Below are 55,430 nucleotides of genomic sequence, written 5' to 3'. Positions count from 1 at the left end.
TGGACCGGATTCGTATTGTCGGCGGCCACCCCCTGCGTGGCACCATTGCCATCGGCGGGGCCAAGAACGCCGCGCTGCCGCTGATGACCGCCGCCCTGCTGACCGAAGAGACCCTGCGGCTGACCAATCTGCCGCATCTGGCCGATATCGTCACCATGGCCAACCTGCTGGCCCAGCATGGCGTTGAACTGCATCTGAACGGCGAGGCCACCGCCGCCACCGGCCGGGTGCTGGACCTGAACGCCGCCAACATCACCAATCTGACCGCCCCCTATGACCTAGTGCGCAAGATGCGGGCCAGCGTGCTGGTGCTGGGGCCGCTGCTGGCGCGCTACGGCTCCTGCCGGGTGTCGCTGCCGGGTGGCTGCGCCATCGGCACCCGCCCGGTGGACCTGCACCTGAAGGCGATGGAAGCGCTGGGGGCGGAAATCACCCTCGACGAGGGCTACATCAATGCCAAAATCAAGGACAGCCTGAACGGCCGCCTGAAGGGCGGCACCATCATTTTCCCGATGGTGACGGTCGGCGGCACGGAAAATGCCCTGATGGCGGCAGCGCTGGCCGATGGGGTCACCACCATCGTCAATGCGGCGCAGGAGCCGGAAATCACCGATCTGGCCCAGTGCCTGATCGCCATGGGGGCGCAGATCACCGGCATCGGCACCAACTGCCTGAAGGTGACCGGGGTGGAACGGCTGCACGGGGCGGACTACGCCGTGGTGCCGGACCGCATTGAAACCGGCACCTATGCCATTGCCGCTGCCATCACCCGGGGTGATGTGGAACTGACCGGCGTGCGGCCGGACACCATGACCGCCGTGCTGAAGACCCTGACCGAAACCGGGGTTGAGGTGATCGAGGGCGAAACCACCATCCGCATTAAGGCGGACGGGGCGGAGATCCGGGGCATTGACGTGATGACGGAGCCGCATCCGGGCTTCCCCACCGACATGCAGGCGCAGTTTATGGCGCTGATGGCCACCGCCAACGGTGCGTCGATGATCACCGAGACGATTTTCGAGAACCGCTTCATGCACGTGCCGGAGCTGACCCGCATGGGGGCGCGGATCAACGTCCACGGCTCTTCGGCGATTGTGCGCGGCATGCCGCGCCTGTCCGGTGCGCCGGTGATGGCGACCGACCTGCGGGCCTCGGTGTCGCTGGTGCTGGCCGGTCTGGCGGCGCATGGGGAAACCATCGTCAACCGCATCTATCACCTTGACCGGGGGTATGAGCGGCTGGAAGACAAGCTGGCGGCCTGCGGCGCGCATATCGAACGTCTGCGTGACTGATCCAGACCGTCGTCTGATGACAGAAAAAGCCGGGCTCCGTCAGGGGGCCCGGCTTTTTTGATCGGGGTGGATCTTTACTGCGGCCTCCCGGAAGATCCGGCAGGGCCTCCCGGGAAGGGCGAGGCCTCAGGCCGGGCGGCCGAGGTGGCGCAGGATCAGGCTGCGCACTTCGCCGATGCGGCCGAAGATATCATCGCCGCGCCGCCGCAGGTCAACCAGGGCGGCGGGAACGATCGGGCCATAGGATTCAGGTTCCGAGCCATCGCGGACCGCTTCGCTGTACAGGTCTTCCAGCTGGACGGCCGGGTCCTTGATCTCATCGGCCTGCCCGCTGTGCAGGGCTTTGTACATCAGCAGCACCGACATGGCGGCGGTGCCCTGACTGGTCAGCTTGGACAGATCGCGGGCGGCAACCATCCGCGCTTCGGCGGGCAGGTCGGCGGTGATGGCGTGCATCTTGCCGGATCCGATCAGCGTCCGGGCGTCTTCCAGCAGCGTCAGCAGCGTAGTGAACAGCGAGTCGACGAAGGCGGTTTCGGTGGCTGACGCGGACATGGCAGGCTTCCTGAGCAGGGGGGGTGCACTGACTGGCGGTCCCGACAGTGTGCGGTGCATTATACCGGGCCACCCGGCAGGGGGAAAGCGCGAACTCCCGGCAGGCCGGATAACGGTGGGGTGTGGCGGACCGGTGACGGAGACATCATAAAGTGATAGTCAGAATTAATTTCAGAAATCAGGAGACGCCTGTGAGCGACCGTTTTCCGCCTGTTCCGTCCCGCTGTCTGCCCGCCGCCGGTTCCGGGGCGGCGGTGCTGGGGCCCAGCCGCCGTGCCATGCTCCGGCGTGGGGCAGAAGTGCTGTTGGCTCTGGGGGTTACGCCGTTGTTGACGGCCTGCGCCGGAGGCGGGGGCGGGGCGGATGTTCCTGCCCTGCCGGAGCGGTCTGCGCCGCTGCGCCGCGACCATCCGCTGGCCGGGCGGCTGTGGCTGACGGCGGACCGGCGGGAGATTTCAGCGGCGGATCTTGCCCGGCGTCTGTTCGCGGCGCGGTGGTGCCTTTTGGGTGAAACCCATGATAATCCAGACCATCATCGTTTGCAGGCATGGTGTCTGTCGATGCTTGCCGATGCTGCCCGCCGGGCCGGGCGGCCTGCGCCGGGGGTGGTGTGGGAAATGATTGACGAAACACAGGCCCCGGCCCTGACAGCGGCGCTGACCGCCGTGGCGGCCGGGCAGCTGGATGCCGCAGGGTTCGGGGCAGCGCTGGGCTGGGATCAGACCGGCTGGCCCGACTGGGCGATCTATCAACCGGTGGCGGCGGTGGCTTTACCGGCCGGTCTGCCGATGCGGGCCGGGGGCCTGTCGAAGGGCACCACCCGGCGTATCGCCCGCGAGGGGCTGGCGGCGGTGTGGACCCCGGCGGAGCTGGAGGCGCTGGCCTTGACTTCCCCGCTGCCTGAGGCGGCAACCGAGGGGCAGACTGCGGAATTGAAAACCGGCCATTGCGGGCTGATGCCGGAGGCGATGCTGGCCCCGATGCTGGCGATCCAGACCGCCAAGGATGCGGTGATGGCGCAGGCGCTGCGGCAGGGGGCGGCACAGGCAGGCGGCCAGGGGGTGTTGATCGCCGGATCCGGCCACGCCCGGCGGGATCTGGGGGTGCCGCTGCATCTGCTGCGGCAGGGGGACACCGGGGCCTGTCTGGTGGTGACGGGGATTGAGGTGCAGGAAGGCGGCACCGACCCGACCGCCTACGAACTGGCGGACCCGTCCCGGGCCGATGTGGTCTGGTTCACCGGTGCGGCGGAGCGGGACGACCCCTGCGAAGGGCTGAAGGCCCGCACCGGCGGCAAAGGCTGATCCCTGTCCGTGTGCCGGAGGCCATAAAAAACAGACGCCCATAAGAAAAAACAGACGCCCGCAGGGGGCGTCTGTTTTTATCTCTCTCTCACCCGGCGGGCGGCTTACTTCAGCGAGTGCAGGTAAGCAATCACGTCCAGACGCTGCTGCTTGTCCTTGATCCCGGCGAAGGCCATCTTGGTCCCCGGAATGAATTCCTTCGGGTTGGCCAGCCAGTGATCGAGGTTTTCGTCGGTCCACTCGCCACCGTGGGCGGCGACGGTGTCGGAGTACTTGAAGCCCTGAACGTGGGCGATCTTGGCACCGGCGGCCCCAAACAGGTTCGGGCCGACCTTGTTGGCACCGCCCTGTTCGAAGGTATGGCAGGACGCACAGGCCTTGGCCGCCTTCTTGCCCAGCTCCACGTCGCCCGGGCGCAGCTCGGCAGTGGCCTGCGCCGCAGCGGCCTTCGGCGCGGCAACCATCTTCGGACGGGCGTCCGGCGAAACATCAGCCGGGGCCGCAGCCTTGTACACGGCGGCGCCATACACGTTGACCACCACCACCAGAACGGCGGCCACGATCACCGCCGCGGCCAGCTTGAAGAGCGTCTGCATCCCAACCTCTCTCGACTCATCCCGTGCCCGGTGGCACACCGGCTCTGTGGTGGGTGCCATCAGGGACACTGGAATTACACAGAAACGACCGTGTCGCGCTAGGGTCATTCTGCGCGGAAGCCACATTTTTTCTCCGAATATGCGGTACCCGAACGCTGCGGTCGTAAAAAATTCCTTTACCTCGCCGCAGGATACCCCGACAACCGTAGGCGCACCGCGCTTTTGCCGCAGGGTAAACCGGGGTGCGGAAGCCCACCGCTGAACGGATGGAAGTGCCCGCATGAAACGTCATGGCGCCCGTACCCACACCCGGGGAGTTCCGGGGGGAATGGCCGACTCGATCCTCTCCGGGGATCTCCGCGATCCCTTCTCCGTGCTGGGGCCGCATTTTGACCGCGACGCGCAGGAAACGGTGATCCGGGTGTTCCGGCCCGGGGCCGACGCGGTGGCGGTGATCGACCGCCGCAGCGGGGCCCTGATCGGGGCGCTGGACCGCAGCCATGGTGACGGCCTGTTCAGTGGCCGCTTTCCGCGCCTGACGCCCCCTTATGATTACCGTCTCCGTGTGCTCTACGGCGAAACGGCGGTGGAGGCGGAGGACCCCTACCGCTTTGCGGCGTGGCTGGGGGAACTGGACTGCCACCTGCTGGCGGAGGGCACCCATCTGACTCCGTGGACCCGGCTCGGGGCGCATCCGGTGACGATGGACGGCGTGGACGGAACGGTGTTTTCCGTCTGGGCCCCCAATGCCCGGCGGGTGTCGGTGGTCGGCGATTTCAACGGCTGGGATGGCCGGATCCACCCGATGCGGCTGCACCCCGGCTGCGGGGTGTGGGAGATTTTTGTGCCCGGCGTCGGCCCCGGGGCGCTGTATAAGTATGAGCTGAAGGCCCGTGACGGCCATCTGTTGCCGCTGAAAAGCGACCCCTACGCCTTTTATGCCGAAAAGCGCCCGGCGACGGCCTCCATCGTGCACGGTCTTCAGCCCTATGACTGGCAGGACGGGGCGTGGATGGACACCCGCCGCCGCGACGGGCACCGCCTTGACGGGCCGGTCAGTATCTACGAACTGCATGCCGGATCGTGGAAACGGGTGCCGGAGGACGGCAACCGCTTCCTGACCTGGGCGGAACTGGCGGACCAGCTTGTGCCCTATGTGCGGGATCTGGGGTTCACCCATATCGAGCTGCTGCCGGTGCACGAGCACCCCTTTGACGGATCATGGGGCTATCAGCCGGGCAGCCTGTTTGCCCCGACCAGCCGTTATGGTTCGCCGGAGGACTTCAAGGCCTTCATTGATGCCTGCCACCGCGCCGGGCTGGGGGTGATCATCGACTGGGTGCCGGGGCATTTCCCCACCGATGCCCACGCGCTGGGCTGGTTCGACGGCACCCACCTGTATGAACATTCTGATCCGCGTCAGGGCCGCCATATGGACTGGGGCACCCTGATCTACAATTTCGGCCGCACCGAGGTGCAGCATTACCTGATCGCCAATGCCCTGTACTGGTGCCGGGAATTCCATATCGACGGGCTGCGCGTCGATGCGGTGGCGTCGATGCTGTACCTCGACTATTCGCGCAAGGCCGGGGAATGGGTGCCCAACCGCCACGGCGGCAATGAAAACCTTGAGGCGATTGCCTTCCTCCGCCGCCTGAACGAGGTGGTGTTCGCCCATGGCGACGGGGCCACCACCATGGCCGAGGAATCGACGGCGTGGCCGATGGTCAGCCGCCCGACCAGTGTCGGCGGGCTGGGTTTTGGCTATAAATGGAACATGGGGTGGATGCACGACACCCTCGATTACTTCAAGAAGGATCCGGTGCACCGCCGCTGGCATCACAATCAGCTGACCTTCGGGCTGATGTATGCCTTCTCGGAAAATTTCGTGCTGCCGTTCAGCCATGATGAAGTGGTGCATGGCAAGAGCAGCCTGTTCGGACGGATGAACGGCGACCGTTGGCAGAAATTTGCCAATCTGCGGGCGATGTACGCGATGATGTGGGCGCACCCCGGCAAGAAGCTGCTGTTCATGGGCGGCGAATTCGCGCAGGTGCGGGAATGGAACCATGACGCCAGCCTCGACTGGCATCTGCTGGACGATCCGCTGCACCGGGGGGTGCAGGGCTGCCTGAAGGCGCTGAACGCCGTCTACCGCAGTCATCCGGCCCTGCATCAGCAGGACTTCGGCCCGCAGGGGTTTGACTGGGTGGACTGTCAGGACGCCGATAATTCGGTGCTGAGCTGGCTGCGCTGGTCCGCCGAAGGGACGCCGCTGCTGGCGGTGTGTAACCTGACCCCGGTGGTGCGGCGGGGCTACCGGATCGGGGTGCCATCCGGCGGACGTTGGGCGGAGGTGCTGAACACCGATTCCCATTGGTTCGGTGGCAGCGGACAGGGCAATGACGGCGGGATCACCGCTGATGCGGTGTCCTGCCATGGCCGCCCGGCCAGTCTGGCCCTGACCCTGCCGCCGCTGTCGGTCTTGTACCTGACCCCGGAGGGGTGAGGGGTGGTTTTGCTGCGTTTTGGAGGAAAACTCCCGGAGGCCCGGCTTCAGCCGGGCCGACTGGCGCGTTGAGCGCCCGCGCGACCGTTCGCGCGTAAGCCAAGCGGGCGGATGCGCCCGCCCGCCGTCTGAGGGGCTGTTCAAAAGCTAATCGGGCGTGAAACGACCGACTGGCGCGTTGAGCGCCCGCGCGACCATTCGCGCGTAAGGCAAGGGCGCGGATGCGCCCGCCCGCCGTCTGAGGGGGCCCCAAAGAAATAAGGCCCGGCTTTAGCCGGGCCTATTCTCTACCTTACGCACTGCGGATCTGGTGGAAGAAGCTGTTGACCTGCTCCCGCATCTGTTCCGACTGGCGGGACAGTTCGGCGGCGGCGGCCAGAACCTGACTGGCGTTGTCGCCGGTTTCCCGCGCGCCGTCGGTGACACTGATGACGCTCTGGGCGACATCCTGCGTGCCTTTGGCGGCTTCGGCGACGTTGCGGGCGATCTCGCGGGTGGAGTTGCCCTGTTCCTCGACGGCGCTGGAAATGTCTCCGGCCAGCGTGTTGACGTCGGTGATGACCTCGGCGATATCGCGGATCGCCCCGGCCACTTCGTCCGACACCTGCTGGATGGCGGTGATCTGGTTGCTGATTTCTTCGGTCGCCTTGCTGGTCTGGTTGGCCAGAGATTTCACTTCGTTGGCAACGACGGCAAAGCCTTTTCCGGCTTCCCCGGCCCGGGCCGCCTCGATGGTGGCGTTCAGGGCCAGCAGGTTGGTCTGATTGGCAATATCGTTGATAAGGTTGACGATCTGGCTGATACGGTCGGTGCTTTCCACCAGCGACTGCACGGTGACATCGGTCTTGCGGGCGGCTTCCATCGCCTGTTCCGCCACGTCCCGCGACTGTCCGGCACTGCGGGAAATGTTGTCAATCGAGGCAGCCAGAAGGTCGGTGGACTGGGCGACGCTCTGCACGTTTACCGAGGCCTGTTCCGTCGCCGCCGCAGCGGTGGTGGCATCCCCGGCGGAGCGGTCGGCGGTGGTGGTCAGGGCCTGAGCGGTGGCCTCCAGTTCGGTGGCGGCGGAGGTGACGAGGGTCAGGACATCGACCATATCGCGGTCGAATGTGGCGATCATGTCTTCAATCCGCTTGCCGCGTTCCTCGCGGGCGGCGGCTTCGGCCTGCTGTTCGGCCTCCAGCCGGGTGCGTTCGACGGCATTGACGCGGAAGACCTCAACCGCCCCGGCCATGGCCCCGATTTCATCGGTGCGCCCGGCCCCGGGGATGGTGACCGACAGGTTGCCGCCGGCCAGATCTTCCATGGTGGCGGTCATCGCCCGCACCGGGCGGGCAACCAGCCGGGTCAGGGCCTGATGGGTGATCAGCAGCAGGGCGGCCAGACCGCCAAGGGCGACCAGCAGGGCGATGGTGCGGAATTCCTGAAGCGGCTGGAAGGCGAGATCCTGATCAACCACCGTCACCAGCTGCCAGGTCCGGCCGGGGATCTGGAGCGGCGTGAAGCGGACCAGCCAGTCATTGCCGCCGCTGCGGGCCTGCACCATGGTGGTGCCGACCGCCGGGGTTCCTTCCGGGAATTCGTCAGCAAGGGTCTTGGTGACCATTTCCGCCTTCGGGTGGATCTGGATCACGCCCTTGTCGTCGATGAGGAAGGCGTAGCCCAGACCATCCAGCGTGATGGCGCTGATGGTGGCGGACAGGGTCTTCATGTTGAAAGTGCCGCCGACCACGCCAAGGATCTGGCCGTCGCGGAGGATCGGGGCTCCGAAGGTCATCCCCAGCGCCTTGGTGGCCTGCCGCATGAACGGTGGGGTCAGGATGGTGCCTTTGGTTTCGGTCGCCATCTTGTACCACGGCCGGGTGCGCGGATCGAACCCGGCGGGGAAGGTGTCTTCCGGCCAGAAGATGAAACCGCCGTCCGGCATCCCGACGTAGGAAATATCGAAGGTGTCGGTCAGGGCCTTGGACTTCAGGATATCGCGGTAGGTGGAGGAGTCCGGTTCCCGGGCCAGAGCCTGGGCGGTCATCTCGGCCAGGCGCTCCCGGCCTTCCAGCCAGTTCTGTAAGCCGGAGACGGTGCTGCTGCCAATCCCGTCCATGTAGCTGTCAACGCTGCGGGTGATGTCGGCCCGCTGGTGCTGATCAACATAAGCCGCGAGCCCGCCGATGATCCCCAGAACGGAGATGGACATCACCGCCAGAATCCGGGTCATCAGGGTGGTGCGCCGGGCCTGCCCGGCCGGAACGGGATGGGTCATGGGATTCTCCTCGACTGCCTGCCCCTTCGGGGGGCCTTGTCTCACTTCTGGCCGCGTGGCTGACGCTGCGGTAACGCCACAGCAGCTCAAACTGCTTTGGTGGAACCATTGTATCAGAGGAGGAGAATGCTCTGATATGCGTCCTATGGACTATCTTCTTGCTGCATAATGAGAATTTGAGAAATGATCGCATTTTCGCAGGGTCGGCGTGCCGTCTTTCCACCATAAAATCAGATATCTGCTGTTGCATTCAGGCCCGTGCAGACATAATTTAAGGGTGTGGTTTTTCTGTTCCGGACCCTGCAATGCGCCTCCTCCGGTTCCCGTTCACCGCGATTGTGCGGCTTGCGACGCAGCCTGCAATGGTGCGTCGCCTGCTGATGGTGCTTGCCGTGACCGGGCTGCTGTTCAACAGCGGGATGATGGGGGCGGCGGCGATGGCTGTCCCGGCGCTGTCGTCGCAACCGGATCCGGCTGTCGAAACAATGGCCTGCTGTGACCACTCTGATCAGGGTCAAGGTCAAGGTCAGGGTCAGGGGACCGCCGCCGGAGTCCTGAAGGCCGGACTGATGAGCTGCCCGGTGGCCTGTGGCGGTCTGCCGGTGCAGGCGCTGGCCCTGCCGGGGCCGGTGGCACCGGTCCAGCGGCTGGTCCTGCCAGCACAGACCCGTCCTGACGGTCTGGCCATCCAGCCGGCATACCGGCCCCCGATCCTCTCTGTCTGACGGTTTTTTCCGCCTGCGCGGCTGCCTGTGTTCCTGTGGGACCGCAGGGCTGCGCCTATGGATTTCCTCAGACATACAGGTCAAATCATGACGATTTCCCGCCGCCGGATTGTTCTGGCCGGTGCCGGGGTGGCTGCCGTTGCCGCTGCCCCCGCCCCTTTCCTGTCTGCCCTGCTGCCGTCTTCGGCGGCCCGGGCTGCCTTGCCCCGCACCCTGACGGTCACCCGCCGCACTCTGGAGGTGAAGGGGCGGGCCGCTTCGGTCTTCGGCATTGTCGATGCGGCCGGAGTCTCCGGCCTGACCTTTGGCCCGGAGGACCGCTTTGCCGTCACCCTCACCAACCGGGCCGGGGAGGCTGCCAGCCTGCACTGGCACGGGCAGATCCCGCCGCCGTCACAGGATGGGGTTCCCGGCCTGAACGGGGTTACGCCGCTGCCGGAGGGGGTCAGCGCCGTTTATGACTACGGCCTGCAACCCGGCACCCACTGGATGCATTCTCATTTTGGCTTGCAGGAGCAGCAGCTGATGGCGGCGCCGCTGGTGGTCCGCACGGCGGCTGATCTGCGGGCCGATGTGCAGGAGGTGACGGTACTGCTGCACGACTTCACCTTCCGGGATCCGCAGGAGATTCTCTCCGGATTGATGAAGGGGATGGCCCATGGCGGGATGGACCATGGCAGTCCGGCTGGGGCAGGGATGGCCGGGATGGCTGGAATGGACCATGCCGCCATGGGGCATGGCGGTGCGTCCGGCCAGTCCATGCCGGGCCAGTCTATGCCGGGCCAGTCCATGCCGGGGATGTCGCACGGGACTATGCCGGGGATGGATCTCAACGATGTGGAGTATGATGCCTATCTGGCCAACGACCGCACGCTGGACGATCCGCAGGTGGTGACGGTGGAGCGGGGCCAGCGGGTCCGGCTGCGGCTGATCAACGGCGCGACCTCCACCGCATTCTGGATTGAGACCGGACCGGTGTCCGCCGAGGTGGTGGCGGTGGATGGTACCCCGGTGCAGCCGCTGCCGGGGACCCGGTTTCCGCTGGCCGGGGGGCAGCGCCTTGACCTGATGCTGACGGTGCCGAAGGCCGGGTCCGGGGTGGTGCCGGTACTGGCCCGGCGCGAAGGCAGCACCCACCGCACCGGGATCCTGCTGGCCCCGAAGGGGGCCAAAATCGCCCGGCTGGCCGGGCAGGACGGTCCGGCGGCCCCGCCGCTGGATCTGACGCTGGAAAGCCGCCTGCGGGCGCTGGCCCCGTTGGTCGCCGCAAGCCCGGAGACGGCGCTGACCCTGCGCCTGACCGGATCGATGATGCCCTATGCGTGGTCGCTGGAGGGTCGGGTCTGGGGGCAGCATGCACCGCTGGCCCTGACCGCCGGGCAGCGGGTGGCGCTGACCTTTGACAATGTCAGTGGCATGGCGCATCCGATGCATCTGCATGGTCATCATTTTCAGGTGACGGCGATTGACGGCAAGGCCCTGTCCGGGGCGGTGCGCGATACGGTGCTGGTGCCGCCGGGCCGCCGCGTCACCGTGGCCTTCACCGCCGGACAGGCCGGGGACTGGCCGCTGCACTGTCACAACCTGCTGCACATGGCGGCGGGGATGATGACGGCGGTGACGGTCAGGGCCTGACGCCGGAGGAGTGGTCCCGGATCCAGTCCGGGACCTGCGGGAAGGGCAGGGGGCGGCACAGACCGAACCCCTGCCCCCCGGTGCAGCCGAGATCGAGCAGGATCCGGCGGCAGTCCTCGGTCTCCACGCCCTCGGCCAGCAGGGCAATGTCGAGCGAGTCGCAGAACACCACCAGACTGCGGACCAGAGACCGGTCAAACCGGCTGTCGCCAAGGGTCAGGATATAGCTTTTGTCGATCTTGATTTCCTGCACCCGGAACTCCCGCAGGGTGCTGAAGGAGGTAAACCCGGCCCCGAAATCATCCACCGCCAGCGCCAGCCCGGCCATATGCAGCTGATCCACCACCCGCGCCGCCTGCACCGGATTGCCCAGCAGGGCAGTTTCCGTCAGCTCCAGCATGATGGTGCGCGGGGCGATGCCGTGGCGGCGGACGGCGGACAGCAGATCTTCGACAAAGGTCGGATGCCCCAGCATGCGGGCGGAAATGTTGATGGAGACGGTGGCGTCACCGATCAGGCCCGCCACTGTGGCAATCTGGGCCAGCACCGTATCAATGCTGACGGCGGTGAAGCGCGGCAGCAGCGGCGACTGTTCCAGCGCCCCGATAAAGCGGTCCGGCGGCACCATGCCATGCACCGGATGCGGCCAGCGGGCCAGGGCCTCAAACCCCAGCAGGGCCCTATCGCGCAGCCGGACCTTCGGCTGCCAGAACCAGGTGAACTGGCGCTCTTCCAGCGCCTGCTCGATTTCTCCCAGCAGCAGGATGCTGTCAGGGCGGTTGTCATTCCCGGCATCCTGATGATCGTGCAGCAGCACCTTCTCAATGCCGCGTTTGGCCCGGTACATGGCATTGTCGGCCCGCCGCAGCAGCAGCGACGGATCATTGCCATGCAGCGGGCACAGCGCCACCCCGACCGAGGCCCCGATCCGCATCACCCCCTGATCCCCGGCATAGGGCCGTTCCAGCAGGCTGACCAGCTTGCGGCCCAGTGTCAGCGCGGTTTCGGCGGTGTGGATATCCTCCAGCAGGATGGCGAACTCATCGCCGCCCAGCCGGGCGACGGTATCGACCTCCCGCACATTGCCGCGCAGCCGCCCGGCGACGTCGATCAGAACCCGGTCCCCGGCGGCGTGGCCGAACTGGTCGTTGACCTCCTTGAAGCGGTCGAGGTCGATCATCAGCACCGCGAACGGCTGACTGTCGCGGCGGAACTGCATGCAGGTGTGATTCAGCCGGTCGAGGAAGACATGGCGGTTGTGCAGGTCGGTCAGCGGATCATGCAGGCTGCGGTGGCGCAGCTGGTCCTCGGTGCGGCGGATGTCCTCGCGCATCTGCCGCCATTTTAACCCCTCCTCGATGGTCTGGGCGACGCGGTCACTGGTCAGGTCCAGTTTTGACAGATAGTCGTGGATGCCGAGCTTGATGGCTTCGGCGGCCCCGGTGTCGCTGCCGTTGCCGGTCACTGCCACCACCACGCAGTCCGGGCCGATGTTTTCCCAGATATCGGGCAGCAGGTCGCGGCCGTCGCCGTCCGCCAGCTGAAAATCAAGGAAGACGAAGGAAAACAGCACCTTCTTGCCGTGCAGTTCGCTCAGGGCGTCCGATTTCGACGGAGCTTCCTGCACCCGGATCGGCTGGGCACAGCGCCGCAGCATGCGGACCAGCCGTTCGCGGTCAACATCGTCATCCTCGATCAGCAGGGCGTGAATTTCCTGTTGTCGCGGCTGGGCTGTTTCCACGGGGTATCCTCCCGGTGTCCGGTGATCAGGGCAGGGTGACGGATCGGGTGTACTTGTGCAGAAATTCCGCCAGCAGCGAGAACTGCGGACCGACGGCGGACTTGATCATGTATCCGGCGATATGGCCGTTGTAGGCGCGGGTGCGGTCGGCTTCCCGCCCGGAGGTGGTCAGCACGAACACCACCGTGCGCTTCAGGGCCGGGTCAGCCCGCAGGGCATCCAGAAATTCGAAGCCGTCCATGCGGGGCATGTTCAGGTCCAGCAGTACCACCAGCGGCTCGGCGATGGTTTTGGCCGGATGCTGGCGGCGCAGGATCTCCAGCGCCTCCACGCCATCGACCGCCACCACGGTGGGGCAGGTGATGCCATGGGTGCGGAAGCTGCGCATCACCCCTTCAACGGCGACATCATCATCATCGACCAGCAGGACGGAACAGGGATTGGCGGCGGCGGCGGTCATGGCAGATCCCCTTCCGGTGCAGGGCGCAGCGAGAACCGGGGCCAGTGGACGGTGAAACACGCCCCGCCCAGTGCCCCGTGTCCGGTGACGGAGATCATGCCGTCATGGGCATTGATCAGCCGCCGGGTCACCGCCAGCCCGACGCCGTGGCCGGGCACGGTGGCGGTGGCACGGTGGAACAGCCGGAAGATCCGTTCCCGCGCCGTCTCGGGGATGCCGGGGCCGTCGTCATCAACGCTGAACACCACATAGCGGCCTTCGTCGCGGGCGCTGATGCGGATATGGCCGTGATCCGGCTTTCCGTGTTTGACGGCATTGGTGATCAGATTGCGCAGGCTGGCGGCCAGTGGGGTCCGCCAGGTGGTCAGGGGGGTGGCGGTGATGTCCAGCTCCACCCGGACGGTGTCGGGCACGGCGGCCAGCGCCAGAACGTCGTCGATCAGGGTGGCGGGGTCCACCTCCTCCTGCCGCAGGGTGCGCTGCCCGGCACGGGCATACTCCAGCAGGTCGTCGATCATCCGTTCCGCCCGCTCCACCCGCAGGGCGATGCGGTCAAAGTTGACCGTCACCGGCTCCGGCAGTGTCAGATCACCGAGATCCTCGCGGATCCAGCCGAGCAGGTCGGCGATGCCGCGCAGGGGCGACCGCAGATCGTGGGAGGCGACATAGGTGAATTCCTCCAGCTGGGCATTGGTCTGGCGCAGGGCGGACTCGGCACGTTTGCGGGCGGAGATGTCGTTGATGATCGCCAGCAGCCGCATCCCGGCCGGGGTGTCGAGGCGGCTGAGGGCGATTTCCACCGGAAATTCCTCGCCGGAGCGGTGCAGGCCGGTCAGGTCGCGGCCCTGTCCCATCATCCGGGGAGTGGCATCGGCGGCGTAGGCTGCCATCAGGCCACGGTGGGCACCGCGGTAACAGGCGGGGATCAGGATCTCCAGCGGCTGACCGATCAGGGCACCGCTGTCATAGCCGAACAGCTGTTCGGCCACCGGGTTGCTCAGGCGGATGATGCCGCCGTCATCGACCAGCAACACCCCCTGCGGCATGGCCGCCACCACCTGCCCGAACTGCATCTGGGCCAGCCGGATTCCCGAAACATCGGAGACATAGGCCATGGCGGCGCTCTGACCGTCGAAATCGACCGGGCAGAGGGCGATTTCCACCGTCACCGGGTGGCCGTCGGCATGGCGGGCATACAGGGGTTTGCCGGTGCCCATCTGCCGCTGGCGCGGGGCATCGAGAAAAGACTCCACCAGTCCGCCATGCTCTGCCCCCAGCCCCTGCGGCAGCAGGGCTGCCAGCGGGGTGCCGGTCAGGCTGCCGGGCGGATGCCCCAGCATGCGGTGCAGGCTGTGATTGGCATAGAGGATCGTCGACGCCCGGTCCGCGATCAGCACGCCGACCGGGGCATGGTCCAGAACCGCCTGTACCTGCGGCGGCGTCACGGGGTGAACGGGCAGTTGCTGAACGGGCATTTCCGGCATCGGGCCCTCCCACTGGCGGCTATCCGCCGGTGTCCCTGCGGGGGTCGCAGGGCTGCGCATATGCGTTGTCTTTCCTGTAAGGGAAGCGCGGATTAAGACAATGGTCAAGTGCGGGAGTGGGTTTTACCCGTAAAGCTGACCGGCTGGTCACATCTTCGCGGAAATCGTCAGTGGCGCGGGGTGCGGTCGCGGTATTCGCGGGGGCTCATTCCCACTTTCTTGCGGAATAGCCGGGAAAAATACTGTGGATAATCAAAGCCGAGTCGGTAGGACACGTCCGCCACCGACAGGTCAGGGCGCAGCAGCAGGTTGCGGGCCTCCTCCAGCAGGAACTGGTGGATATGGTCGGTGGCGCTGCGCCCGGTTTCCGCCCGCAGGGCATCGCTGAGGTAGCGGCCGGAGACACCAAGGGTGGCCGCCAGCGTGTCGATCCGGGGGGCACCGTCCGACTCCAGCCGACCGGCGGCAAAATATTCCTGCAAGGCGGTGGTGAAGCGGGTCAGCAGGCTGCCCGGCGCAATGGAGCGGTTGAGGAACTGCCGTTTGTAAAAGCGGTCGGCATATTTCAGCAGGGTGCTGATCTGGCTGAGCAGCAGGTCACGGGTGAATTCATCGGGATTGGTGCTGTATTCGCCATGGATGGAGGCCATCAGGCCGCGCACCGTCTCCTCCTCCTTCGGCGACAGGTGCAGGGCCTCGTTGACGGCGTAGGAGAAGAAACCGTAGCGGCGCACGGTGTCGCGCAGGTCGCTGCCCAGCAGAAAGTCCTCGTGGATGTGGATCATGATGGCGTCGGCGGACATCACCACATCGGTGCAGGTGATTTCCTGCCGGGGGCCGGTGAACATCATCGACCCGTTGGTGAAGTCGTAGCGGGTGCGGCCATAGTGCATCTCGCCGGAGACGATCCGCTTGATGGCGATGGAATAGAAATCGTTGGAAAAGGTCACCCCCTGCTCGGCGCAGGCGCGGTAGCGGGGGTTGTCGGTGGTGGGGCCATCCAGCCGCACCACCGCCACCATCGGGTGTTCCGGGGGCGGAAAGCCCATGGTTTCCGCCATTTCGGCCAGCGAGCTGAAATGCACTTTGCGGGTGGCCATGGGCTGTCCTCCTGAACGGGTATTACACAAACCGGAATCCGGCGGTGCTGAACGGCAGCGTCGTCACCCGTTTCCCGGTGGCGGCGAACAGGGCGTTGGCCAGCGCCGGGGCCACCGGCGGCACCCCGGGTTCGCCGATACCGGACGGGGCTTCTGCCGACCGCACGATCTCGACCGACACCTTCGGCATCTCCGTCAGGCGCAGCGGTTCGTAATCCGGGAAATTGGACTGCGCAACCTGCCCCTTGTCCAGCGTGATTTCACCGCGCAGGGCGGCGGACAGGGCGAAGCCGACCCCGCCTTCAATCTGGGCGCGGATCACGTCGGGGTTGACGGCGACGCCACAGTCGACGGCGGCGTGGACGTGATCGACATGCACCGTGGTGCCGTCGATGCTGATATCGACCACCATCGCCACGTAGGTGTTGAACGACAGGTGGCTGGCAAAGCCCCGGGCCTTGCCGGGGACCACCGGTTGCCCCCAGCCCGCCAGAGTGCGGGCGGTGCGGATCACCCCGGCCATCCGTGCCTGCTGCGGCGTCGGGGCCGCCGGGTTCAGCAGCGACAGCCGGGTTTCCAGCGGATCTTTCCCGGTTTCGGCGGCGATCATGTCGATCAGGCTTTCCATCACGAACCCGGTGTGGGTATGCCCGACCGAGCGCCACCACAGCACCGGCACCGGGGTGACAAAATCGGTCAGGCTGATCGCCATCTCCGGCAGGGTGTACAGGCTGCCCTTCACCCCTTCCACCGAGGTTTCGTCGATGCCGTCATGGACCATCACCGCCTCAAACGGGCTGCCCTTCAGGATCGACTTGGTGGCAATCCGGTGATCCCATCCGGCAATGCCGCCGTCAGCGGTCAGGCCGATGCGGGCACTGTGCAGGGCGGCGGAGCGGTAGTAGCCGCCCTTGATGTCATCCTCGCGGCTCCACACCAGTTTCACCGGGGTTTTGCCGCCCAGCAGGGCAAAGGCCATCGCCGCCTCGGCGTGGTAATCGGAGGTCGGGGTGGCCCGCCGCCCGAACGACCCACCGGCGTAGAGGGTGGTGATCTCCACCTGTTCCGGCTTCAGGCCGAGGATGGCGGCCACCGTCGGTTGGGTGATCGCCGGGAACTGGCAGCCGTCGTGCAGGCGGACGCCGGTGGCGGTCGGCTCGATCACGCAGTTCAGCGGTTCCATCGGGGCGTGGGCGAGGAAGGGGACGGAGAACTCCGCCTCGATCGTTCTGGCGGCCCCGGCGGCGGCGGCGGTGATGTCGGCGCGGCGCGGGCCGTTCTGCACCGGCAGTTCGGCCTTGGCAGCGGCCTGCCGCAGGGCTTCGGTGATTTCGGCGCTGCTGCGGCCTTCGGCCTTGCTGAGGTCCCACTGGGCGGTGATGGCCTCGCGGGCCTTGAAGGCCTGCCAGGTGGAGCGGGCAAACACCGCCACCCCGGCCTTGTTGGGCAGGGCATGGGCGGCGACAAAGCCGGGCAGGGCGCGGGCGGCGCTGTCGTCAAAGCCGGTCACGGTGGCACCGAACTGCGGTGGCCGCACCAGCACGGCATAGACCATGCCGGGCAGATGCACATCCATGGCGAATCTGGCGCTGCCGTCGGTCTTGCCGGAGCTGTCCTTGCGCCCCGGTCCGGTATGGCCCTTGCGGGCGGCGGCATGGTCAACGCCGATCAGCCGGAACTGATCCGGGGTCTTCAGCACCGGGTCCTGCGGCGGGGTCAGGGCGGCGGCGGCCTGCACGAAATCGGCGAAGGTGCCGCGCTTCTTGCCGGAGGTGAGGATGCCGTCGCGGAGGGTGATGCTGTCCGGCGTCACCTTCCAGCGGGCGGCGGCGGCGCGCACCAGCATGTCGCGGGCGGCGGCCCCGGCCTTGCGGTATTGCAGGTAGGAATTGGCGATGGCGGTCGAGCCGCCGGTGCCCTGCGCCCCGAGGAAGGTGTTGGCATAGCGGCTGTTGTCGGCCGGGGCGAAGGCGGATTTCATCTGCGCCCAGTCGGCATCCAGCTCTTCCGCCACCAGCGTGGTCAGGCCGGTGGTGGTGCCCTGACCCATCTCGAAATGCTTGGCGATGACGGTGACGGTGCCGTCCCGGCCGATGCTGACGAAGGGGTTGAAGACGGTGTCCGCCCCGGCAGGGGCGGCGGCCAGAACGCCCCGGGCGGTGACGCCCAGCGTCAGGGCGGCGACCCCGGCGGTGGCGGCCCCTTTCAGGAAGCCCCGGCGCGACAGGGCGGCGGCGGACAGGGTATCGGTTTCGGTCCGCATCTTTTTACGCTGATGGGTCATGGCGTTACGCCTCCAGCCGGGTGGCGGCAAGGTGCACGGCGGCACGGATGCGGACATAGGTGGCACAGCGGCAGAGGTTGCCGTTCAGGGCGGTGTCAATCTCGGCATCGGTCGGCTTCGGGGTTTCGCGCAGCAGGCCGATGGCGGCCATGATCTGCCCGGACTGACAGTAACCGCACTGCACCACATCGGCATCCTGCCAGGCCGACTGCACGGCGGCGGCGACCTTATCGGTCTTCACGCTGGCGGCGGCCCCTTCGATGGTGGTGATGCGGGCGGCCCCGACATCCCCCACCGCGGTCTGGCAGGCGCGGGTGGGAACACCGTCCAGATGCACGGTGCAGGCCCCGCAGGCGGCGACACCGCAGCCGAATTTGGTGCCGGTCAGCATCAGGGTGTCGCGCAGGACCCACAGCAGCGGAGTATCGGGATCAACATCAACGGTCTGGGGTTTGCCGTTGACGGACAGAGTGATGTTAGACATGGGGGGCGTGCCTCGTCACCTCGGGGCCCGGGGGGCCACAGGGATTTCCACAGATGACGGACAGTCTGCGCCGGAAGCGCCGCCGGGGGAATAAACGCATCAACGCGGTTTGGATACGTTTTAACGAAAACGCCAACCCCCTGAAATACAGGGGGGTATGGTTAACGAAAACGCCAACCCCCTGAAACTCAGGGGTTGTGGTTAACGAAAACGCCACCCCCTGAAATACAGGGGGGTATGGTGGCAGGGCCGGTCAGGTCAGTGGCGGCACCGCATCCTCGTAAATCGCCAGACAGGCATCAACCACCCTGGGGTCCAGCTTCTGCCCGCGCATCCGGCGGATTTCCGCAAGGGCGGCATGCAGGCCCAGCGACGGGCGGTAGGGCCGGGGAGACGACATGGACTCAACAATATCGGCGACCGTCATGATCCGGGCTTCCAGCATGATCTCGTCCCCGCTCAGGCCGCAGGGATAGCCGGATCCGTCGAGATATTCGTGATGCTGGTAGACCATTTCCGCCACCGGCCATGGCAGATCGAGGGTGCGCAGGATGTCGTATCCGACCGTCGGATGGGTCTTGATCAGGTTGAATTCGATATCGGACAGCCGTCCCGGTTTGGCCAGAATCCGTAATGGAATCTGGATTTTGCCGATGTCGTGCACGGTGGCGGCCAGCCGCAGCCCTTCGATGCGGAACGGGTCAAGGCCGAGACGGGTGGCGATGGCAACCGCAATCGCCGCCACCTGCCGCTCATGCCCGGCGGTATAAGGGTCGCGTGATTCCAGGGCGGCGGACAGGGCCTCGATGGTCTGGCGCATCGCCCGGTGCAGCGCCGGTTCCGGCCCGGTGGCCGCCGGGGTGCCCGGGGGGGCGCTGTGCGGCGGCGGCGGGGGTACCATGGTCTGCGGCAGCAGGTCGGGCAGGGGCACCGGTTGCGGCACGTCGTTTTTTTCCGGGGCACCCGACAGGCTGGGGAAGCGGTATTCCTCGACGGTCACCAGCCGCAGGCAGGCGGTGACCACATCCGGGTCCAGCACCTTTCCGGCCTGCGTGCGGATGATTTCCAGCGCCTCCACCCACGGCATCGCCGGGCGGAACGGGCGGTGGGAGCTTAAGGATTCCAGCATGTCGGCGACCCGCAGGATCCGGGCCTCCAGCAGGATCGCCGATCCGCGCAGCCCGTGGGGATAGCCGCTTCCGTCGAAGTTTTCATGATGCTGGCGGACGATGTCGGCCACCGGCCACGGAAAATCAATGCCGCCGAGGATTTCCGCCCCGACTTCGGGGTGCTGGCGGATGAAGGCGAATTCCAGTGGCCCCAGTTTGCGCGGGCTGAGCAGGATTTCTGACGGAATCCGCGCCTGCCCGATGTCGTGGGCGCGGGCGGCGACCTCCAGCCCTTCCAGCTGCGGGCGCGACAGCCCCATGGTCCGGCCAAGGGCAACGCACAGGTCGGCCACCCGGGATTCATGCCCGGCGGTATAGGGGTCGGTATGCTGGGTGCTGGTGCTGAAGGCGTTGATGGTCTGGTGCATCATCGCCCCCAGCCGCTCCAGCGCCCCGTCCAGCGCCTCGCCGATCCGGCCCGGCTCATCCTCGCCCCGCACATTGCTGCGGGCCAGCAGGTCGCCCTGCCCGAAGGCCCGGGCGGCGTTGACGATCAGCCCGGCCCGCCGCACCACCGAGGTGCCGAGGGTCAGCCACAGCAGCACCGCCAGCGTGATCACCGCCGCCATCCGGATCGCCGCCTCGCGGATCAGTCCGTTCAGCAGCAGATGATGGCGGCCGTCGGTGGTTTCATGCTGCACGTAGGTGTAGCACAACGGGGTCCGCAGGGTGCCGGGGGTCAGGATGCACACCGGGGTGATGCCGGTGATGGTGTCCGCTCCGGTGATAATCTGCACCACGCTCCCCGCAGTGCCCCCTACGGTGCCCCCCGCAGCGTTGGACTGCGGCGGCTGTCCCGGCGGGGGTTGCAGGATGTTTCCGGCGGCGGTCCAGCCTGACAGACCATACCCGTTGCGGACATCGGCCCAGCCCAGCCCGATCTGTTCGCGGCGGCTGGCGGCGATCACCCGGCCCTCGGGGCCGATGATGGCGGCCTGTACGTCTTCGTCCCGGACCGACAGCATCGACAGCATCCACTGGGCGTCATCGCTGCGCCCTTCGGACAGGAAGCGTTCCAGCAGGCCATCCACCCGGTACAGGGCAATGCGGATGGCGCGGTCGGCCTCCTGTTCCACCTGCGGGCCGATGCGCAGGCCATCCAGACCGGTCTTGACCAGTTCTCCGCCCAGACCCAGCAACAGCAGGATCAGGACAATGCGGGCGCGGATCGACAGGGTCAGCGTCATGGGGGGGATCCTCCGGCCACCGTGCCGTCGGCGGGGGCCCATGGCAGGATCGCCAGAGTGGGGAAGCGGGTGCCGTGCCCGGTCAGGCGGGCCTGAGTCATCACCGCCCACAGGTCCGACGCCTGCCGCCCCAGCGCCGGGACCACCCCGTTCAGATAGGCGGCCTGATCGGCGGGCAGCGGAAAACGGATACCCGTCAGGGCCTGCCGCAGGTCCGGCACCGACAGGCCCTGACGGCGGGCGGAGACCGCCAGCGCCGCATCATCGCCGGACTGGAGGTGGCTGACCCCGCTCACCCACGCCCGGCGCAGGGCGGCGGTGATCTCCGGGGTTGCCCGTTCCGTGCGGACCACAAGCACATCGACAATCTCGCCGGGCAGGGCGGCGGAGGTGAACACCGGGCGGGCCAGCCCGTTCATGCGGCTGATGAACGGCTCGTAGGTGACGACGGCGTCGAGGGTCCGGGTTTCAAGGGCTTCGGCATGGGCATCGGGCTGGGCAACGGTCAGGTGGACATCCGCCAGCTCCAGCGCGTGGTGGCTGAGAAACCGGCTGAGGACATAGGCCCCGACGGCGGTCCCTTCATAGCCGATACGCAGACCGCGGAGCGGGGTGTTATCTGTCAGGTCGGACCGCAGCAGAACAGCATCAGCCCCGGCGGAGACATCGGCCACCGCCACCACCGTCAGCGGCAGTCCCGAGGCGGCGAGGGTCAGGGCTTCATCAAGGGTCAGGGTTGCGGCATCGGCGGCCCCATGCTGAAGGGCGCGGATCACTTCCGTGGTGGAGGGCAGGGTTGCCAGCCGGATCAACCCGGTGTCCAGAGTGCCGTGGTCATTGGCCAGCAGCAGCGGCTCATAGCCCAGCCATTGGTTACAGGCGACCTTGACCGGGGGGGCCGGTGACTGGAGGTGGCTGGACAGCAGATACAGCCCCGCCCCGGCCAGAGCGGCCAGTGTCAACAGGGCCAGGCCCCGGAGGTGGCGGCAGAAGTCGCACACGGTCGCGGCGTCCTGTCAGAAGGGAAAACAAAACGATAAACGCATGACCTGCGTTCAATCTTGATAAGAGATTTCTGATTTTTAGCCTAGAGACTTTTCCGGGGAATACGGCGGCGGTTCCTCAACGGCGGCGCTCGGCCACCCCGGCGGTCAGGGCTGCCGTCCCCGGCCCCGCTGGCAGACAGCGGGGCCGGGGCAGGAAAGCCTCACCTCAGTCCATCGACCGTGACAGACGGTCCAGACCATCCAGCACGTCGTGGCTGGCGGCGTTCATGGCTTCCAGCGCTTCAAGGGCCTGTTCGGGGTTTCCGGCGTGGTGCGCGTCCAGCGCCGCCTTGGCGGCGGCATGGACCCGGGTATGCGGTTCCTCGATGGCCCGGAACAGCGGGGTGCCGACAATCCGGCTGTCCTGCACGGTGTCGTACCATTTGCCCAGACGGCACTGGTGGTGGTCCGGCACCGCATGGCTGTGCCAGTCACCATGGCCCATCAGCACGTCGATCACCCGCTTCTTGAACAGGATGTGGTCAATCTTGGCGATTTCGCACAGGCCGCGCGAGGAGCCCTCGACGAACCAGTCCTTGGCATTGGCGGCGACCAGATCGTTGCTGGCCTGAATGCTGCTGGATACCTGGCCGACCATTTCGGCATTGCGGCGGGCGTAATCGGCGACGGCGGCGATGTTTTCGGCAATCTCGCCGGTGGCGGCCTGCTGCTGGCCGAGGATGGTGGAGATATCCACCACCTTCTGGCTGACCGTTGTCACCTGCTGCGAAATGCCGGTCATGGTATCGCGGATGGTGTCGATCGCCGACTGGCCGGTGGCGACCGCCCCGGTGGAGCGGCCCATCGCCTCGCGGATGTCACTCATCCCGGCGTGCAGGGCGTGCACCTTCTGGGTGATGTCCTCGGTGGCGCGGGCGGTCTGGTTGGCCAGCGTCTTCACTTCATTGGCCACCACGGCGAAGCCTTTACCGGCATCTCCGGCGCGGGCGGCCTCGATGGTGGCGTTCAGGGCCAGCAGGTTGGTCTTGCTGGCGATGGATTCGATGGTGCCAAGGATCTGGCCGATCTGCTCGGCGGCGGTGGCCAGACCGGCCACCGATTCCGCCGTCACCTCCACGGCGCGGGAGATGTCGTCGATGGCGGTCAGGGCACTCTGGGTGCTGACCACCGCTTCGGCCACGGTCTGGTCGGCCTGTGCCGCTTCCTGCGAGGCCTGATCGCTGTTGCGGGCGATTTCCTCGGCGCTGCTGACCAGTTCCTGCGCGGCGGAGGCAATGGTTTCCCCGGAGTGGCGGGTGATGCTGGAATTGCGGATCAGTCCGGCCAGCACGGCGGTGCACCTGCGCGGTGACCTGCGCCATCATCCGCAGCATCTGAATCGACTTTTCCCGGCGGGCCTTGGCCTCCTGACTGGTGCTGACGGTGCTGCTGTAGGCCTGCTGGGCACAGATCACGTCGGCGGTGGCTGCCCGGTGCAGGGCGGACAGGGTGCGGCTCAGACGGGCGGAGCGCAGATGCACCCCGGCCGTGGCCCGGTCGGTCAGGCCATCCAGAATCAGGCCCTGCATCATCTGGTTCCAGCTGGCGTCCAGCCCGATCTCCGCCTGTAGGCCCCCCAGCCGGGCCGAGGTTTCGGCGCAGGCGGCGGGGGCGGTGCCGGACAGCAGGGCTTCCCAGTGTTCCACCCGGCCGGTCAGCAGGTCGCGCAGGCGCGGGTCGGCAAGGATCGGGCGCAGTTCCGCCACGGTTCCCAGAGACTGAAGGACCCCGGTGATGACCGTGCTGCCCGCGCTGCGGCACAGGGCCAGCGCATCGGCGCGGCCGGCCGGATCCATATCGTTCATGAGAACGGCCACCGCCTGCTGTGCCGACGGTGAAAAGACCGATGTATCCACGTTTAAGACCTTCCCCTCATTTACAATACCGGCCCGGCCCCGGTGCCAGCAGGGCCCCCTTGTCCGGGCAGAGATGATTCCGCTTATCTGCGGTTGCGCCCCCGGTTACGGTATAAAGGCATTGTAATGTGTCTGAGGCGACAAAAGGTATCCCCCGGAAGCACTATGCCCTTATGCGTGGATTCTACCGCCTTCCGCGTTTCGCGAAAGCAATTATTCCCGTTTAGGTTCCGCAGAAGGTCTGGTAAACGCGTTCCTGCGGCTGAGGCGGCAGGGTATAGGCCACATGCTCCGGCGCATCCTGATACGGAGTCGCCAGTGCCGCCAGCAGACGGTGTAACGGGCGAAGGTCCCCACTGTCGGTTGCTGCGGTCAGGGCGGCTTCCACCTGATGGTTGCGGGGGATCCGCCGGGGATTGGCGGCGGCCATGCGGTCGGCCTGATCCGGGGCGGCCGGAGCAGTGGCCCAGTCCGCATACCAGCGGGTCAGGGCCGGGGTGAGGAACGGGCAGGCCGGGACTGTTGCGGCTCCGGTCTGCCGCCGCTGCCGGGCGGCATCGGTCAGCGCGGCGAAGGTGTTGGTGTAATCAGCCTCATCGGCCTGCATCGCCTCCAGCCCGGCGGTGATCAGGCGACGCGGGGCATCGGCGGGCAGGCCGAACTTATCGGCCAGTGTGGCCTGCCAGTGGCGGTCAAACCGCTCCGGCAGACTGTCGAACAGCGCATGCACCCACTCCAGCCCGGTTCCGTCGGCAACCGCGTGTGGCGGGGCCAGTACCGGCAGCAGGGTTTCTGCCAGCCGCGCCAGATTCCAGCGGGCGATCGCCGGTTGGTTGCCGAAGGCGTAGCGGCCACCGCGGTCGATGGAGCTGAACACCGTCGCCGGGTCGTAAGCATCGAGAAAGGCACAGGGGCCGTAATCAATGGTCTCTCCCGACAGGGTCATGTTGTCGGTGTTCATCACCCCATGGATGAAGCCGACCCGCAGCCAGTGGGTGATCAGGCTGCACTGGCGGTCAATCACCGCCTCCAGCAGGGCGCGGGCGGCCTCTGCCACCGGCGCGTCCGCCGCAACGGTGCCGGGGTAGTGGCGGGCCAGTGTATAGCGGATCAGGGACTCCAGCGTGTGGCGGTCGGTGTGGGCGGCGGCAAACTCGAAGGTGCCGACCCGGATGTGGCTGGCGGCGGTGCGGACCAGCACCGCCCCCGGCAGCACATCGTCGCGCAGCACCGCCTCGCCGGTGGTGGTCACCGCCAGACTGCGGGTGGTGGGGATGCGCAGGGCGTGCATCGCTTCTGAAAGGATAAATTCCCGCAGCATCGGCCCAAGGGCGGCGCGGCCATCCCCCCGGCGGGAGAACGGGGTGCGGCCCGATCCCTTCAGCTGGAGATCCACCCGCTGGCCGTCCGGGGTCAGGTGTTCCCCCAGCAGGATCGCCCGTCCGTCGCCCAGCAGGGTGAAGTGGCCGAACTGATGCCCGGCGTAGGCCTGTGCCAGCGGGGTTGCCCCCGGTGGCAGGCTGGTACCCGACAGCAGCCGCGCCAGATCCGGCTCCGGCAGGGCGGACAGGTCCAGCCCCAGTGCCTCGGCCAGCGGCTGATTGAACAGGGCCATGTGCGGATCACGCACCGGCAGCGGTGCCTGCCGCACATACAGCCGTTCCGGCAGGGACAGATAGGTGGTGTCAAACCGCCAGCCGCCGGGAGAGGGCAGCGGGCCGGGAACCGGGAGACCGGAAGACGGGAGAGGTGGGGAGGCAGGCATTCGGCGGCAATCCGGCAGCGGCGGGGGAAAGGCTGTATATTGGAATGATTCCGGGGAATGTCCACTCCCGGGCTGCTGTCCGTCTGCGGCCATCTGGACAGGGCAGGGGGGAGGAGGCAGGGCAGCCAATGTGAAATAATTCTGATGAAAAGCTCTGATCGGATTTGCTTTTTCCTATCGGACTTAGGTGGTAGACTGCCGCCAATACCGACAATGGGCCTATGCGCGGTTGTCTCTGTCGGTTCATAACACCCGGGCGGGGGCCACAGGAGGCTGACAGGCAGGAGGAATCCGTCTGGGCAGCCGCGACGTTCTGGCTGCGGCTGGCGATCTGCCGGACGGAGCCGGGCGGCAGAGGAACCATGATGGCCGCACCGGTTGTGTTTTCTGGGGCATCCCTTCTTTCAGCCGTTCTCTGGCTGGCGGGTTATACCGCTGCCGGATACGCCGGGCTTGCCCTGACCACACTGCCGGGCACATGGCTGACGCTGGTGTGGCTGCCGTCCGGCATCGGGCTGGCGGCGGTCTGGGCACTGGGTGCCCGCATTGGCCTGCCGCTGGTGGCGCTGGGCTCGCTGCTGATCAATGCCAGCGGCATCTTTGCCGCCCGTCCGCCTGCGGTCAGCGTGCCGGAAGCCCTGCTGCTGCTGGTGGCGGTGGCGGCGTTGGATACGGTGCAGACGGCGGTGGCCGCCCGGCTGTGGGGGCTGTGCGGGCCATCCGGCCTGCGGGGGGACCCCCGGCAGACGGCTCCGCTGCCGTCCTCAGGATCCTGCCTGACATGGTCCCTGCCGATTTACGGGCGGTTTGCGCTGGCGGCCCTTGCCGGTCCGGCCCTGACCTGCTGGGCGCTGGTTCTGCTGGCCCACGCCAGCGGCTATGCCCCGGCGGCGGATACGGCGGGGCTGCTGTCGGAAACCGTGATGCTCACGGTGGCTGATGCGCTGGGGATTGTGCTGGTGGTTCCGGCCCTGGCCGGGCTGCTGCGTGGACTGGCATCGGCCCGTGGGCATTGGGCGCTGGGGGAGGATGTCGGTTCGGCGCTGGGCTATGGGCTGCTGGCGCTGGTGCCGGTCGGGCTGGCGCTGGAAGTGCCGGAGGCACTGGCCCTGCTGGCACCGATGGTGGCGCTGGCGCTGCTGCGGCACCGTCTGCTGGGGGTGGCGCTGGCCAGTCTTTTCGCGGCCCTGTCGGTGATGGTGCTGGCGGTGCATGGGGTGTTTCCCGGCGATGGCGATGCCGATGTCTCCCTTGACCGGCTGAACCTGATTATTCTCTGTCTGACCCTGACTCTGTTGCTGCTGGGGGTGGCGTGCGAGCAGATGCATCAGGAACGCCAGCTTCTGGCTGACCGGGTGGCCCTGCGGACCCATGAACTGTCCGAGGCGCTGGCCATGGCCGAACGGATGGGGCAGACCGATCTGCTGACCGGTCTGGGCAACCGCCGGGCCCTACAGGACTGCCTGATGCACGAGGCGGCGGTGGCGTCCCGCCGCCCCGGCGGCGAGGATCCGGATCTGTCGTTGGTGGTGGTCAATCTGGATGGCTTCCGCCGCCTGAATGAGCAGTACGGGGCGGCGCTGGGCGACCGGGTTCTGGTGGCGGCGGCCGAGGCCCTGTCGCACCTGTGCCGGGGCACTGATACCCTGTTCCGCAGCAGTGCCGGGGAATTCACGCTGGTCTGCCGCTCGACGCCGGAAGACGGGGCGGCGGTGCTGGCGCGCAAGCTGGCGGCGGCGGTGTCGGCGTTGTCCCTGCCGGTGCAGGAACCCCGGGCCGAGAGTGATCTTCCGGCGTTTCTGGCCGGGCTGACCGGGGCCACCGACCTGACGGTTCCGCAGGGGGAGCGGATCCGCCTGAGTGCCTGCTTCGGGATTGCTGCCCTGCGCTCCGGCGAGGACTGGGAGCACTGGCAGCGCCGGGCGGATGAGGCGCTTCAGGAGGCGCGGTCCGAAGGCGTCGGTCGGATCCGGACCGGTTAAGAGGGGGGGGAGCCCCTTGTCTGTTTAGCCCCTCAGACGCCGGGCGCGGGCGTCCGCCCGCTTGGCTTACGTGCCCACGCGGGCACGGACCCTCAATGGGCCAGTCGCTGCGCTCCGCTTTGTTTATTGGCCCCTCAGACGCCGGGCGCGGGCGTCCGCCCGCTTGGCTTACGTGCCCACGCGGGCACGGGCCCTCAATGGGCCAGTCGCTGCGCTCCGCTTTGTTTTTTGGTCCCTCAATCGCCGGGCGCGGGCGTCCGCCCGCTTGGCTTACGGGCCCACGCGGGCACGGGCCCTCAACGCGCCAGTCAGGCCGTTGGCCTTCCGTCCTGTTTTGCTCTTCTCAGGGCTTAAGGTCCACCGAGCGGACCGACAGGGTGATCTCCGGGCCGCCGGTATCGGCAGAGCCGCCGGGGGCCGCAATTTCCGGCAGCACCACGGTCAGGGTCTGGCGATAGGCCGGGGGCGACAGGGTAAACACCACGTCCGTCTCGGTGCTTGAGCGGGCGGTGGCCTGCACGGTTTCTCCCTGTGGGGTCCGGTGGCTGTAACTGCGGCTGCTGACGGCGCTGATCCGGACCGTGACGTCATAGGTGCCGCTGTGCAGCCGGGCCGTCGGGCGGGCGGACAACGTGACCGGCGCGGACAGAACGGCCGTTTTCAGGGACAGGCTGTCCGGCGGGCCGGGCTGGCTGTTCCAGTGTGCCGGGGCCGACAGGCTGAACAGCGCCGCTGCGCCGTCGGGGGCCCGCAGGGCCTGATCAAGGGCTGCACTTTCCTCAACCACACGGGTGTCATGTCGGCCGGGGCTTCTGGCGGCAAGGGCACGGGCCTGCCGCAGATCGGTGGCCGAGCCGCCCAGACGCAGCGCGGACAGCCAGCCATCAAGAGACTGGAGCTGCCGCAGGGCGTTCAGGCCCTGCGTCTTCTGGTCGGGGGTCAGGGGCAGCACCCGCAGCACCCGCCGCAGTTCGCCGGTGGCGCCGGGGCGGTTCAGGGCCTGCCGCAGGGCGGCATCGGTCACCGCCAGCCGGTCCGGTTCCGGGGCAGAGGGATAGGTGTGCAGGAAGGCGGCGGCGCTGTCTCCCCCGCCGAGGGCGGCAGTCCGGTCGGCGGAATAGCCAAGGGCCAGCAGCGGGATCACCCGGCGGGCGGCTTCCACCAGCGGCGGAGCCGGGGGCCGGACGGTGGCGGCTTCCGCCGGGGCGGCGGACGGGGAGCCGGTCAGTGAGCCAAGGCCGGAGACCGCCTGCTGCATCTGGCTGAGGGTGGTGTCGGTCAGCCGGATCAGGGGATCGCGGGCATCGGACAGCGCCAGTGTTGAGGTTCCTTCGGTTGCCCGGCTGTGCCACAGGCGGGCGTCACACAGGCCCGCCAGCGGGGCGGCAGCGGCGGACGGGGCCGGTGTCAGGCGCAGGCAGTCCAGCGTGTGGGCGTTGACCTGTTCCGCAAGGAACGGCTCCAGCGCCGTTCCGGGGTCGGTGGTGACCCGGCGGATGGCGGTCGGCAGGCCGCCGCTGTCGCGGTCGTAGACAACAAAAATATCCCCGCCGCCGAAAAAACCGGTGACGTCGGCACTGCGGGCAGGGGCCGGAACGGATGCCGCCGCCGGAGGTGTCGGGGCCGGGCCGGAGCAGCCGGTCAGGGCGGCAAGAACCGGGGCCAGCAGCAGGCCGGTCAGGGCATGGCGGAACGGGGTCGGGCGCGGATCAGTCATCATGGCCACCAGTGTACGGGGGCGGCAGCGGGGAGAAAACCGCCGTTTTCCGGGCAGGCCCTGTTCCGGGGCGGTTGGACAGCTCTTTCTGAACGGCGGCGGTCTTCCGGCGCGGATTTGTCGCCACAACCGGCGTAAAAAAGTGGAAAAGTCAGCCGGAATCCGGAAATAGTCTTGACCGCGCCGCATGAGTACACCATGAATCCCAGCGATTTATCCTCGCGCGAGTCTTTGTTTTTCTTCGGAGCTGTAATGTCAAAAGAAGATGTGATCGAGTTTCAGGGCACCGTAACGGAACTGCTGCCCAACGCCATGTTCCGCGTCAAGCTTGATAATGATCACGAAATCCTCGCCCACACCTCCGGCAAGATGCGCAAGAACCGCATCCGCGTGCTGGCCGGTGACCGCGTGACCGTCGAAATGACCCCCTACGACCTGACCAAGGGCCGTATCACCTTCCGCTTCAAGTAAGACCGGGGTGTCATGACCGCGTCGGCTGATTTGGTGCTGGCTTCGGCCTCGCCGCGCCGTCTGGATCTGCTGGCGCAGATCGGCATCGTTCCGGCGCGGGTCGATCCCGCCGATATCGACGAAACTCCGCTGAAGGACGAGACGCCGCGCGCTCATGCGCTGCGTCTGGCCTGTGCGAAAGCCCGGGCGGTGGCGGACCGCCAGCCCGGTGCCTTTGTGCTGGCGGCGGATACCGTGGTTGCCTGTGGCACCCGGATCCTGCCAAAAGCGGAAGATGAGCAGACCGCCCGCCGGTGTCTGGCCCGCCTGCAAGGGCGGCGGCACCGGGTCTACGGCGGCGTCTGCCTGATTGCCCCCGATGGCCGTCAGGTGTCGCGGGTGGTGCAGACCGTGGTCACCTTCGCCCCGCTGTCAGAACAGCAGCAGCGCGCCTTTCTGGCCGCAGGGGACTGGCACGGCAAGGCCGGGGGCTATGCCATTCAGGGGCTGGCGGCAGCCTTTGTGACCAACCTCAACGGATCTTATTCCAACGTGGTCGGCCTGCCGCTGCACGAAACCGCCAACCTGCTGGCCGGGTTGGGCTATCCGGTTCTGCGCTGAGAGTCTCCCTTCCCGGATTTACAGTCCGCGCTTCTCCCTTCAGGGGTATTGCGTGTGGTGGAAAACACCCTAGGATGTGATCTTTCAGATTGTAATCCTTGGGGGAGCTTATGAAAAACGCTGTTCTGGCTGTTGCGCTGGCCTTTGCCGTTGCCGGTTGCTCAACGATGCAGCCGCCGCGCTATGCCCCGTCAGCCGACAACATCGTCAAGCTGCGGGAGTTTACCGGGAGTAAGGTGACCGTGTCGTCGCTGAAGATGGCCGCCACCTACGATTCCGGATGCCGCATGATGGGGCCGATTGAGCCCGCGGATGGTTTGAGCATCCCTGATTTCATCGCCAAGGCGCTGAATGACGAGCTGAAAATGGCGGGCGTGTATGCGGCGGGCGGGCGCACCCTGAGTGGCTCTGTTGACCGTGTGCTGTTCTCTTCCAGTTCCGGTCTGGTCAATGGCTACTGGGATCTGGCCGTGACGCTGCAATCGGATAATGGGCGCACCCTGTCCGCCGCCAGTCTTTATAATTTCAAAAGTGGTTTTGATGCGGCAACGGCCTGCAATGCCACCGCCGATGCGCTGTCGTCTGCGGTGCAGGACCTGATCAAGGTCATCGTGAACGATCCGGCTTTTCCGGCTCTGTTGCAGTAAGGCGGTCATTTTGTGTGTGTGGGGGGGGCTCAGGCGCTGCGCGGCCCCCACAGGATAACAGCGGTGCCGGTCAGGCACAGGGCCGCCCCGGCCAGATCCCAGCGGTCCGGGCGGCTGCCTTCCATGCCCCACATCCACAGCAGCGATGCGAGAATGTAGAGTCCGCCGTAGGCCGCATAGGCGCGCCCGGCGAAGTCGGCCTCCACCCGGGTCAGCACCCAGGCGAACAGGGCCAGACAGGCCGCCCCGGGGATCAGCCACAGGGCGCTGCGGTCCAGCCGCAGCCACGCCCACACCGCAAAGCACCCCCCGATTTCGGCGGCGGCGGCGATCAGGTACAGGCCGAGTGTGGTCATGCTGGTCTCCGGCGCAGAGTGCGCTATGGTAGGCACCGTTCCGCCCTGCTGACCGGAGTATTCCCGATGCCCCCGTTGCCCGCCACCGCTTTTGTTCCGGACCGCGCCCTGCTCAGCCGCAGTCCGGGGGAAACCCGGGTGGCCCTGCTGCGCGGCGACACCCTGCTGGAGCTGCACCTGTTCCGCGACTGTCGCCCCGGCAGCGGCGATTGCCTGTGGGGGCGGGTGCTGTCGCGCCTGCCGGGGGCGGCGCTGATTGACATCGGGGCGGCTGAACCGGCGTTTCTGCCCAGCGAGGACATGCCCGGCAATGCGATTCCGCCGTCCGGCCAGCGGGTGCTGGTGCAGGTGGTGCAGGAGCCGCGCCATGGTAAGGGTGCCAAGGTCAGCGGCCGGATTTCCGTCACCGGGCCGCTGCTGGCCTATACGCCGATGCGCGGCGGGGTCAGCCTGTCGTCGAAGATTGTTGATAAGGCCACCCGCAGCCGGTTGCAGGACTGGGGGCGGCGGGCGCTGGCCGGGGATGAGGGGGTGGTGCTGCGCACGCAGGCAACCACGGCCCCGGAGGCGGCGCTGGAGGCGGAACTGCGTCTGGCCCGGCAGCGCTGGGACACCCTCCAGACGCAGGGGGAGCGCCCGTTGCCGCTGGCGCAGGCCCTACAGGGGCGGCGGGTGGACGAGGTGCTGTGTGATGGTCGCGATGCGGTGCGGCAGGCCCGTCTGGCCCGGCCCGACCTGACAGAGGTGATCGTGGCGGCCAAGGTGGCGGACCTGTTTTCCTCCGCCGGACTTGATGAGGAGATTGAGGGGCTTCTGGCCCCGATGGTGCCGCTGCCGGGGGGCGGGGCGGTGCATATTCAGGCGACGGCGGCCCTGACCGCCATTGATGTGGATGCCGGGCCGCTGAAGCCGGAAGAGGCCAACCGGCTGGCGGTGGCGGAAATTGCCCGCCAGATTCGGCTGCGGGCATTGGCGGGCATGATCGTGATTGATTTTGTCGCCCCCCGGCGCGATGTCTTCACCGCCAAAAAGGCGCTGGCGCAGGATCTGCGGCAGGCCCTGAGTGCGGACCCGGTGCCGGTGCAGGTTCTGGGGGTGTCGGCCTTGGGGCTGGTGGAGCTGCGCCGCGACCGTCTGCGCCCGCCGTTGGCCGATCTGATGCTGGCCCCGGCGGCTCCGGCCCCGCTGCCGGAGGCGGTGGCGCTGGCGGCCCTGCACCGGGCGGTGCGCATGGGGCTGTCGATGCCGGGGCGCTGGCCGCGCCTGCGGGCCTCGGCGGCGGTGGCGGGGCTTCTGGATGGCCCGCTGCGCCCGGCCCGGCAGGAGGCCGAAGCCACCCTCGGTGGCCCGCTGGGGCTGGAGGTGGTGGCCGGGGCCGCCCCCGGTTGGGTTGATGTGGGATATGTGTGACGCAGGAGAGTGACCGATGACCGATGACAGTCCCCCCCGTCCGGATGCGGTGCGCGTTGGCGGGCCTGCCTGCCCGACCTGCGGCGGCCCGGTGACTCCGCGCCACCGCCCGTTTTGCTCCCGCCGCTGTGCCGATGTGGACCTGCACCGCTGGCTGGGCGAGGTCTACCGCGTGCCGACCAACGAACCGGAAATGCCAGTCGGGCTGGAGGATGAATAAACCGTTGTAAATCAGTGTGTTGGTGGAGGTTTATGGCAATCTGGACCCGATGTCTGCAAAAAAAATGAAAAAAGCGCTGGACAGGGGGGGGAGAGTATCATAAAAAGCGGCTCCCGACGCTGAGGCGCTGAACTGAAAAGCGCTGAAGACTGAAGGGGATAGATGCCGCAGCAGCGCACCGAACCAAGGGTGACAGACGCAGTTGCAAGGCCAGATGCCCGGGTAGCTCAGTTGGTAGAGCATGCGACTGAAAATCGCAGTGTCGCTGGTTCGATTCCGGCCCCGGGCACCATCAAGGCCTCGACGTTACTGCGTCGGGGCCTTGTCCTTTCCCGCCGAAGCCGACCCGGTCAATCCGGGATGGTGAAGGCAGACAGAAAAGCCTGTTCCGGCGCACCGCACCAAAGGTGACTTCCGCTGTTGCAGCATAAAATGCCCGGGTAGCTCAGTTGGTAGAGCATGCGACTGAAAATCGCAGTGTCGCTGGTTCGATTCCGGCCCCGGGCACCATTATAAACCCCTGAAAGGGAAACCTTTCGGGGGTTTTCCATATGCGGGTGACGGAACCGGGCAGGAGGCCGCCGGTGGTGTGGCGGCGCTGCCATGACCCACCGGACAGCGCATGCGTATCAGCAGCCTCGCTTTTTCAGTCAGGGATTATCATTCTGGCAGGGATTGTAATTCCGGCGGAACCTATCACTCTGACGGTCATAACAACAGGGGAGGAACAGCCAATGCTGTACGTTGCGCAGGGGGCGGTGCTGCTGGTGGCGCTGCTGCACCTTTATATCATGCTGCTGGAAATGCTGTGGTGGGATACCCCACGCGGGCGGCGGGCCTTCCGGCTGGAGCCTGCCTTTGCTGCCAGCACCAAGGTTCTGGCCGCCAATCAGGGCCTGTATAACGGCTTTCTCGCCGCCGGGCTGCTGTGGGGCCTGTGGCTGGCCGGGCAGGGGCAGCCCTATCGCGGGGTGGAGACGTTCTTTCTGCTGTGTGTGGCGGTGGCCGGAGTGTTCGGCGCGGTGACGGCGGCGCGGAAGATCCTGTTCATCCAGACCGTTCCGGCGGCGCTGGCGCTGGCGTTGGTGTGGCTGGGGGCCTGAACCCCGGTTATAGGCGGTAAACCGGCGTTATAGATCAACAGGTTGGCACTGCCGGTGGATAGACGGGGCCGGGCTGGGCAGGCAGGGTCCGGGGCGTTACATCTTCCCCGCTCTCATCTCTGGAGACTGTCCATGCGTACTCTGTTCGCCGCCGCCGTTGTCGCCGCTCTGACCCTGACCGCCGCCCCGCAGGCCTTTGCCTCCGGCGTCACGCTGACCCCGGAGACCGAAGCGGCGATCCGCACCAAGCTGACCGCCGAAGGCTATGACGTCAGCAAGATCAAGACCGAGGACGGGCTGTATGAAGCCTATGTCCGCACCAAGGACGGTAAGAAGCAGGAACTGTTCCTTGACCAGACCCTGACCGTGGTCCGCACCAAAACCCAGAACTAAGGGCGAGTCCCGGCTCCACACCCCCCGCTCCGGCCGGAGCGGGGGGCTTTGGTCAGGAAAGGAAGCCATGATGCGCCGCATCCGGGTGTGGGACCCGCTGGTCCGTCTGTTCCATTGGTCGCTGGTCGGGCTGTTTGCCGCCAACAGCCTGTTTGTTGATGATGAAAGCCGTCTGCATCACTGGGTCGGCTATGCCGTACTTGGGCTGGTGGCGGTGCGGGGGCTGTGGGGGCTGGTCGGCAGCCGCCATGCGCGGTTCTCTGACTTTCCGCCCAGTGTGTCAGCCTCGCTGGAACAGGTGTCCGATCTGGCGACCGGCCGCACGCCCCTGCATGTCGGCCATACGCCGCTGGGGGCGCTGATGATTTATAACCTGCTGCTGTGCCTGCTGGTGATCGGCGGGTCCGGCTGGCTGATGACCACCGATGCCTTCTGGGGCGTGGAGTGGCCGGAACAGGTGCATGAGGCGGCGGTGCTGTGGGCACAGATCTGCGTCGGCCTGCATGTGGCGGCGGTGCTGTGGGAAAGCCGCCGCACCGGCATCAATCTTCCCAAGGCGATGGTCACCGGGTACAAGGATGTCCCCCACGCCTGAACGGATTCGGAGGGCTTATGCCGTCCTCTCTGGTGTCGCACCGCTCTCTGCCCCTGCTGCTGCTGTGCCTTGTCGGGTTGCAGGTGGCCTGTGCCGTGTTCTTTTTCAGCGATGTGGTGTCCGATTATCTGGAAGACAGCACCGCCGCCGCGTCCCGTCTGCATCTGTATGTGGAGACGGCGGCGGCGGTGTCGCTGTTTGCCGCCATTGCGGTGGAGGCCCGGCTGCTGCTGTGGCTGCTGCGCCGGAAGGCCCATCTGGAACAGGCCGCCAGTGTCGCCTCGCAGGCGCTGCATGACGTGATCGAGGCCCACTGTGACCGCTGGCGGCTGACCCCGGCAGAGCGGGATATCACCCTGTTTCTGGTCAAGGGGCTGTCGATTGCCGAGATCGCTCAGGCCCGGGGCAATGCCGAGGGCACCGTCAAATCCCATCTGAATGCGATTTACCGCAAGTCCGGCACCAGTGGCCGGGGCGACCTGCTGAGTCTGCTGATTGACGGTCTGCTGACCCCGGTGGATCCGCCGGGGTAACCGCAGGGATCAGGCTTCGGACGGGAACGGAACCGCCAGATCCGCCGGGGTGTCGGCCCCGGCCCGTTCAATCCGGTCCCGGCCATTGCGCTTGGCGGTCAGCAGGGCGGTGTCGGCGCGGGTCAGGGTGGCGGTCACCGGGGTGCCGGGAATGTGTTCGGCCAGACCGGCGCTGGCGGTCACCGATCCGGTCGGATGGGGATAGGGCACCCGCACCCGGTTCAGCCGGTCCCTCACCCGTTCCACCACCTGTACGGCGGCATCCAGCGGGGTTTCCGGCAGCAGCAGCACAAATTCCTCGCCGCCCCAGCGCCCGGCACAGTCCTGATCCCGCAGCTCCGCCCCCATGGCATGGGCCAGCTCGATCAGCACGGAATCGCCGACGTCATGACCACAGGCATCATTGATGCGCTTGAAGTGGTCGATATCGATCATCACCACGGTAAAGCTGCGGTCATAGCGGTCCGCCCGTTCGGCCTCCGCCTTCAGGCGGTCGGTCAGCAGGCGGCGGTTGGGCAGGCGGGTCAGGCTGTCGTGGGTGGAGGCCTCGGTCAGGGCCACATTCAGGTCCCGCATCATCGACTGATAGCGGTCAGAGATCCGCGCCAGCTTTTCCAGCCGCCGCAGGTCGCGCTCCATCCGTTCCTGTAGGCCCAGCTCCCGCTCCCGCGCCATGCTCTGGAAGGCGTCGGAGACCCGGGCGATCCGGTCCAGCCGCCGGTCCAGATCGCGGTGGGTCTCCCACAGGTCCTCCAGCGCCTGCCGCAGCGGGTGGCCGTCATACACCGGATCGGCCAGCAGCTGACTGATCCGGGATTCAAGGGATGACGGCGGCGGAAAGGCGGAAGTCATGGCGGAGCCGGTCCTCAGGCCGAGGGTTCGATGGCAAACGGGAAGGAGCAGTCCTCACGGAATTCTTCCGCCAGTTCGCCGACGCGTTCGTTGCGGCGGTCATAGCTCCAGCGCACCGACACCGCCTGTCCGGCGGCATGGGCGCTTTCAAGGCGGTCGAAGATATCCATCATCGCCTTGATGCTGCTGGTGTTCAGGTACAGCAGGTGCAGGTCCAGCAGCAGCGGGCGTCCGGCGGTGTTGAGGAACGCTTCGATCCAGTCAAAAACCGGGCGGAACTGTTCGTAGGAGTTTTCCGGATAGGAATCCCCTTCCATGAACAGGGTGCCCTCTTCCCAGTTGGCGCGGATGGTGGGGGTGGACTGGGTGCCGGTGGTTTCAAAACTCTGCATCGGGATCCTCGGGGGCAGGCTGTCGGTTTTATAGGCCGGGAAGAGAGGCCGGGGGAAGGGGGGAAGGGGGTGGTCAGATCACCGCCCGCAGGCTGAAGAAGGCCCGGCCATCGGGCAGGGGGTGCAGGGTGGCCTGAAGGGGGGCGGTGGCGGTGCGGGCCACGTGGATCAGCCCCAGTCCGGCGCCGCTGCTGGCATCCGGGCGCGGCTTGCGCAGCTGTTCCTTATACAGGGCCTTCAGGGCGGCTTTGTCGAGACCGGCCAGCTGATCGACCAGCGCACACACCGCCTCGCCATCCTGCTGTTCGATCAGGTTGCCGGCGCAGACCACATAGCGGCCGTCCGCCTCGCGGGAGATCACCACGGTGGCCCCGGCATCCTGCTCCGACCACGCCTTGGCATGGGTGTAATGGCGGATGTTCTGGGTCAGCTCGATATAGGTGCCGAACACATCGGTGGCGGCGGCCGGGTGGGCCTGATCGGCGGTCAGGTAGTTCTTCAGGGCGTTGCCGATCTCCTCAATCAGGCTGCGCGACATCGGCCCGTTGAAACACAGCATGATATTGGTCTGGTTAAAGCGCTCTCGCAGCGAAAACAGATCGATTGGGTTCATGACGGGCGGGTTCACGACGGACGGGTTCATGGCAGGTCCTGCGGCAGCATGGAATGGGCGGTTGGATCGGATGGTAACGCAGACGGACGCGGACGGATACTACTTCAGGCGGAGGCACAGGGCGGTCATGTCATCGCGCTGCGGCCGGTCGGCCCGGTACAGGGTCAGGGCGGCGTCAAGGGCCTGAATCTGGGCGGCGGCGGCGGCGGTGCCGTGCGACAGGATCAGGTCCAGCAGCCGGTGCCGCCCGAACCCGAACCCTTCCGCCCCGCCGGACTGGTCCAGCACCCCGTCGGTCACCATATACAGGGTCTGGCCGGGCAGCAGCGGCAGTTCGGCATTGCTGTAGGTGCCGGGCTTGCCATCCCCCAGACAGCGGCGGCTGCCGGTGATGCAGGTGACGGCTCCGGCCCGGGTCACGTCGCCCGGCGGCCGGCAGTACAGGTCAATCCGGGCCCCGGAGAACACGGCGGAACGGCGGGCGGTATCGACCATCAGCAGACCGGCATCCACCCCGGTGGCGACAAAGCGGCCATCGCCGTCCGGCCCGGCCAGCGCATTGTTGCGCAGCAGGGCATCCAGACGGGTCAGCACCCCGGCGGGATCGCCGGGGGCGGCGGCGGCCAGCGCCTGTTCCAGCGCGGCATGGGTGCGCATGGTCATCAGCGCCCCCGGCACACCGTGCCCGGCACAGTCAAACACCCCGATCACCAGCGTGTCGCCGCTGCGGCGGCAGAAATGGAAGTCCCCGCCGACCACATCTTTCGGCAGCCACAGCCAGCCGATATCGGTGCCGGGGTCCGTCCAGACGGTATCCTTGGCCAGAAGGCCGCGCTGGATCAGCTGGGCGTAGTCCAGCGAGTCATTGATCTGCCGCTGGGCGACGGTCATCACCCGGTTGGCCTCGGCCAGATCACGGGTGCGTTCCTCCACCCGCTGTTCCAGCGTCTGGGTGGTGCGCTGCACCTCCTGCGCCATGAAGCGGAACATCCGGCTGAGGTCGCCGAACTCATCGCGGCGGTTCTCCGGCAGCGGCATGTCGTAGCGGCCCTGTGCCACCGCCTGCACCCCGCGTTGCAGCTGCTGCAACGGGCGCAGCACCATCCGCGACACCACAAGGCCGATGCCCAGCACCGCCGCCAGCAGCAGCACCGCGGTGACCACCGCCCCGATGATCAGGGTCTGGACCCGGGCCGGGCGGACGGCCGTCGGGTCGAAGGCATTGATCACATACCAGTGGATCTCTTCCAGATAGGTGACCGCCAGCAGGCGCGGTGTGCCGTCCAGCGTCACCGGCAGCAGCTCGATCGACTTATCAAGGGCGGTGGTGCGCACCATGGCGGCGCGCAGGGCATCCGCATCCGCCGGGGACAGGCTGGCGAGAAGGTTGGTGGTGCGGTCCTCAAGTCCCCCGGCGGTGGAATTGCTGGCCACCCGCGACCAGTCCGGATGCATCTGGATCGCCCCGCCGCGGTTGATGGCCATCGGCAGGATGCCGGGTCCGAGGCTGGTCATGTAATCCTGGAGCAGCCCCGTCAGGTCGATGCCGGTTCCGGCGACGCCGATGCGCCGGGCCGAAGCCGGGTCATCGCTGTCGGTGACAACGGTGTTGAACCACACCTTGACCCCTTTGACCGCCGGGTCGGTGTCCACGTTGATGTTGTAGGATGCCCGGCCCGCCATCGAGGTGAAGAACCAGTCGTTGGCCGGATTGCCGCTGCGCATGCGGTAGCGGGCCTGCGACGTTTCCGGGCTGAAGGCATCGTTGAGGTAATAGTTGAGGGTGGCGGCGCTGCCGACAAAATACAGGTGGTCCTCAAACGACTGGCTGTAGGTCCGGGCCTCGGTGAAAAAGCGCCGGGCCTTCTCCGGGTCGCTCTCGTCCGCCAGCCACGCCCGGGTTGAGGTCAGGGTGGCAAAGCGCCGGGCCAGCGCCAGCTGGCGGCTGACCGGGGCGACCAGACGTTCCCGCGCCAGCGCGGTGGTGGTCTGGGCGTACTGTTCGACAAAAAACGACTGGACCCCGCCGATGATCTGCCAGCTGGCCGTCATCGCGACCAGCAGCACCAGCAGGCTGACCAACCCCATCAGCAGCAGGGATTTGGCTCTTAAGCCAAAGGTGGCCATCCGGACCGTGCTCCCATCAGTCGGTGTGTTGCCGGTGCCGTGCGGCGTTTGCGGCACAGCACCTGCGGCGGTGCGGCCTGCCCGGTCAGCAGGCGCATGCAAGGATACTGATACTGTAACAGCCTGTAGGGTAAGCGCAATTTTTCCGTGTCGTCCGCATAGGGCAGGGACCTCTCCCAAAGGAGACAACAGAGCTGCGCGGGAAGATCTTTTTGGTAGTAAAGCATCTTATGAGTGTGGTTTTCCGGTTCCGCAGAATGGCTGAGGCCGGTATTTTCACCCCGCATCAGCCGGTTGAACCATGCCCCCGGCCGACGGTGTGAGTCTTAAGGATTAATACCATCAATCTGTGGCGGTGCAGCAACAATTCCGGATGGATCGTGACGGTCCCGGCTCCGGGAGGGCTGCGTCCGGCGGAAAAGAACGGGCTGCCGGGGCGCGGGGCGGGGCGACTCCCGGCAGACCGGGAGGCTTACCGCTGCCACGGGCCGAAGCGGACGCCGCTGCCATCGATGGCGGTCCGGCGCTGGGTCCGGTCCGGTCTGCGGGGGGCGGCGTCGGCTGTCAGACCATCCCGGGCGCGGTCGTGGAAGGCGGGGTCCGCTTCCAGCGCATCGGTCAGCGCCACCGCCAGCGGCCCGGTGATCCGGCTCAGGGCCGGGGGGGCCAGCGGGGTGCGGCGGTGATCCACATACAGGTCCTGTATCATCGCCTCCCCGGTTTCGGTTCCGGCATCCCGGTATGGGGTGATTTCGGCGACCAGATCAATCTGCTGGATCAGGGCGCCGTCGTCTGTGGTCAGGGTGACGGTCCAGGGCAGGTACATCGGGTGTCCTCGGTGGCAGTGTGAGCGGGAATGCTAATTGTTGCGATTTTCGCAACAACATGCAACCCGTCAAGCCGCATCAGCCGATGTTCCGCCCCAGCCACAGCACCCGACCGACCACGCTCAGGTCATCGGGGCCGACGCCGTCGGTGTTGCCATAGGCCGGGTTGTCACTGCGGATCGAAAACGTGCGGCTGCTGGGGATCCACAGCAGCCGCTTGACCATCAGTTCGTCGGAAATGGCGTAGCGGATCACGTAGAGGCCATCCCGGGTCCAGCGGGTGACGGTCCGGTCGATCAGGACATGGTCGCCATGGTGCAGGGTCGGTTCCATGCTGTCCCCCGCCACCTGAATCACCGCCAGCTGATCGGGCGGGGCCTGGGTGACCCGGCGCAGCCATTCCCAGCGGAAGGCGCTGAAACAGACCGGTTCGGCATCGGTGTTGATGGCACCGGGCCCGGCGGAGGCGCGGGCATCATAAACCGGGACCATGGCGAATTCCTCGGCAAAAGCCGGGGGCTGCCGCCAGCCGGGCAGGCCGGGCGGCTCCGTCTGCCCGGGGGAAGCACCGGGACTGCGGGGGATGGTGGGGGCGGGCAGGTCCTCGGCCGGGGGGAGGCCGAGATACTCGCGGATGGCCGTCAGTTCGTGCGCCTTGATCTGGCGCTCGCCTTTCAGCATGCGGTTGACGGCGGCGGGGTCCAGCCCCATGGCCCGGGCCAGCCCGCGCTGGCTTTTGCCGGGGCTTTGCAGGGCCTGTCTGATGGTGTCGATCAAAGTCATGGTTGCATTATTGGGGTTTTGGAACTGATGCGATATTGCGCTTTTCGCATTGACATGTCGATGTAAAAAACGCAACTATCTCGCAACGCGACCCCGTGGTGGCCATGCCCTCCGGGCCTGCGTGCCGAATGAAGACTGTCGTGCCACCGGTCGGTCCGGGCCTGAGACCGTATCCGGTGGCACCGCACCTGAACAGGAAGATCTGCCATGACTGCTTTCTATACCGCCGCCGGGGGGGACCGGCGGCGTCTGCCCGCCGCTGCGTCCGGCTCTGCCGGGGCCGCTCAGGGGTTCCGCCGGGCCCCACGGGTTGGCCCGCCGCCGGTGCTGTCTGCCGGTGCTGCTCCGGTGCCGGTGCCGGTGCCAGTGCCGGAGGCCCCGCGTCCGGCCCGGGTTGGCCGTCCGGTGTCGCAGCAGAAGCCGTCCTGCCCGCCGCCGGTCCGGCGGGATCCGGTCCGGCACGGCATTCTGTGGTCCCCGGAGCTGATGGACTGGCTGTATCAGTGCCGGTCCTCCGGGGTGGCGGTGGCGGTGCTGGCGCGGGCGCTGGGCTGCACCACCCAGACTGTTTTCACCCAGTTCCGCCGTGATCCCCGGGGGGATTCCCGGGGCACCGCTGCCGGTGCAGCCGGGCAAGCGGATCAGTCCGCGCGAGTTTGCCCGCTGGGGCCGGGGCCGGGCGGAGGATATGCCCGCCGAAGTGCTGGCCCGCGAGGTGTCCCGCAGGCAGTATCCGCCGGTCGGGCCGCTGACCCGGCTGTTTCCGCGCCACCGGATCGGCCGTCCGCTGGATCTGGCCGATGATCCGGACTGGGAAGGGGATGCCGGGACCTGACAGGGAAGGCCGGACAGTGAGATACCGGTTTGGAAAGGGGGAAATGGGGCGGTCGAAGGGCCGCCTCATTTTGCATGTTTGCAGTTGACTTTTCTGAAGAAGGGCCGCTGTGATGGCGGGTGGTGATTACTGTCTGGCGAGGCGGTCTCCGGAAGAAGAGAGGGTCTATCAATAATTAAAGAAATTACAAATATGAACAGACTGTAATATTATAATCTGGTTTCCTTTAATTTTTTGTGACGGACCTATAATTCTATACCGGGAGAGAACACAAACACGGTAATCCGGCCTTGCGGTCATTGCATGACTGTATGCTCTAATCTGGTGTTCGGGGCAGCCATTGAAGCGGCTGTTTCAGCGAAGGGGGGGAAGGAGCGGATGATGAGATCGAGTTTGATGACGCGCATCTTGCTGGCGCTGTCCGGTCTGGTGGTGGCGGTTTTTCTGGTTTTCGCCCTCTATTCCGACCGCTATCAGCATGGGCTGATCGAAGAGGCGGTGGAGGATGACCTGAAGCAGGTCGGCGGGGTGTCGGCCCTGAGTGTCAGCAACTGGCTGAATGCCCGGATTGCCCTGATTGATCAGGTGGCGCAGACGGCGGTGGGGCAGACCGACCCCGCCCGCCTGACGGAGATGCTGAGCACCCCGCTGCTGGGGGCAACCTTTGAGATGGATTACATCGGCTTTCAGGCCGACGGTGCCTTTCTGCGGGCCCCGCCGGGCCAGCAGCCGGAGGGGTATGATCCGCGCAAACGCGGCTGGTATCAGCTGGCGCGGTCGGCGGGCAAGGCGGTGATCACCGCGCCTTATGTTTCGGCCTCAACCCAGCAGCTGACGGTGACGGCGGCGGCCCCGGTGATGCGGGGCGGGGCGCTAGCCGGGGTGGCCGGGGGCGATTTCAGCATCGCCGGTCTGGTGCGGATGCTGTCAGACATCCATCTCGGGCAGAAGGGCGGGGCGCTGATTGTTGATGCGCAGGGCACCATCCTGATTCATGCCGACAAAGCGCTGATCAACAAACCGCTGAAAGACCTGTACCCGGATCTGACCCCGGCGGTCGGGCCGGGCATGCAGCAGGCCCGTGGGGCCGGGCGGGACGATCTGGTGATGCTGGTGCCGGTCAGCCTGCCGGGGGCGCAGTGGTCGCTGCTGCTGTCCGCCGACCGCGAGGAGGCTTTTGCCCCGCTGCGGGCGTTCCGCTGGTCGGTGGTGGTGGCCTGTGTGCTGGCGGCGCTGGTGATGGTGGCGGTGATGCGGCAGGCGCTGATGGCGCTGGTGGCGCGGCCGCTGCTGGCGATGACCACGGCGATGAAGCGGCTGGCGGCGGGGGATCTGACCACCGATGTCCCCTGTTCCGACCGCACCGATGAGATCGGGGCGATGGCCGGGGCGGTGCAGGTGTTCCGTCACAACGCGCAGGAGCGTGACCGTCTGGAAGCCGCCCAGCAGGCGGAGCTGGAAGCCCGCGAGCGGCGCACCCGGCAGATGGAGGATCTGGTGCAGGGCTTTGACCGTGAGATGGTCAAGGTGCTGGAAACCGTGACCTCGGCGGCGACGGAGCTGGAAGCCACTGCCCGGGTGCTGTCCGGCACGGCAGAGCGCTCGGCGCAGGATGCCACCACGGCGGCGGCGGCCACCGAAGAGGCCTCGGTCAACGTGAAAAGCGTGGCGGCGTCCTCGGACCATCTGGCCACCTCGATCAGCCATATCGCCGAGCGGGCCGGTCAGTCACAGACGGTGGCCGACCGGGCGCGGCAGGCGGCGGAGCGGACGGACAGCACCGTGCAGTCGCTGGTGGAGGCCACGGCGCGGATCAGCCAGATCATCGGCCTGATCAACGATATCGCCAGTCAGACCAATCTTCTGGCCCTGAACGCCACCATCGAGGCCGCCCGCGCCGGGGAGGCCGGAAAGGGTTTTGCCGTGGTGGCGAACGAGGTGAAATCCCTTGCCAACCAGACCGCCAAGGCCACCGGCGAGATCGGGGCGCAGATCACCGCCATCCAGACGGTCTCGGATGAGGTGGTGACCGCCATCCGCGAAATCGCCGGCGTGATCGGGGAAATCTATGCCCTGTCCGGGGATATCAGCGCGGCGGTGGCCGAACAGGGCGAGGCAACGCGGGAGATCGCCGTCAACGTCGCCGAGGCCGCCAAGGGCACACAGGATGTGTCACAGAGTGTGATCAGCGTGACTGAAGGGGCCCGGGAAACCGGGGACAGCGCCGGTCAGCTGCTGTCGGCGGCGGCGGAGCTGGCGCGGCAGTCGGAAACCATGAAGGCGCAGGTTGATACCTTCTTTGACCGGATCCGTAGACTGTAACCGGCGGCCGGATGCTCCGGCCTGCCTACAGCAGTCCGCCGAGATAGGCGGCGACCAGTACGTCAAACACGGCCCGGACCCGGGGATTGCCGCGCATGTCCCCGTGCATCACGATCCACACCGGCAACGGGGTGGAGAAGGACGGCAGCACCCGGGTCAGGCCCAGCCGCTGCGCCACCGGCACCTGAATCAGCCCGATGCCGATTCCGGCCCGTACGGCGGCAATGCCGGACAGATCGAAATCGGTCTTCCACACCGTGCTGTCCGGCGGGGTGGCCTGATACTGCGCAAATCCGGCCTCCATCCAGCCCCGGCGGTCGTCGGAGACAAACGGATGGGCGGCGGCCAGCTCCGCCCAGTCCTGCGGGCTGCCGTGATGGGCCAGATAAGCGTCTGAGGCATAAAAGCCCAGCGGAACCGGCGGCATCTGCCGGGCCACCAGCGCCCCCTGCTGTGGCGGGGAATGGCGGACGGCCAGATCGGCCTCGCAGCGCAGCAGATCGGTGACGCCGTTGCTGGCGTCCAGCTCAATCCGCAGCGACGGGTTGTCCCGCAGGAACGGGGCCAGCACAAACGGCAGCACCTCGGTGCCGGTCACCTCGCTGGCGGCGATGCGGATCACCCCGGCCAGCGGATGTCCTCCGGTGGCGGCCCGGCGGTAAAACACATGTCCGGCGGCGTCCATTGCCTCGGCATCGGGCAGCAGGGACCGGGCGGCGGCGGTCGGGGTCAGGCCGGTTGGCCCGCGCACGAACAGCGGCGTGCCGGTCAGGGTTTCCAGTTCGCTGATCCGGCTGCGCAGGGTGGGCTGGGTCAGCGCCAGCGCCCGCGCGGCGGCGGACAGGCTGCCGGTGCGCATGACAGCCAGAAAGGCAGCGATCAGGGTCCAGTCGTGAGGGCGCGTGTTCATCGTTTTCTTTCTATCCGGCTCTTTCTATCCGGCGGCAAAAGATTGGCAATATTTTTCGGGTGTGGCCCTGTCCGTTGCAGCAGTGGCAGTGCGGTTCCCGGCTGAAGTCTTCCGGCGGTTTCTGTCACGCCTTGAGTGACGGCGAACATTTTTGCGCCGGATTTCCGCCGCTGGCACGTATCAGATCAGAACGCGGTTTCTGCCGTGCCCGTCTGCCCGCCGGAAACCGTGTTCAGGCCCCGGTCCGTCACCCCGACGGACGGCCGGGGTCCGGCCGGACGGTTGACCAGCCGCGTCCCCACAGATACCCCTGCCGGGACATGTCCCCCATTTGCCATCCGGCAGGGTTAGTGGACTGGTCAATAAAGTAAAAACCGGCCCTGTCCGGCAGTCCGGTTCCGGGTTACAAGCCCCCGGAACCGGCTGCCGGTCTTCCCTGTGATGCGGCACCGTCGCTGTCTGACCGCTCCCCGCAGGATCTGTGCCATGGAATGTCCCGCCGCCTTCCGTCTTGACTCCCTTGCCGACCAGCACCGGGTGATCGCCGCCGCCGGTCTGGCCACCTTTATCACTCATGGGGAGGATGGCCTGCTGGCCACCCCGCTGCCGCTGGTGCTTGCCCCGCAGGAAGGGGCGTTCGGCACCCTGTATGGCCATGTTGCCCGCAACAACCGTCAGGCCCGGGTTGCCCCGGGGGCGGAGGCGCTGGCGGTGTTCATGGGGCCGGAGGCCTATGTCACCCCGTCGTGGTATCCGTCGAAGCGCGAGCATGGGCAGGTGGTGCCAACGTGGAACTACGTGACCGTCCACGCCTGGGGCATCCCGGAATTTTTCACCGATCTGCCCCGCCTGCGGGCGGTGGTGTCGGCCCTGACTGACCGGCACGAGGCCGGGCGTCCCGACCCGTGGCGGGTTGACGATGCCCCGGAGCCTTTTCTGACGGCGCATCTGGGGGCGATCATCGGCTTCCGCATGCCGCTGACGCGGATTGAGGGCAAGGCGAAGATGAGCCAGAACCGCTCTGCCGCCGACCGGGCCAGGGTGGCGGCAGGCCTGCGCGCCGATGGGCGACAGGCGGTGGCTGACCTGATCCCGCAGGACCGCTGAGCGGACAGAAAAAACCCCGTCCCGCTGGGGCGGAACGGGGAAGTGGGAAGGAGCAGGAAAAAGCAGGGGATTCCCCCGTCCGGGTGTGCCCGGGGGGTGGGCACCGGACCGGACGGGAGAAGACAGGAAAACCGGCCCCGCGCGGGGGGAGGGGCCGGACCGGGCCTTAGAAGAACTCGTCATCCCCGCCGAAATCGGCGAAAGACTCTTCTTCCGGGGCCGGTTCAGGGGCAGGGGCGGGCTGTTCCGCCGCCTGCGCATCGTTGCCGCCGCTGATCATGTCAGCCAGCATGTTCCCAAGGATCAGGCCGCCCGCCACTCCGGCGGCGGTTTGCAGCGCGCCGGACAGGAAGCTGCCGCGCGGTGCCTGCTGGAAGGGCTGCATGCCCTGTGCCATCGCCCCCATGCCGGGGCGCTGGCCGCCATAACCGGGGGTGCCGTGGCTGGGGGCGCCATAACCATTGGCCGGGGCCTGCGGGCGCGGCCCGCCGAACAGGCCGCTGAGGAAGCCGCCGCCGCCCGCCGCCGGGCGGTTGGCCAGCTCGCGTTCCAGTTCCTCGACCCGGGCGGTCAGGGATTGCAGGGCGTGTTCCTGCACCAGCAGGGCCTGCGCCATGTAATACGGCGCGGCGGGCTGGCGGGACAGGGTGTCACGGATATGGGCCTCGGCGGCGGTGTCGCGCGGCGGGCTTCCGGCTTCGGCCTGACGCAGGCGGTCGAAGAGTCCGTCAATGGCGGCTTTGTCGTTGTGGTCCATGGCGAGATTTGATCCCGAAGAAAGTGCCTATGACCGGGATGTAAGACCGGAAAATCTGCCTGCAAGGTGTTTCGCGAAAAATTTTTGCACGGTTCGCGAAATTTCTTCTGGGGTGGTGGCCCTGACCCTGATCCGGCCGCCCCGGCCTTTGCAATCTGCAACAGGATTTCCCGCAAAACAGCGGCGCACTCAATGGTGTGTGTCGAATTCCGTATGTTTTTCAGGGCAATAAAGTCATCAATTAAAAATAGTCTTATTCAATGGCCCGCTTCAACCTCATGGGTCCTATGGCCCGTTGTCGGCTGAAAGGCCAATATGTTACTAATCGGAAAAGAACAACGGTAAGCCCGTACTGTAACAGGATAGTCGGGCCGGTACGCGGTGGGGGCGCGGATGAGGATCGGGGGTCTTCTGGCGGTGGCGATCCTGATGATCAGCCTGCCGCTGCGGGCGGCGGATCTGGTGATGTCGACGGAAAACACGCCGGATCATCCACAGGCCCGTTTTCTGGAAGAGTTTGCGGCGGCGGTCACCCCGGCGCTGCATCCCCATAGCCTGATCCTGAAGCATTCCGCCGATGCCGTGCGCGGGCGGGACGAAGCCGAAGCCCTGACCAATGGCCGCATTGCCTTTGCCGCCCCCGGCCTGTGGAATCTCGACAGCTATAACACCGACCTGAATGCCCTGCTGATGCCGACATTGACCGGGCGCAGCACGGCGGAACTGGAGGCCCTGGTGGACGGCCCGCTGGGGGCGGTGCTGAATGCCGGGCTGATGCGGTCGCTGGATGTGGTGGTGATCGGCCGCTGGCTGGACCTTGGCCCGGCCCATATTTTCACCGTCAGCCGCCCGGTGCGGACCTTTGCCGACCTGCGCGGGCTGCGGATCCGTTACGCCGGAGGGGCGGCCAACGAGATGGTGCTGAAGGCGCTGGGCGCGGTGCCGGTGCTGGTGCCGTGGCCGGAGGTGCCCGCCGCCCTGCGGGCGGGCCGGGTGGACGGAATCCTGACCACCGCCAGCACCGTCGTCAGTGGCCGCCTGTGGGACGCCGGGCTGCGGCATGGCTTCCTGAGCGGCCAGTATTATTCCTTCTTCATTCCGATGGCGTCCCGCGATGTGTGGCGGCGGCTGAGCCCGCCGCAGCGCGATGCGGTGCGGGCGGCGTGGGAGGCCGGGATTGAAACCGGCCGCGAGGCGGCCCGCAGCAGTCAGGAGCAGGCCGGCAGAACCCTTCAGGCCGCCGGGCTCACCCTGACTGTCCCCGACGGGGCGGACCTGACCGCCACCCGGGCCCGGCTGGTGGCTCTGCAACCGGACTTTCTCAGCGGGCTGGGCGTGTCCGCCGAGGTGGCGGCGGCCCTGTCGCAGGCGGGTCTGCCATGATCGACGGAACCAGAGGACCGGCGGCTGATCCGCACGGCGAGTCCCGCCGGGGCGGCGGGCGGATTGTGGTGCTCAGCGTCGGGCTGGCGCTGCTGCTGCTGGTGCTGGTGCTGGCGGTGCTGGCGGTGCCGACCCTTCAGGAATACCGGCGGGCGGAAGCCACCGGGGTGGAACGGGTCGGTCTGGCCGCCGCCGGATATGCCGAGCGGGTGGCGTCCCTGCTGGAGCGGGCCGACCATCTGGCGGTGGCGGCGGCCCGCCTCAGCGCCTTCCGGGCCGAGGACGAAGGGTTCACCGTCCTGCGGGACTCGCTGACCCGGGATGTCCGCTGGACCCCGGCGCTGGACGGCTATGTGACGGTGACGGCAGACGGAAAAATTCTGGACCAGTTCCTGAAAGGCCGGGCCGATATGCGGGCGTTCTCCGGCCCGGCGGTGGTCAGCCGCAACCGTGACCATTGGTCCGGCCCGGTGGTGCGGGTGGCGCGGCCGATGGGCCGACAGGCGTGGTTTCTGGCGCTGGAACGCGGGGAGTGGACCCAGAACGGCGAGTTCACCGGGGCAGGGGTCGCCTTCCTGTCTCTGGAGTCGGCGCTGCGCGAGGCGGTGGTCGGGCGGCTGTTTGAGAACGCCCTGATCCGCCTTCAGGATCAGGGCGGGGTCCTGCTGTTTGAAAGCCGCAGTGCCGAAGGCGACGCCGGGCAGCTGTGGCTGTCGCCGCAGCGCCATAAGGCGGTGCTGGATCTGTACAGCAATGATGCGGTTTCGGCGGTGCAGACCGGGTGGTCTGACGGGCTGTTTCTGGCGTCGCAGCGGGTGCCGGGCCTGCCGCTGGTGGTGTCGGTGCAGATCCCGGAGGCGGTGTTCATGGCCGGGGCGGAACGCAGCCTGCTGACGGTGATGGGGGTGGCCGCCGGGGCGGCGGTGATGACCCTGCTGATCCTGACCGTCATCCTGCGTGACCGGGTGATCCAGCGCCGGGCGGAAGGCCGCCTGCGCGAGGCGGAGGAACGGCTGCGCTTTGCTCTGTTCGCCGGGGGGCTGTCGCTGTGGGAACTGTGGTTTGACAGTGGCCGGATGGAGATCGCCGACCGGGTGATCGGCAGCCTTGGCTACCGCCGGTCTGCCTGGCCGCCGCGTCTGCGCACGGTGCTGCGGCGGATCCATCCCGAGGACCGCCGGGTGCTGCGCGGCCTGTGGCAGCAGCTCCGGGGCGGTGATCTGTCGCGGTGCAGTCTGGATATCCGCATCCGCACCGCCGCCGGGGGCTGGGTGTGGAACCGCGCCGATGGCCGGATTGCCGACCGCCGTCCGGACGGCGTGCCGCTGCGGATGATCGGCGTGCTGCACGATGTCAGCGCCGAAAAGGGGCGGGAGGAAACCCTGACCTATGCCGCCACCCACGATCCGCTGCTCGGCCTGCTCAACCGGCAGGTGTTTGATGATGCCTGCCGGGCCGCCTGTGGCCCGGATACCCGGTTTGGCATGATTGTGTTTGATATCGACCACTTCAAACGGGTCAATGACGGTTTCGGCCATGCCGCCGGAGATCAGGTGCTGAAAACGGTGGTGGCCCGGGTGCGCGGGGCGCTGCGGCTGGAGGAGAACGGCCAGCTGTTCCGGATCGGCGGGGAAGAATTTGTGCTGCTGCTGCCCGGTGTCTGTGCCGTGGCGGCGGCTGCCGTCGCCGACCGGCTGCGGCGGGCGGTCGGCGGGCAGCCGATGACGGCGGGCCCGGCAGCGCTGACCGTCACCGCCAGCTTTGGCGTCTGCGGCAGTGACCAGATCAGCGCGGTGACGGTGGGGGATCTGTTCGGTCCGGCGGATGCGGCGCTGTATGCCGCCAAGGACGGCGGGCGCAATCAGGTGGTGCTGCACCGGCCGGTGGTGCCGGAGCCTCAGGCCAGCGGCGGCTGACCGCTGATCCAGCGCAGGAACCGCGCGCGCGCCGGGTGCGGGGTGCCGCCCCGGGCGGTGACCAGCCAGTATCCGGCCCCCGGTACTGTCGGCAGGTCCGGCAGGGCCGGGCGCAGGGCACCGGTGGCCAGCGGTGCTGACAGCAGCTCCAGCCGCCCCATCGCCACCCCCAGACCATCCTGTGCCGCCTGCATCACCAGCGTGTAATCGGTCAGTTGCAGCCAGCGGGCGGTTGACAGGTCCAGCCCGGTGCTGGCCGCCCAGCTCTGCCAGTCGCTGGGGCGCAGGTTGGTCAGCAGGGTATGCCGCAGCAGATCGGCGGGGGCGGTCAGGACCGGGCCACGGGCCGCCAGCGTCGGGCTGATCACCGGGGCCAGCCGTTCCGGCAGCAGCAGGCGGGCGCTGACCCCCGGCCACGGGCCGCTGCCGTAGCGGATGGCGATATCGGCCTCGCCGCCCGCCACATCGGCCACCGCCAGCGTGGAGTTGATGTCCAGCCCGGTTTCCGGGGCGCGGCGGGTCCAGTCCGCCAGCCGGGGCACCAGCCAGATGCGGGCAAAGGCGGGCAGAACGCTCAGGCGCAGCGGGCGGGCCGCCGCCGGGCGCAGCGCCGCCGTGGCCGCCGCCAGCCCGGAGAACGCCGCCGTCACCGCCTGAAAATAGCGCTCCCCGTCCGGGGTGAAGGTCACGCCCCGGGCATGGCGGATGAACAGCGTCACCCCCAGATCGGCCTCCAGCCGGGCAATGTGGTGGCTGACCGCACTCTGGCTGATCAGCAGGTCCTCCCCGGCCTTGCGGAAACTGAGGGCGCGGCCCACCGCCTCGAAGGCGCGCAGGGCGGGCAGCGGCGGCAGGGTCGGGCTGGAGCGCATCGGCGGGGAATCCGGCAGGACGGGGGCCACAGGCTACCATGTCCGGCGACCCATGAGCCAGATCGATCACCGGCCACCGGTTTTGAATTGGCACGGGGCCGCCCCGGCCGGGCAGGATGCCGCAGACAGACAGCCCTTTGCCGGAGAGAGCAATGACCCAGCCCGTTCCCCCCACCATCGCGCAGGCGGTGGCCGCCCTTGGCCTGACCCTGCCCGCCGCCACCGCCCCGGTGGCGACTTATGTGTCCACCCGGCGCAGCGGGGCGCTGCTGTATGTGTCCGGCCAGATTTCCATGGTGGACGGGCAGCCGGCCTTTCTGGGCCGGATCGGGGATACCGTCAGCCCCCCGGATGGCCTGCGGGCGGCACAGGCGGCGGCGCTGGGGGTGCTGGCCCAGATTGCCGCCGCCACCGATGGCACCGTGGCGGCGGTGCGGCAGGTGCTGAAGCTGGGGGTCTATGTTGCCAGTGCCCCCGACTTCACCGGGCAGCCGCAGGTGGCCAACGGCGCGTCGGACCTGATGGTGGCGGTGTTCGGCGAGGCCGGACGCCACACCCGCGCCGCCGTCGGGGTGGCGGCCCTGCCGCGCGGCGTGGCGGTGGAGATTGATGCGGTGGTCGAGCTGGAGGCCGGGCAATGAGCGGTCTTCAGGTCCATGCACCGTCCCGGCTGCTGGATGTGGCGGCCCTGCGGGCCGAGACCCCGGGCTGCGGCGGGCTGATCCACTTCAACAACGCCAGCTGCACCCTGCCACCCCGGCAGGTGTTGGAAGCGGTACGGGCCCATCATCAGCGCGAGGCGCTGGATGGCCCGTCAGAAGCCGGTGTCGCGGCGGCGGAGGCGGTGCAGGACACCCGCCGCGCCGCTGCCACCCTGCTGAATGCCGATGTCGACGAAATCGCCCTTGGCACCGGCGGATCGCAGCTGTGGGGGGTGGCCTTTGCCTCGCTGCCGCCGCTGCGGGCCGGAGACCGGGTGCTGGTCGGGCGCCATGAATGGGGCGGCAATCTGTCGGTGCTGCACCGGGCGGCGGCGCGCAGCGGGGCCTCGGTGGAGGTGATCCCCTGCGATGACAGCGGTGCGGTGTCGCCGGACGGGCTGGCCGCCATGCTCGATGACCGGGTGAAACTGGTGTCGCTGACGTGGTGCCCGGCCACCAACGGGGTGGTCAATCCGGCGGCGGCGATCGGGCGGATCACCCGCGCCGCCGGGGTGCCGTATTTCATTGATGCCGGGCAGGCGCTGGGCCAGATGCCGGTGGATGTGCGGGATCTTCAGTGCGACATGCTGAAGGGGGCGGGGCGCAAGGCCCTGCGCGGGCCGCGCGGCACGGCGGTGATGTATGTGCGCCGGGGCTTCCTTGATCAGATGGACCCGCCCTACGTCGATGTGCAGGCGGCCCCGTGGCAGACCGGCCTGCCGTGCCTGCGCCCCGATGCCCGCCGGTTTGAGATGTCGGAGGCCGCCATCGCCCTGCAACTGGGGCTGGGGGACGGGATCCGGCTGGCGCTGTCGCTGGGGCTTCCGGCGATCCGGCAGCGGATCAACGCACTGGCGGAACAGGTGCGGACGGAGCTGGCGGCGGTGCCGGGGGTGCGGATTCATGATGCCGGGACCGAGCGGTCCGGGCTGGTGGCCTTCACCGTGGCCGGGCACAGCGCCGGGGCGGTGCGCGATGCGCTGGCCCGTGACCGCATCACCATCGGGGCGATTGCCGCCGCCTATGGTCCGCTGGATATGGCGGCGCGGGGCCTGCCGGAGGTGGCGCGGGCCTCGGTCAGCGTGCTGACGACGGAGGAGGAAATCGGGGCGCTGGTCAGTGCGGTGGCGGCGGTGGCGCGGTCGTGACCGGGGCGGCCTCCGTCAACCACGGTTGAGGTGTGACGGGCATCGCACTCCGGGGGTATCTCCGGGCTGCTATACCGTCTGTGCAGGGGGAGAGCGGTCTTGCCGCCGTCCGGCCCCGGCGCAACCGGGGCGGGCCTCCTGCCCCCGCACCAACCCATGGCAAGGCCCGGGGCCGGACACCGGCAGCCGGGCCGATGAGGGATAAGACAATGGCGACCCTTGAACAGTATCTGGATCAGCGTCTGGACGACTACCGGGCGGTGGTGCTGAAGGCGCAGACCGATCCGGTCTTCCGCGCCGCCCTGCTGGCCGACCCGAAAGCGGCGCTGAAGGCGGCCTTCGGGGTGGAGATCCCCGCCGGGATTGCGGTGTCGGTGGTCGAGGAAACCGCGCAGGCCCTGACGCTGGTGCTGCCGCAGGCCCCGGTGGCGGCGGCCAGCAACGACGATGCCCTGTCCGATGATGATCTGGAAGCGGTGGCCGCCGGGGGTGGTAAGGGGCTGTGGAACTATATGAATAAGCAGCGCAACCCCCACTGAGTGCCGGTCCCGGATCCCTGTATGCCAAAAGCCGCTCCCCGCCCGGGGGCGGCTTTTGGCCTTGATGGAGGCCTGCCGTTGTCAGACCGATCTCAACCGCCGTTGAGGTGTGATGCCCGTCGCACCCCGCAACCGGGGAAAGGCTGCTATACCTGAGTGCAGCAGGAATGACGGCCTCTTCCGTCTTCCCCCGTCCGCAGGAGGATCTGATGACCGCTGTTGTTGATACCGCGCTTGATGAACGCTTTGCCCAGTACCGCGCCATTGTGCTGAAGGCGCAGACCGATCCGGTGTTCCGGACTGCCCTGCTGGCCGACCCCAAGGCCGCCCTGAAAGACGCGTTCGGGATCGAGTTCCCGGATGGTGTGACGATGACGGTGGTCGAGGAAACCGCACAGACCCTGACGCTGGTGCTGCCGGAAGCGCCGGTGGCGGTGGCGGACAACGATGATGTGCTGTCCGACGACGAACTGGAAATGGTGGCGGCCGGGTTCCCGCCGCGCCCGTCGTTTGACAAGGGCCTGACCAAGGGCAGCGGTTTTGGCCGTTAAGGGAAAGGGCAGCCGATCGGATTCCCGATGACTGCTGACGGGGTGGATGTTGCCCCGACCCTTGCCCCGACCCTTGCCCCGACCCTTGCCCCGACCTTTGAGTCTGTCCCGTTGCCGCTCCCCCCAGGTCAGGGGGGGCGGCTTTCGGCGTTTGTGGGGCTGACCTATCCGCGTTATCAGGCACTGCTGTCGGAGACAGATCCTGAACGCCGTCCGTCCGGCTGTGCGGTCTGCGCATCGGTCGGGGGGCTGCCCGCCGGTCTGGCGCTGGTATTGTGGCAGGGGGAACAGGCCCGGCTGATGTCGGTGATGGTTCCAGCCCGTTTCCGGCGGCGGGGCATTGGCCGTGCCCTGCTGGTGGCTGCGGCGGAACAGGCCCGGGCGGCAGGCGCGAAGATCCTGATCGCCCAGCACAACAGCCGCCTGAAAACGCTGGAGGCCTATTCCGCCTGTCTGGATGCCGGGGGCTGGTCCCCGGCGGAGCTGCTGATGGTGCGGGAGCAGGCCCCGGCGCGCTGGGCCGATGATGCGGCTCTGACCTACGCCCGGCCCTATGCCCGGCTGGTCCGGCGCGGCTATGCGGTCCGGGGCTGGGCTGAAGCAGGGGCTGAAGGGGTGGCACAGGCTCGGACCCTGCTGGCGACCGGTGCCCCGGCAGCGGAGTCTGTTGCCGGGGCGGGGTTGCCGTTTGATCCGTTCCTGACCGAGGCGGAGGATGACCCGGCCCTGTCGGTGCTGCTGTACCGGGGGCCGGAGGTCTGCGGCTGGATCAAGGCGCGGTGGGAGCCGCCACCGCCGGATCAGCCGCCGTCGGTGGTGTATTACCACACCGGCTGGGTGCGGCCGGATCTGGCCCGGCAGGGCTGGCTGGTGATGGCGATGATTGATGTGTCGCGGCGTCAGGCGGCGCTGGCCGGGCCGGACACCATCACCGCCTATGGCACCCATGGCCGTAATCTGGCGATGCAGGGCATCCTGTCCGACCGCTTCGGGGCCTTCGCCGAACGGATCGACCGCCTGTATGAACGGGTGCTGCCGCTGATGGCGGGGTGACGGCTTCCCGGTTCCCCGCTCCCGGATTTACAGCAGGTCCCGCACGGTCAGGGCCGCCCCGGCGACGGCCACCGCCAGCAGCACCGCGCCGGACAGGCGCAGGGTCACCGCCTGCACGGAAGGCCGCAGCAGGCGCTGCACCAGAACGGCCATCAGCAGCAGGGTGGCGAAATCCAGCACGATCCACACCGCCGTCAGCAGGGTCAGGCTGTGCAGGCTGTCCGGCAGGACGGTCATGAACTGCGGGAAGAACGACGCAAAGA

The 55,430-nt window shown here is 67.4% G+C and carries 52 protein-coding genes, 2 tRNA genes and 1 pseudogene (2 of these 55 only partly in view); 28 read left to right on the top strand and 27 right to left on the bottom strand.

The genetic code is table 11. The features are described 5' to 3' along the window. Positions 1 to 1,292, top strand: partial view of a UDP-N-acetylglucosamine 1-carboxyvinyltransferase gene (murA, locus tag FHS48_RS00735; protein ID WP_184260095.1) — the 3' portion only. 1 nt of this gene lie to the left of the window's left edge; only the last 1,292 of its 1,293 coding nucleotides appear in the window; the start codon is cut by the window's left edge — 2 of its three bases fall inside, at positions 1 to 2; its stop codon occupies positions 1,290 to 1,292. Positions 1,293 to 1,418: 126 nt separating this feature from the next. Here murA and FHS48_RS00730 read toward each other — a convergent pair whose 3' ends face one another. After that, complete coding sequence (locus FHS48_RS00730; protein WP_184260092.1) at positions 1,419 to 1,847, bottom strand: hypothetical protein; 429 nt, start codon at positions 1,845 to 1,847, stop codon at positions 1,419 to 1,421. A 191-nt stretch (positions 1,848 to 2,038) separates the two neighbouring features. Here FHS48_RS00730 and FHS48_RS00725 point away from each other — a divergent pair, with 191 nt between their 5' ends. Next, positions 2,039 to 3,151, top strand: a complete 1,113-nt coding sequence (locus FHS48_RS00725; RefSeq protein ID WP_184260089.1) for a ChaN family lipoprotein — start codon at positions 2,039 to 2,041, stop codon at positions 3,149 to 3,151. A 104-nt stretch (positions 3,152 to 3,255) separates the two neighbouring features. Here the strand turns inward: FHS48_RS00725 and FHS48_RS00720 are convergent, their stop codons facing one another. Continuing rightward, positions 3,256 to 3,747: a c-type cytochrome gene (locus FHS48_RS00720; protein ID WP_184260085.1), complete on the bottom strand. Its 492-nt coding sequence runs from the start codon at positions 3,745 to 3,747 to the stop codon at positions 3,256 to 3,258. Between the two features lie 328 nt (positions 3,748 to 4,075). Between FHS48_RS00720 and glgB the strand changes: the two genes are divergently transcribed. Further along, a complete protein-coding gene (glgB, locus tag FHS48_RS00715; protein WP_416046496.1) occupies positions 4,076 to 6,256 on the top strand; it encodes a 1,4-alpha-glucan branching protein GlgB in 2,181 nt (726 codons plus the stop codon). 292 nt (positions 6,257 to 6,548) lie between these two features. Here the strand turns inward: glgB and FHS48_RS00710 are convergent, their stop codons facing one another. Continuing rightward, positions 6,549 to 8,516: a methyl-accepting chemotaxis protein gene (locus FHS48_RS00710; protein WP_184260079.1), complete on the bottom strand. Its 1,968-nt coding sequence runs from the start codon at positions 8,514 to 8,516 to the stop codon at positions 6,549 to 6,551. A 305-nt stretch (positions 8,517 to 8,821) separates the two neighbouring features. On the opposite strand from FHS48_RS00710, the gene FHS48_RS00705 reads away from it, so the two are divergent. After that, positions 8,822 to 9,241: a hypothetical protein gene (locus tag FHS48_RS00705; RefSeq protein ID WP_184260076.1), complete on the top strand. Its 420-nt coding sequence runs from the start codon at positions 8,822 to 8,824 to the stop codon at positions 9,239 to 9,241. An 87-nt stretch (positions 9,242 to 9,328) separates the two neighbouring features. Beyond that, entirely contained in the window at positions 9,329 to 10,876 is a 1,548-nt protein-coding gene (locus tag FHS48_RS00700) for a multicopper oxidase family protein (protein WP_184260073.1), read from the top strand. Here the strand turns inward: FHS48_RS00700 and FHS48_RS00695 are convergent. The 10 genes and pseudogenes from FHS48_RS00695 to FHS48_RS20575 all read right to left on the bottom strand — a co-directional run. Beyond that, on the bottom strand, positions 10,866 to 12,617 hold the full coding sequence (locus tag FHS48_RS00695) for a putative bifunctional diguanylate cyclase/phosphodiesterase (RefSeq protein ID WP_184260070.1): 1,752 nt from the start codon (positions 12,615 to 12,617) through the stop codon (positions 10,866 to 10,868). The two genes, FHS48_RS00700 and FHS48_RS00695, sit on opposite strands and share 11 nt — an antisense overlap. A 25-nt stretch (positions 12,618 to 12,642) precedes the next feature. Next, positions 12,643 to 13,077 carry a response regulator gene (locus FHS48_RS00690; RefSeq protein ID WP_184260067.1) on the bottom strand — a complete coding sequence of 145 codons (435 nt, stop codon included), beginning with the start codon at positions 13,075 to 13,077 and terminating at the stop codon, positions 12,643 to 12,645. Further along, positions 13,074 to 14,561 (bottom strand): PAS domain-containing sensor histidine kinase, encoded by a 1,488-nt coding sequence (locus tag FHS48_RS00685; RefSeq protein ID WP_260402277.1) that lies wholly within the window; start codon positions 14,559 to 14,561, stop codon positions 13,074 to 13,076. Before FHS48_RS00685 ends, FHS48_RS00690 begins: the two co-directional genes overlap by 4 nt. A gap of 167 nt (positions 14,562 to 14,728) precedes the next feature. Then, a complete protein-coding gene (locus tag FHS48_RS00680; RefSeq protein WP_184260064.1) occupies positions 14,729 to 15,661 on the bottom strand; it encodes a helix-turn-helix domain-containing protein in 933 nt (310 codons plus the stop codon). A 22-nt stretch (positions 15,662 to 15,683) separates the two neighbouring features. Further along, complete coding sequence (locus FHS48_RS00675; protein ID WP_184260061.1) at positions 15,684 to 17,945, bottom strand: xanthine dehydrogenase family protein molybdopterin-binding subunit; 2,262 nt, start codon at positions 17,943 to 17,945, stop codon at positions 15,684 to 15,686. 4 nt (positions 17,946 to 17,949) lie between these two features. After that, complete coding sequence (locus FHS48_RS00670) at positions 17,950 to 18,429, bottom strand: (2Fe-2S)-binding protein (RefSeq protein WP_184260058.1); 480 nt, start codon at positions 18,427 to 18,429, stop codon at positions 17,950 to 17,952. Between the two features lie 253 nt (positions 18,430 to 18,682). After that, positions 18,683 to 20,785, bottom strand: a complete 2,103-nt coding sequence (locus FHS48_RS00665) for an HD-GYP domain-containing protein (protein ID WP_184260055.1) — start codon at positions 20,783 to 20,785, stop codon at positions 18,683 to 18,685. Next, the gene (locus FHS48_RS00660) at positions 20,782 to 21,786 is read right to left on the bottom strand and encodes an ABC transporter substrate-binding protein (protein ID WP_184260052.1); all 1,005 of its coding nucleotides are present in this window, start codon (positions 21,784 to 21,786) and stop codon (positions 20,782 to 20,784) included. The genes FHS48_RS00665 and FHS48_RS00660 overlap by 4 nt, the downstream gene beginning before the upstream one ends. A gap of 211 nt (positions 21,787 to 21,997) precedes the next feature. Then, positions 21,998 to 23,122: a methyl-accepting chemotaxis protein gene (locus FHS48_RS00655; RefSeq protein WP_184260049.1), complete on the bottom strand. Its 1,125-nt coding sequence runs from the start codon at positions 23,120 to 23,122 to the stop codon at positions 21,998 to 22,000. A 154-nt stretch (positions 23,123 to 23,276) separates the two neighbouring features. Continuing rightward, a pseudogene (locus tag FHS48_RS20575) lies at positions 23,277 to 23,477 on the bottom strand (globin family protein); the annotation flags it as partial. On the opposite strand from FHS48_RS20575, the gene FHS48_RS00650 reads away from it, so the two are divergent. After that, a complete protein-coding gene (locus FHS48_RS00650) occupies positions 23,469 to 23,669 on the top strand; it encodes a hypothetical protein (RefSeq protein WP_184261409.1) in 201 nt (66 codons plus the stop codon). The pseudogene FHS48_RS20575 and the gene FHS48_RS00650 sit on opposite strands and share 9 nt — an antisense overlap. A 241-nt stretch (positions 23,670 to 23,910) precedes the next feature. Here the strand turns inward: FHS48_RS00650 and FHS48_RS00645 are convergent, their stop codons facing one another. Further along, positions 23,911 to 25,452 (bottom strand): protein adenylyltransferase SelO, encoded by a 1,542-nt coding sequence (locus FHS48_RS00645; protein WP_184260046.1) that lies wholly within the window; start codon positions 25,450 to 25,452, stop codon positions 23,911 to 23,913. A gap of 365 nt (positions 25,453 to 25,817) precedes the next feature. Between FHS48_RS00645 and FHS48_RS00640 the strand changes: the two genes are divergently transcribed. Further along, positions 25,818 to 27,434: a GGDEF domain-containing protein gene (locus tag FHS48_RS00640; RefSeq protein ID WP_184260043.1), complete on the top strand. Its 1,617-nt coding sequence runs from the start codon at positions 25,818 to 25,820 to the stop codon at positions 27,432 to 27,434. A gap of 343 nt (positions 27,435 to 27,777) precedes the next feature. Here FHS48_RS00640 and FHS48_RS00635 read toward each other — a convergent pair whose 3' ends face one another. Beyond that, positions 27,778 to 29,151 (bottom strand): hypothetical protein, encoded by a 1,374-nt coding sequence (locus tag FHS48_RS00635; protein WP_184260040.1) that lies wholly within the window; start codon positions 29,149 to 29,151, stop codon positions 27,778 to 27,780. A gap of 252 nt (positions 29,152 to 29,403) precedes the next feature. On the opposite strand from FHS48_RS00635, the gene infA reads away from it, so the two are divergent. From infA to FHS48_RS00620, 3 genes are all read left to right on the top strand, one after another. Beyond that, positions 29,404 to 29,622, top strand: a complete 219-nt coding sequence (infA, locus tag FHS48_RS00630) for a translation initiation factor IF-1 (RefSeq protein ID WP_026345061.1) — start codon at positions 29,404 to 29,406, stop codon at positions 29,620 to 29,622. Positions 29,623 to 29,634: 12 nt separating this feature from the next. Next, entirely contained in the window at positions 29,635 to 30,222 is a 588-nt protein-coding gene (locus FHS48_RS00625) for a Maf family protein (RefSeq protein WP_184260037.1), read from the top strand. 110 nt (positions 30,223 to 30,332) lie between these two features. Further along, positions 30,333 to 30,869, top strand: coding sequence for a hypothetical protein (locus FHS48_RS00620; protein ID WP_184260034.1), 537 nt, complete (start codon positions 30,333 to 30,335; stop codon positions 30,867 to 30,869). Positions 30,870 to 30,898: 29 nt separating this feature from the next. Here FHS48_RS00620 and FHS48_RS00615 read toward each other — a convergent pair whose 3' ends face one another. After that, a complete protein-coding gene (locus tag FHS48_RS00615; RefSeq protein ID WP_184260031.1) occupies positions 30,899 to 31,225 on the bottom strand; it encodes a YnfA family protein in 327 nt (108 codons plus the stop codon). Positions 31,226 to 31,291: 66 nt separating this feature from the next. Between FHS48_RS00615 and FHS48_RS00610 the strand changes: the two genes are divergently transcribed. The 8 genes from FHS48_RS00610 to FHS48_RS00575 all read left to right on the top strand — a co-directional run bounded on the left by FHS48_RS00610 (position 31,292) and on the right by FHS48_RS00575 (position 35,479). After that, positions 31,292 to 32,635 (top strand): ribonuclease E/G, encoded by a 1,344-nt coding sequence (locus tag FHS48_RS00610; protein ID WP_184260027.1) that lies wholly within the window; start codon positions 31,292 to 31,294, stop codon positions 32,633 to 32,635. 16 nt (positions 32,636 to 32,651) lie between these two features. After that, entirely contained in the window at positions 32,652 to 32,855 is a 204-nt protein-coding gene (locus FHS48_RS00605; RefSeq protein ID WP_184260024.1) for a DNA gyrase inhibitor YacG, read from the top strand. 216 nt (positions 32,856 to 33,071) lie between these two features. Further along, positions 33,072 to 33,147: transfer RNA gene (locus FHS48_RS00600), tRNA-Phe, on the top strand. Between the two features lie 142 nt (positions 33,148 to 33,289). Beyond that, a tRNA-Phe gene (locus FHS48_RS00595) sits at positions 33,290 to 33,365 on the top strand. Positions 33,366 to 33,589: 224 nt separating this feature from the next. Continuing rightward, a complete protein-coding gene (locus FHS48_RS00590; RefSeq protein ID WP_184260020.1) occupies positions 33,590 to 33,958 on the top strand; it encodes a DUF1304 domain-containing protein in 369 nt (122 codons plus the stop codon). A gap of 132 nt (positions 33,959 to 34,090) precedes the next feature. Then, positions 34,091 to 34,351, top strand: coding sequence for a PepSY domain-containing protein (locus FHS48_RS00585; protein WP_184260018.1), 261 nt, complete (start codon positions 34,091 to 34,093; stop codon positions 34,349 to 34,351). A 67-nt stretch (positions 34,352 to 34,418) separates the two neighbouring features. Further along, positions 34,419 to 34,946: a cytochrome b/b6 domain-containing protein gene (locus tag FHS48_RS00580; protein WP_260402276.1), complete on the top strand. Its 528-nt coding sequence runs from the start codon at positions 34,419 to 34,421 to the stop codon at positions 34,944 to 34,946. A 17-nt stretch (positions 34,947 to 34,963) separates the two neighbouring features. Then, positions 34,964 to 35,479: a helix-turn-helix transcriptional regulator gene (locus FHS48_RS00575; RefSeq protein WP_184260014.1), complete on the top strand. Its 516-nt coding sequence runs from the start codon at positions 34,964 to 34,966 to the stop codon at positions 35,477 to 35,479. Between the two features lie 9 nt (positions 35,480 to 35,488). Here FHS48_RS00575 and siaD read toward each other — a convergent pair whose 3' ends face one another. From siaD to FHS48_RS00540, 7 genes are all read right to left on the bottom strand, one after another. Continuing rightward, positions 35,489 to 36,331, bottom strand: a complete 843-nt coding sequence (gene siaD, locus FHS48_RS00570) for a biofilm regulation diguanylate cyclase SiaD (protein WP_184260011.1) — start codon at positions 36,329 to 36,331, stop codon at positions 35,489 to 35,491. Positions 36,332 to 36,345: 14 nt separating this feature from the next. Beyond that, on the bottom strand, positions 36,346 to 36,723 hold the full coding sequence (gene siaC / locus FHS48_RS00565) for a biofilm regulation phosphoprotein SiaC (protein ID WP_184260008.1): 378 nt from the start codon (positions 36,721 to 36,723) through the stop codon (positions 36,346 to 36,348). Between the two features lie 73 nt (positions 36,724 to 36,796). Beyond that, on the bottom strand, positions 36,797 to 37,336 hold the full coding sequence (gene siaB / locus FHS48_RS00560) for a biofilm regulation protein kinase SiaB (protein WP_184260005.1): 540 nt from the start codon (positions 37,334 to 37,336) through the stop codon (positions 36,797 to 36,799). A 99-nt stretch (positions 37,337 to 37,435) separates the two neighbouring features. Further along, positions 37,436 to 39,463 (bottom strand): biofilm regulation protein phosphatase SiaA, encoded by a 2,028-nt coding sequence (gene siaA / locus FHS48_RS00555; RefSeq protein ID WP_184260002.1) that lies wholly within the window; start codon positions 39,461 to 39,463, stop codon positions 37,436 to 37,438. Between the two features lie 472 nt (positions 39,464 to 39,935). Next, positions 39,936 to 40,289, bottom strand: a complete 354-nt coding sequence (locus FHS48_RS00550) for a hypothetical protein (RefSeq protein ID WP_184260000.1) — start codon at positions 40,287 to 40,289, stop codon at positions 39,936 to 39,938. A gap of 79 nt (positions 40,290 to 40,368) precedes the next feature. Continuing rightward, entirely contained in the window at positions 40,369 to 41,073 is a 705-nt protein-coding gene (locus tag FHS48_RS00545) for a LexA family transcriptional regulator (protein ID WP_184259997.1), read from the bottom strand. 284 nt (positions 41,074 to 41,357) lie between these two features. After that, positions 41,358 to 41,540, bottom strand: a complete 183-nt coding sequence (locus tag FHS48_RS00540; protein WP_184259994.1) for a hypothetical protein — start codon at positions 41,538 to 41,540, stop codon at positions 41,358 to 41,360. Positions 41,541 to 41,695: 155 nt separating this feature from the next. Here FHS48_RS00540 and FHS48_RS00535 point away from each other — a divergent pair, with 155 nt between their 5' ends. Both FHS48_RS00535 and FHS48_RS00530 read left to right on the top strand, forming a co-directional pair. Next, positions 41,696 to 41,908, top strand: coding sequence for a hypothetical protein (locus tag FHS48_RS00535; protein WP_184259991.1), 213 nt, complete (start codon positions 41,696 to 41,698; stop codon positions 41,906 to 41,908). A gap of 396 nt (positions 41,909 to 42,304) precedes the next feature. Beyond that, positions 42,305 to 44,230 (top strand): methyl-accepting chemotaxis protein, encoded by a 1,926-nt coding sequence (locus FHS48_RS00530; RefSeq protein WP_260402275.1) that lies wholly within the window; start codon positions 42,305 to 42,307, stop codon positions 44,228 to 44,230. Positions 44,231 to 44,255: 25 nt separating this feature from the next. Here FHS48_RS00530 and FHS48_RS00525 read toward each other — a convergent pair whose 3' ends face one another. Next, positions 44,256 to 45,140 carry a LysR family transcriptional regulator gene (locus FHS48_RS00525; protein WP_184259986.1) on the bottom strand — a complete coding sequence of 295 codons (885 nt, stop codon included), beginning with the start codon at positions 45,138 to 45,140 and terminating at the stop codon, positions 44,256 to 44,258. A 486-nt stretch (positions 45,141 to 45,626) separates the two neighbouring features. Here FHS48_RS00525 and FHS48_RS00520 point away from each other — a divergent pair, with 486 nt between their 5' ends. Further along, positions 45,627 to 46,247 carry an FMN-binding negative transcriptional regulator gene (locus FHS48_RS00520; protein WP_184259983.1) on the top strand — a complete coding sequence of 207 codons (621 nt, stop codon included), beginning with the start codon at positions 45,627 to 45,629 and terminating at the stop codon, positions 46,245 to 46,247. Between the two features lie 166 nt (positions 46,248 to 46,413). Here FHS48_RS00520 and FHS48_RS00515 read toward each other — a convergent pair whose 3' ends face one another. Continuing rightward, positions 46,414 to 47,004 (bottom strand): DUF2076 domain-containing protein, encoded by a 591-nt coding sequence (locus tag FHS48_RS00515; protein WP_184259980.1) that lies wholly within the window; start codon positions 47,002 to 47,004, stop codon positions 46,414 to 46,416. Positions 47,005 to 47,397: 393 nt separating this feature from the next. On the opposite strand from FHS48_RS00515, the gene dctP reads away from it, so the two are divergent. Continuing rightward, positions 47,398 to 48,387 (top strand): TRAP transporter substrate-binding protein DctP, encoded by a 990-nt coding sequence (gene dctP, locus FHS48_RS00510; protein WP_184259978.1) that lies wholly within the window; start codon positions 47,398 to 47,400, stop codon positions 48,385 to 48,387. Beyond that, on the top strand, positions 48,384 to 50,303 hold the full coding sequence (locus tag FHS48_RS00505) for a sensor domain-containing diguanylate cyclase (protein WP_184259975.1): 1,920 nt from the start codon (positions 48,384 to 48,386) through the stop codon (positions 50,301 to 50,303). Before dctP ends, FHS48_RS00505 begins: the two co-directional genes overlap by 4 nt. On the opposite strand, the gene FHS48_RS00500 is transcribed toward FHS48_RS00505, so the two are convergent. Beyond that, on the bottom strand, positions 50,285 to 51,175 hold the full coding sequence (locus FHS48_RS00500) for a LysR substrate-binding domain-containing protein (RefSeq protein WP_184259972.1): 891 nt from the start codon (positions 51,173 to 51,175) through the stop codon (positions 50,285 to 50,287). The genes FHS48_RS00505 and FHS48_RS00500 overlap by 19 nt on opposite strands. Before the next feature lie 152 nt (positions 51,176 to 51,327). Here FHS48_RS00500 and FHS48_RS00495 point away from each other — a divergent pair, with 152 nt between their 5' ends. From FHS48_RS00495 to FHS48_RS00475, 5 genes are all read left to right on the top strand, one after another. Next, positions 51,328 to 51,816, top strand: coding sequence for a RidA family protein (locus FHS48_RS00495; protein WP_184259969.1), 489 nt, complete (start codon positions 51,328 to 51,330; stop codon positions 51,814 to 51,816). After that, complete coding sequence (locus tag FHS48_RS00490; protein WP_184259966.1) at positions 51,813 to 53,024, top strand: aminotransferase class V-fold PLP-dependent enzyme; 1,212 nt, start codon at positions 51,813 to 51,815, stop codon at positions 53,022 to 53,024. Before FHS48_RS00495 ends, FHS48_RS00490 begins: the two co-directional genes overlap by 4 nt. Before the next feature lie 209 nt (positions 53,025 to 53,233). Next, positions 53,234 to 53,563 (top strand): NHLP leader peptide family RiPP precursor, encoded by a 330-nt coding sequence (locus FHS48_RS00485; protein WP_184259963.1) that lies wholly within the window; start codon positions 53,234 to 53,236, stop codon positions 53,561 to 53,563. Between the two features lie 209 nt (positions 53,564 to 53,772). Beyond that, positions 53,773 to 54,114: an NHLP leader peptide family RiPP precursor gene (locus tag FHS48_RS00480; RefSeq protein ID WP_184259960.1), complete on the top strand. Its 342-nt coding sequence runs from the start codon at positions 53,773 to 53,775 to the stop codon at positions 54,112 to 54,114. A 27-nt stretch (positions 54,115 to 54,141) separates the two neighbouring features. Next, positions 54,142 to 55,167 carry a GNAT family N-acetyltransferase gene (locus FHS48_RS00475; RefSeq protein ID WP_184259957.1) on the top strand — a complete coding sequence of 342 codons (1,026 nt, stop codon included), beginning with the start codon at positions 54,142 to 54,144 and terminating at the stop codon, positions 55,165 to 55,167. A 27-nt stretch (positions 55,168 to 55,194) separates the two neighbouring features. Here the strand turns inward: FHS48_RS00475 and FHS48_RS00470 are convergent, their stop codons facing one another. Beyond that, on the bottom strand, positions 55,195 to 55,430 hold the end of the coding sequence (locus FHS48_RS00470) for a LysE family translocator (RefSeq protein WP_184259954.1). Its footprint extends 388 nt past the window's final position; only the last 236 of its 624 coding nucleotides appear in the window; its start codon lies beyond the right edge, outside the window; it ends in the stop codon at positions 55,195 to 55,197.

Origin of the sequence: Novispirillum itersonii (assembly GCF_014205675.1) — a bacterium.
GTDB classification, from domain to species: domain Bacteria; phylum Pseudomonadota; class Alphaproteobacteria; order Rhodospirillales; family Rhodospirillaceae; genus Novispirillum; species Novispirillum itersonii_A.
This window is presented reverse-complemented; position numbering and strand designations above follow the sequence as displayed.

Excerpts from the sequence above, each read along its gene's own strand:
- siaA (WP_184260002.1), bottom strand. The coding sequence starts at position 39,463 with ATGGCCACCTTTGGCTTAAGAGCCAAATCCCTGCTGCTGATGGGGTTG.
- FHS48_RS00730 (WP_184260092.1), bottom strand. The coding sequence starts at position 1,847 with ATGTCCGCGTCAGCCACCGAAACCGCCTTCGTCGACTCGCTGTTCACT.
- FHS48_RS00620 (WP_184260034.1), top strand. The coding sequence starts at position 30,333 with ATGAAAAACGCTGTTCTGGCTGTTGCGCTGGCCTTTGCCGTTGCCGGT.
- FHS48_RS00475 (WP_184259957.1), top strand. The coding sequence starts at position 54,142 with ATGACTGCTGACGGGGTGGATGTTGCCCCGACCCTTGCCCCGACCCTT.
- FHS48_RS00540 (WP_184259994.1), bottom strand. The coding sequence starts at position 41,540 with ATGCCGTGCCGGACCGGATCCCGCCGGACCGGCGGCGGGCAGGACGGC.
- FHS48_RS00525 (WP_184259986.1), bottom strand. The coding sequence starts at position 45,140 with ATGAACACGCGCCCTCACGACTGGACCCTGATCGCTGCCTTTCTGGCT.
- FHS48_RS00665 (WP_184260055.1), bottom strand. The coding sequence starts at position 20,785 with ATGACGCTGACCCTGTCGATCCGCGCCCGCATTGTCCTGATCCTGCTG.
- FHS48_RS00550 (WP_184260000.1), bottom strand. The coding sequence starts at position 40,289 with ATGTACCTGCCCTGGACCGTCACCCTGACCACAGACGACGGCGCCCTG.
- FHS48_RS00575 (WP_184260014.1), top strand. The coding sequence starts at position 34,964 with ATGCCGTCCTCTCTGGTGTCGCACCGCTCTCTGCCCCTGCTGCTGCTG.
- FHS48_RS00615 (WP_184260031.1), bottom strand. The coding sequence starts at position 31,225 with ATGACCACACTCGGCCTGTACCTGATCGCCGCCGCCGCCGAAATCGGG.
- FHS48_RS00670 (WP_184260058.1), bottom strand. The coding sequence starts at position 18,429 with ATGTCTAACATCACTCTGTCCGTCAACGGCAAACCCCAGACCGTTGAT.
- FHS48_RS00545 (WP_184259997.1), bottom strand. The coding sequence starts at position 41,073 with ATGACTTTGATCGACACCATCAGACAGGCCCTGCAAAGCCCCGGCAAA.
- FHS48_RS00635 (WP_184260040.1), bottom strand. The coding sequence starts at position 29,151 with ATGACTGATCCGCGCCCGACCCCGTTCCGCCATGCCCTGACCGGCCTG.
- FHS48_RS00610 (WP_184260027.1), top strand. The coding sequence starts at position 31,292 with ATGCCCCCGTTGCCCGCCACCGCTTTTGTTCCGGACCGCGCCCTGCTC.
- FHS48_RS00585 (WP_184260018.1), top strand. The coding sequence starts at position 34,091 with ATGCGTACTCTGTTCGCCGCCGCCGTTGTCGCCGCTCTGACCCTGACC.
- FHS48_RS00480 (WP_184259960.1), top strand. The coding sequence starts at position 53,773 with ATGACCGCTGTTGTTGATACCGCGCTTGATGAACGCTTTGCCCAGTAC.
- FHS48_RS00705 (WP_184260076.1), top strand. The coding sequence starts at position 8,822 with ATGCGCCTCCTCCGGTTCCCGTTCACCGCGATTGTGCGGCTTGCGACG.
- FHS48_RS00495 (WP_184259969.1), top strand. The coding sequence starts at position 51,328 with ATGACCCAGCCCGTTCCCCCCACCATCGCGCAGGCGGTGGCCGCCCTT.
- FHS48_RS00625 (WP_184260037.1), top strand. The coding sequence starts at position 29,635 with ATGACCGCGTCGGCTGATTTGGTGCTGGCTTCGGCCTCGCCGCGCCGT.
- siaB (WP_184260005.1), bottom strand. The coding sequence starts at position 37,336 with ATGAACCCAATCGATCTGTTTTCGCTGCGAGAGCGCTTTAACCAGACC.
- FHS48_RS00685 (WP_260402277.1), bottom strand. The coding sequence starts at position 14,561 with ATGCCGGAAATGCCCGTTCAGCAACTGCCCGTTCACCCCGTGACGCCG.
- glgB (WP_416046496.1), top strand. The coding sequence starts at position 4,076 with ATGGCCGACTCGATCCTCTCCGGGGATCTCCGCGATCCCTTCTCCGTG.
- FHS48_RS00680 (WP_184260064.1), bottom strand. The coding sequence starts at position 15,661 with ATGGCCACCCGCAAAGTGCATTTCAGCTCGCTGGCCGAAATGGCGGAA.
- FHS48_RS00520 (WP_184259983.1), top strand. The coding sequence starts at position 45,627 with ATGGAATGTCCCGCCGCCTTCCGTCTTGACTCCCTTGCCGACCAGCAC.
- FHS48_RS00505 (WP_184259975.1), top strand. The coding sequence starts at position 48,384 with ATGATCGACGGAACCAGAGGACCGGCGGCTGATCCGCACGGCGAGTCC.
- dctP (WP_184259978.1), top strand. The coding sequence starts at position 47,398 with ATGAGGATCGGGGGTCTTCTGGCGGTGGCGATCCTGATGATCAGCCTG.
- FHS48_RS00640 (WP_184260043.1), top strand. The coding sequence starts at position 25,818 with ATGGCCGCACCGGTTGTGTTTTCTGGGGCATCCCTTCTTTCAGCCGTT.
- infA (WP_026345061.1), top strand. The coding sequence starts at position 29,404 with ATGTCAAAAGAAGATGTGATCGAGTTTCAGGGCACCGTAACGGAACTG.
- FHS48_RS00605 (WP_184260024.1), top strand. The coding sequence starts at position 32,652 with ATGACCGATGACAGTCCCCCCCGTCCGGATGCGGTGCGCGTTGGCGGG.
- FHS48_RS00530 (WP_260402275.1), top strand. The coding sequence starts at position 42,305 with ATGACGCGCATCTTGCTGGCGCTGTCCGGTCTGGTGGTGGCGGTTTTT.
- FHS48_RS00515 (WP_184259980.1), bottom strand. The coding sequence starts at position 47,004 with ATGGACCACAACGACAAAGCCGCCATTGACGGACTCTTCGACCGCCTG.
- FHS48_RS00580 (WP_260402276.1), top strand. The coding sequence starts at position 34,419 with ATGATGCGCCGCATCCGGGTGTGGGACCCGCTGGTCCGTCTGTTCCAT.
- FHS48_RS00700 (WP_184260073.1), top strand. The coding sequence starts at position 9,329 with ATGACGATTTCCCGCCGCCGGATTGTTCTGGCCGGTGCCGGGGTGGCT.
- FHS48_RS00690 (WP_184260067.1), bottom strand. The coding sequence starts at position 13,077 with ATGACCGCCGCCGCCGCCAATCCCTGTTCCGTCCTGCTGGTCGATGAT.
- FHS48_RS00645 (WP_184260046.1), bottom strand. The coding sequence starts at position 25,452 with ATGCCTGCCTCCCCACCTCTCCCGTCTTCCGGTCTCCCGGTTCCCGGC.
- siaC (WP_184260008.1), bottom strand. The coding sequence starts at position 36,723 with ATGCAGAGTTTTGAAACCACCGGCACCCAGTCCACCCCCACCATCCGC.
- FHS48_RS00590 (WP_184260020.1), top strand. The coding sequence starts at position 33,590 with ATGCTGTACGTTGCGCAGGGGGCGGTGCTGCTGGTGGCGCTGCTGCAC.
- FHS48_RS00500 (WP_184259972.1), bottom strand. The coding sequence starts at position 51,175 with ATGCGCTCCAGCCCGACCCTGCCGCCGCTGCCCGCCCTGCGCGCCTTC.
- FHS48_RS00490 (WP_184259966.1), top strand. The coding sequence starts at position 51,813 with ATGAGCGGTCTTCAGGTCCATGCACCGTCCCGGCTGCTGGATGTGGCG.
- FHS48_RS00485 (WP_184259963.1), top strand. The coding sequence starts at position 53,234 with ATGGCGACCCTTGAACAGTATCTGGATCAGCGTCTGGACGACTACCGG.
- FHS48_RS00710 (WP_184260079.1), bottom strand. The coding sequence starts at position 8,516 with ATGACCCATCCCGTTCCGGCCGGGCAGGCCCGGCGCACCACCCTGATG.
- FHS48_RS00720 (WP_184260085.1), bottom strand. The coding sequence starts at position 3,747 with ATGCAGACGCTCTTCAAGCTGGCCGCGGCGGTGATCGTGGCCGCCGTT.
- siaD (WP_184260011.1), bottom strand. The coding sequence starts at position 36,331 with ATGACTTCCGCCTTTCCGCCGCCGTCATCCCTTGAATCCCGGATCAGT.
- FHS48_RS00675 (WP_184260061.1), bottom strand. The coding sequence starts at position 17,945 with ATGACCCATCAGCGTAAAAAGATGCGGACCGAAACCGATACCCTGTCC.